Raw genomic sequence first — 57671 nt, forward strand, 5'->3', positions numbered from 1 at the left:
CAAAGAAGTTACTGTTTAAAGTAACTTCTTTGTTTTTATTAATCGATAGTATTCACCTTACAATTTTTAAGCTTTCACATTAATATTGAATTTTTTAAACCAAACATGAATTTGATATAAATGAGCTAATAACTGAGGACCAGACATTAATTGTCCGTACCATGGAACTTGAAATGCCTTACCTTCACTTTCAACTAAACTATTTAATTGCTCTTTATCAAGAAACTCGTAAAGAGCTGAGCTTTTATCTTTTAAAGCTTCTTTTAATTTTTGAACAACTAATTTTGTATATACCGGGTTATGCGTCTTTGGATACGGGCTTTTTTTGCGGTATAAGATATCATCTGGTAATAGACCTTCAAGTGATTTTCTTAAGATACCTTTTTCGCGGTCTCCATACATTTTAAGCTCCCAAGGGATATTCCATACATATTCGACAAGTCGGTGATCAGCAAAAGGAACACGCACTTCAAGGCTCGCTCCCATACTCATCCGATCTTTTCGATCTAATAATTGCGACATAAACCATTGACGATTTAAATAAAACAATTGTCTTCTTTTAGCTTCTAATGGACTTTCACCTTCAAGGATTGGCGTTTCTTTAACAGTCTCGTTGTATCGATCTTGAACGTACTGAGCTAAATTCAGCTTCTTACTCCAATCGTCTTTTAAAAGCTTTTGACGAAGTTCTGTTGATCTCATCCAAGGAAATGCTGGTCTATTCAAGTCCTCTTCTCGGTGGAACCAAGGATATCCACCAAAAATTTCATCAGCACATTCTCCTGATAAACCTACTACAAAGTTCTGTTTAATTTTTTGACAAAACCATAATAATGAAGAATCGACATCCGCCATTCCTGGAAGATCACGACACTCTGTAGCCTCATCTAAATAGTGAACTAGTTCTTCGTTCGTAATGACACATTTTTGATGATTTGTGTTAAATGTTGAGGACATTAACTCAATCCAAGGTGCATCTGAATTTGGTTGGAATACACTTGATGTAAAATATTTATCATTTTCCTCATAATCAATTGAATAGGTGGTTAATTGTCCTTTTCCTTCTTTAGCGTAATGATTTGCAGCGATTGCAGTAATTGTACTAGAATCTACTCCACCTGATAAAAACGTACATAATGGCACATCGGAAACTAATTGTCTTACGATTGCATCTTCTACATAAAACCGTACTTTTTCAATCGTTTCATCAACTGAGTCTGTGTGTATATCGCTTTTTACATCCCAATATTTCCATATTTTAAGTCCATTTCTTGAGAATGTCATAGCATGACCACCACGGAGTTCTTTAATTCCATCAAAAACACCATTTCCAGGTGTACGAGATGGACCAAGTCCAAATACTTCTGAGAGGCCTTCTTCAGTTAATTCAGCCTTTACCCCAGGGTTTGCTAAAATTGCCTTTATTTCTGAAGCAAATAATAATCTTTTATAGTCCTCTTTATAAAATAGTGGTTTAACACCTAAACGGTCTCTTGCAATGAATAGACTTTCCTTTTCTTCATCCCAGATAGCAAAAGCAAAAATACCATTAAATTTGTCTACACATGCTTCCTTCCACTCAATATAGCTTGTAAGTAGAACTTCAGTATCTGAATGCCCTTGAAACGTGTAGCCTCTCTTTAAAAGTTCTTTTCTAATATCCTCTGTATTATACAACTCTCCATTGTAGCAAAGTGTATACGTGAAGTTCCCTTTCGATTTACGCATCGGTTGTTTTCCACCTACTGGATCAACTACAACTAATCTTTTGTGACCAAAGCTACAATGATTCGATGACCAAATATTCGTATCATCTGGACCTCGTTTAGATAATGTTTCAGCCATTTTTTTTGTCAATGAATTTACATTGGATAAATCCTTTTGAAAATCTGCCCACCCAGTTATACCGCACATGTTTTTTTCTCCTTTCTGGGCTATTTCCCTATAAAATTAAAGTTAATTCTATATCGTATTATTGTTTTTAAAAATAGGTGCGTTAATCCTCAAAAAAAGTTTGTAACGTATCATTATTTGTCCATACGTTTTTTTAATTTTTGCATAGTTATAAAATAGTTAAGTTATGTCAATAAATGAAAAAAGTAGCAGCTTAATCGAAATAAACGCAGCTATTATGATTTGTAAATACTAATACCGGTCGGAAAATAGAGTAAAGTTTTTAATCCATTTAAACAATATTCGAGAATCAAAAAAAGGTTCGAACGAAAAAAGATTCAATTAGATACTTAATTTTATGATTCAATAAAATGTCCGAATCACTACTTTTCACTTGAACCTATGTAATTAAACAATGAACAGCAGAACGCTTGTAACTGGAGGTTACTTAATGCAATTTAAGCACCGATCACAATTATTTCAAAAGCAACCTCGCGCTTTTACTATTGGAGCAATTGAAGAAATAAATGATGAATGGGTCTTTTTCGATGATGAAACTGATGAAGCATTTTTACTTGAGGATCTTATCGATGAAGATTTTGAAGTTTCTATAAACGAAGAGTGGGTTCCTGCTTCTTTAAAAAATGGTAATTTTCTTATACAATATTCCAAAAAGAAAAAATTACAAAATGGCGATATCCTTCGTATCCAAAGAAAGCTTTTATATAGCTTCGATTCACTATTGAAAAACTTGAGTGATGAATCATTTTATACTTTAGCTTACCTACTAAATACGCATAGTTTTTCCCTATACGATTGCTTGTACTGTCACAACTTCCTTTCATTTCAACCTGAAGGTTCACCTTCAGAAGGTGTAAATTTCATCGTATTTGATAATGGAGAACTTGTTTGTTCAGTATATCACCAATTTAGAATTACATCTGAAGAACAGAACCATCGATTTGAACTTACGAAAGCAACAGGTAACCGCTACCTATTAACTCAACTTTCATAAAATACAAAAAACTGTCACAGGAAATTTGTGACAGTTTTTTTATTAAGCAAAGAAGTGAAAACCTTGTGGTAATCTAAATCCTAAATATAATAAAGCTAAAATAAATACGGTAAAAATAGTTGCAGGAACAACCATTTTACGATGTTTCTTAGAAGAAACTGTGAAATATTCAAACACACCTAACATAAGAATACCAAGTGTCATTTTTATGTTATAAAGCATCATCATATTAGACGGCATATTTTCTTTATTTGAAATATGAATAAATAAATACAGTCCAGTTCCTAAAATAACGAAGTATAAAAGACGTAAAATCATATGAGCAACTTTTACATTCCAACCATTTTTGTATCCGTGCCCAACAATTAAAGCTAAAATTATAGCGATTACCCACGATGTAATATGTAAGTGAATCATTTCATTTCCTCCCAAATATATATTCTAAATAATCATAACATAAGTGCTTGAATAAGGAAAAATGTAGATGAAATGGAAATGGAAAAGATTTTAAAAAATTCACAAATTGGTCAAAATATAAGCTATGAATTTATACCTATTAACCGCCATAGAAAGCATGACATACTAATCATTTTTAAAATTCATAAATTATATTAATCTAGGATTGTAATCTACTGTCGAAAATAAATTCAATATCATCTATAGCTCCTTACAATTCGACACTCTGTATAGTTTATCCTACAAAAACCTTTCAATTTCCACTTCTACAAGATGGAATGCAGATGAATCTTGTAGTATTTTGTAAATTTTACACTTCTTTTAGCGAATGTCTTCTCATATGAAAATGATTTTGTATAATAGCATTACATACATCGTGAGACCTAGACATAATTCCCTATTCTTGAACAAAGTTGGTGACTAAATTGCTGCTTCATGTTATAGAGAAAAAACGGGCCCGAATGGTATATTATGCGGGACGATATGGCTTTACGAACAAGAAAACAGTTTTATGTAGCCAGGAATTGGACAGGCTAATGAATATGATCTCGACCTTTACCTCTTCTAAAAGGAGAGCCTAATAGCTAGCTTGCGATTAGTTTATTCTAATTGCAGCTAGTATTTTTTTTGCATTTCTAACGCCTATATAATAGGATATCTCCGCTTTCCCTTTTTCTTCCCTTCCAGGTATCCCAAATCTTAAAAGTAAAGATGTCATTAAATAGTTTGCAATCACGTTTTAGGTTAAATGGCCATATAATACATAATCATAAAAGAACAAAGGGTGTACAGTCATGCCTTCTTATGTTGGAGTAATTAATATTATCAGTATCGGTAGCAGCGCTGTAGTTAACGTGGGTGACGCATATAATATCACACCTAAAAGTAGTGCTCAAACGTATGCCGGCGCTGGCTCGTTTAATACAGGTGATCATGTAACTGTTTATAACAATAAAAGTATCTCGAACGTATATGATCAAGATCAAGTTGATCAACCAATGATTGGCAACATGTAAAGGAGGGTGTCGTTTGAATATATATATACATCAAACAATTATTATTAATCAACTAAAAACCGGCGGGATTGTAAACTCATCTGTTTTTCAAATTGGTACAACAGGTAATATAAATGCAAGAACGATAACAAATAATACTGGAGATTATTTAGAACCAGCACCACCAATTACTGAACCAGGTCAAATTGTTCAAACTTCGCAAGAGACATAAAAATTATTCCTGTAGCAAATTGAAAGCGAGGGAATTCTATGAATCAACTAGAATTAAGACAGACTCAAATTGAGCAAATACTATATGAACAATCCCAAATAATTGAACAATTAAAAGCTAAAGTAGTTCAGCTTGAGGCTACTGTTCTTGAACTTTCTCAAAGACCTGAGACAAAAATTGATAAAATTGAATATAAATTTGACCAATTAAAAGTTGAAAATTTAAATGGTACGTTAACAATTGGACTGAATCCTCTTCAAGCTCCAACTTTCGATGATTTAACAGTTGAAAATCAGCAAATTGATATTAAACCTGACAATAATTTGAAAGCCTTGAAAACATATATAGAAGATAGAATTCATTTCCATTTAAAAGAAGAGGCACTAGAAACAATCCTTCAATTAGAAGCAGAACTCAGGGTTTCAGTAGATGAGTATTATCGTCAAATGATGATCGATGATATTCGAAATCAAATGGATATTCGAATACCTTATTATATCGACCTATACAAAAATAAACCTGACTTTAATGAAAATCCGCTCCGTTATTCTGAAGAAGTTGTTTTACACATGTTAAATGATATTCGAACGGCGTATAGTGCGTTTTTACAAAACTTACCACATAATATCAGAAAGGAGAATAAGGGATGAATTTAAATGTAACAAACTGTAATTTACAAGTAGAAGAAATAAAATTTACTGCGATTTCTTCATCTTCATTATTTTTAATTGGAGACGCTCATAATATTTCACTATCATCTATATTTGACACGCCACCAGAATCGTTAATTATAGGACCATTTGTACCTTTATCCGTAAGTTAATGTTTAAAATTGATCCAAGATTTCGTTTAGCCGCAGTAGAATCTTATAATGTTAATACCGTATTATTTTCAAGCATCCTTCAATTCGGAGACGCATTTTCAATTAACGCAGAATCAAATGCTCTTGCTTTGCAAGAAGAGGGAAATATATTAGCAGATCCAAACAAAGATGTTTTTGAAATTTATCCTATCTACAAAGTAATTCCTAAGCATATTCCATATGTTCCTGCTGTGAATTTAAATCGGGTAAATCTTAATCCTACAATCCAAGTTGGTTTAATTAATTATATGGGTATCAGTTCAGCGAGTGCTTCTGTTATTGGGTCGGTTCATAGTGCTTCAATGTTGTCACGTGTTCATCAAATACGACATTTCACATCACCGGTTACTATACACTATCAAACCCCTGGTCACCATGAACAACCTACTTTTGCTCAGTTAATACAACCAACAACTACAACATCGACGCAACTATTTCCTGCACAACCTGTAATACCGATTCCTCCAGTTGTACCAGTACAACCAGCAATACCAACCGTTCCAGCACGAAAAACTGAACCAACAGAAAATCAATAATAAACCATTTAAGAAAGGAGAAATAAAAATGCCAACATTTCTAGGTGCAGTCGTTATCCAACTCAATCAAGGAAATCTAAATACAGGAGATCTTAATAATATCTCACCAAAAACTCAAACAAAAGCATATTATGGCTCAGGTTCAGGAAATACAGGATTTCTAACACCAACAGTAAATGGTGCTAGTGCCACTAATACACTTGATGCCGATTTAGCAGATCAAAACGAAGTCGCAACACTATGAATTGAAATTTCAAAAAGAAAAGCGATGCAAATGCATCGCTTTTTCCTATAACTCTACAATATGGCCACCATCGAAAAAGTAGAGATACTTAGCTTTAACCTGTTTATCCATACCCGCTTCAATTGCTTTTGAATAAAGATCGAGTTGAACACCATATCTTCTAATTGCTTCTTGTTTCAGAGCATCACTTGTTGCAAATGCACCAGTTCGATCGGTTTTATAATCAATTAATATAACCTCGTCTCCTTCAATTAAAAGTAAGTCAATGATCCCTTGGATTAATACAATTTCCTCTTCATCTTCCCAATCCTTATAAATTTCATTTGTTGAAACACCATAACTAAATGGTACTTCGCGCAGATTTTGATTGGAGTTTATCACTAATTGACCAAGCTGTGATTGACAGAATTCAAAAATCTCTAAGCTATTAACCGCTTCCCCTTGCTCTTTTGTAATTAATTCTTTTAAAACCATACTATTTATCTGATTTATGATGTCTTCATGAGATGAAACAAATTGATAATCCAAATTTTGCATAACAGCATGGGTAGCAGTACCTTTTTCAGCTGAGTTCATTTTTTGTTCTGACATAAATTTCGGTCTTTCTAGTGGAAAATCTTTTGTTTTAGTCGCTGTAAAACGTTGACGATATGGATCTTCCTCTTGCATTTTTCTTTTTAATTCTGTAACAGATTGTTTAGGTCGATATAGCGTTGATTGTCTATGATGGTATTGCCAGTTTAATTGATTCTCTAGTTTTTCGTGAAGCTCATCATTGTTAATTTGAATCGGTTCCTTTGCCGAGAAAGCTTGAAATACTTCGACTTTATTATTTTCTACTTCGTAAGCTTCCAATGATTGAATGGTAGAAGCATCTACAATTGAATAATTCCAGCGACATGGGTAAAACTGAATTTCATTATCTGTATGCCACAAATCATCTTCAAGTCTAATTGCATTACTAGAATCGTGACGAATGATTGAAGGACCAATCCAATCAAGATAACTTTTAGCACCACTAATAATGTTTAATGGTAGTAGCCACTCTTTATGGTTCTCAACTTCCTTCCAACTTTCAATCATTTTTTGTGCATCATTTACTTTACCTACTAAAATAAGCTTTTCTCTTGCACGAGTTAATGCAACATATAAAATTCGTAACTCCTCAGAAATTAACTCTTCTTGTTCCTTTCGTTTAATTGTTTCCTTCAAAAGAGTTGAATTAGTCGTACGATACGCAGGATGTACAAAATTCATACCTAGACCTAATTCCTTTTGTAAAATGAATTTAGCCCTTAAATCCTGCATATTAAATTGCTTAGATGTATTCACGACAAACACGACAGGAAACTCTAATCCTTTACTTTTATGGATTGTCATCATTTGAACAACATTTTCTTGATCACTTAAAATACGAACCTCATCTAGCTTTTCATCTCTTTCTTGCATACGATCTAAAAATCTTAAAAATTGAAATAGACTTCTATAATTTGATTCTTCTAATGCTTTAGCACGATCAAATATCGTAATTAAATTTGCTTGTCTTTGTTTACCACCTGGTAACCCTCCGACAAAGTCATAGTAAGTAGATTCCTTTAATACCTTCCAAATAAAGATTGAAAGTGTCTCCCTTTTAACGAGTCGTTTCCATTCTTTTATTTGTTTAAAGAAATTTACTAATTTAATTGAAAGCTCTTTATGTTGATTTTCATAATTATTTAGATAATCTTGACAGGCATCGTAAAAGGATCCATTTTTATGATTTAGTCTAATCATCGTTAATTCCGGTTCTGAAAGTCCAACAATTGGAGAACGTAGGACAGATGCAAGCGGAATATCTTGAATCGTATTATCAATTAGCTTTAATAAATTTAAAAAGACGGCCACTTCAATTGTTTGAAATAAGTCCTTTGATTTCTCAGCATAAAGCGGTATACCTAACGCTTTGCATTCTTCGATATACAAATCGGCGTTTGATAGTGAACGGCCTAAAATAGCTATATCATTATATTTTACTGGCCTCATTTCTCCAGTCTTTTCCGTTACTAAATATTCACTTTCAACTAAATCCTTTATTCTTCTTGCTACGTACCTTGCCTCAATTTGTTCAAGCTTTTCTTCAAAAAGATCATCATCTTCTTGTTCACTGTATTCAGGCTCATTATCTTCCTCATCCGAATTCGTTAATAAGATTAATTCAGCAGCGGAATCTGCGTATTCAGGATAGCTAGCACCTAGCTTTAGCATCGCATCTTCATCATACTCAATTCCACCAATTTCTCTTCCCATGATTTGTTGAAAAATAAAATTGGTTGCATCTAATACTTCCGCTCTACTTCTAAAGTTTTTAGATAGATCAATTCTTAAACCAGTTCTTTCATTTTTCTCTTTTTCATATAAATTGTATTTATTTATAAATAGCTGTGGTTCTGCTAATCGAAAACGATAGATAGATTGCTTAACATCTCCAACCATAAAAAGATTACCTGAAGCTCCGGTGCCCTTTGTGATTAATCTTAAAATCGATTCTTGTACATAGTTCGTATCTTGGTATTCATCAACTAACACTTCGTTAAATTTTTCTTGGTAAACTCTTGCAACCGAAGAAGGTATTAATTCTTTTTCGTCTTTTTCCTTTAAAATTTCAAGTGCATAGTGCTCTAAATCATTAAAATCTAAAATTCCATTTTCTAATTTTGCTTCTTTAAATAACACGATAAAACGATTAACAAGTTCAATTAACTTTTCAACTAGAGGCTTTAATTCACTTATTTGTCTTAATTGAATGTCAATACTTCGGCTAAAATACTTATCTCTTATATTATCAATCTTCTTTTTAACATCTTTTCGGAAATTCGCTACTAATTCCTTTTTCTGTTGATCTCCCTCTGTCTTTTTAATAGTGGGCAATCGATTAAATACTATTTTTTGAAGACCAACATTAATTTCTTCCCATGATTTTTCTGAAGCATGAAATAAACATTCTAAATTACCATACTCCTCTTTAAACACATCAGCATACTTAATTGGGCCATCAGGACTTTCTATTATGTCCAATGCTTGTTTATAAGTGTTTATACAAGCAATCAGATCATCTTGAATAAATTTCTTAAGTTCCTGAATAAAAGGGATCTCATCAACTGGTTTACCATCTACATTATATTGATGAATAAATGCATTTAAAAACTCACTTGGGTTTGGGTTAGAAATTGCATGTCGATATAGCTTTAATATTAATTTTGGTAAATCATTATCATCTCGATCACTAGTATATCGATCAACTAAATCAAAGAAGACTAAATTAGATTCATCACTGTATTCTGACTCCATCAACTCTTCTAACACTTCATCCATCAGTAATTGAATCTCAATTTCTTCAGCAGTACGGAAGTTTGGATCTAATTCTACCATATAGTAATTTGATCGAATGACTTCAGTACAAAAAGAGTGAATAGTTGAGATTGAAGCTTTATTTAACAAAGAAGCTTGTTTCCTTAAATGATCAGATTCAGGATGATTTACAAGTTGTTTCTCTAATGCAATCCCGATCCTTTCTTTCATTTCCTGGGCACTTGCTTTTGTAAAAGTAACAACAAGTAATTCATCAACATTTATTGGATTTTCATCACGAATGATTTTTTGAATAATCCGTTCAACAAGAACAGCCGTCTTTCCAGAACCAGCAGCAGCAGCTACAAGAATATCGGACCCTTCGAAATCAATCGCTTTTTGCTGATCAACTGTCCATGTTGTTTTACTTGCGTTATTTTCTTCTTTACTCATCTTTATTCACCACCTCGATCATTTTTTGTAATGCTTCATTATCTTCTAAAGGAGGTAGAACACGATATTCATTTCCTTTTACATTCGCATCAAATTGACATACTGATTGGTACGAGCAATATGTACATGGTATTTTATCCTTTTGCTGATATGGATTTGCTTCTACATAACCGCTGTATATTTGCTGACCAGCTTCAGTAAATTTTTGCTTTATAAAATTGGTCATCATTGGGTATTGTTCAGGTTTTACCGTTTTTGAATATTTTGCCATGTACTCTCCGGTTTTTTTAAGCCTAATTGGCACAATTTTTGAAGAGCTCCCGTCTTGAATTAATGCTTCATCCATTAACGAATTACTTTCACGATCTTCTAAAAGTAATCCATTCATTTTAAACTTTTTAAAGATTTCATCCTGAATTTCATCGAGTTCGATATTATTTTTAACTTTAACAATCGGATTTTGAACATGAAAATAAAGAATACCAGCCGGGTCCGCATGTTTACCAAGTAATGTTGTTGAATTCGCTACAGCTATATCTAAATATGTTAGTAACTGTAAAGCAAGCCCATAGTAAACATCTGATAATTTTAATTCCTTTTTCGTTGATTTATAATCCAAAATTCGTAAGTAATCGCCTTTTTCACTTGTTGCTTTATCAATTCTGTCAATTCGGCCATTTAATACCATTCTTCTCTTCCCATCAATCGGAAGTTCATAAGAATTTAACTTTTTACCCATACCAAATGGTACTTCTAAAGCAATTGGGACAAATTTTCCTGCATGCTCTTGTTGACTTAAAATTGAGGATACTTTTGCAATAACATCCTTCATTTTTTTCTTTAAAAACATATAACGATTCGTACTTAACAAAATCTCACGTTGAAACTTTGGAGAAATTTCATCTACTACTTTTGCTGCTAATTCATCACATTCTGAATTCGTTAAACTACTCCAGCTTTTTCCTGCTTGTAATAAATTTTCTCCAATAATTGTTAAAGCGCTATGGAATAACTGACCCATATCAAATGATTCAAACTTATAAACTTCACGTTCTTGAAGCTTAAGACCATAACGTGCAAAATGGGCATAAGCGCATTGATGGAAAAGCTCGATTCGAGATACTGATCCACTCAATTCTTCCCCATATAATTCTGTACTTAAATCTTCTCCAAGATCTTTCGCGACATTATTATACATTACACTACTTATTACTTTATACAGCTTATCTTTTGAATCAGAATTTTCTCGTAAGACATTATAAAGCGTCCACCATAATTCCATATTCGTTTTTGTCTCTCTAGTCGACCAAACTTGAAGCTGAGATACTAAATTCGTTAATGCTGTACCATAATTTGTAATAGATGTTAGCTGTTCTTCTATGGAACTAAATGATAAGTCTCCACTTTCAAATCGTTGATGTATATTTGGAAAAATCGATTTAATCCTTTGAATGAGACTTGATGGGGCAAGAGCTTTCCCATCATCACTTGCTAACGGATAACAAATAATTAACTCATGACTTGCTCGATTCATTCCAGTATAGATATTAAAATTTTCTACAAATAATTGATGCTTACTTGTTGGTGCTACTTCCACACCAAATGATTGTAAAAACTCTCGGGCCGTATCCCCTAATAGTCCGTCTTCATTAGCCTTCCTTGGAATAACCCCTTCATTTACACCAATGATATAAGCACACTTTACATTTTGTAATCTTGAATGATCAAAATCAGCTATGTTTACTTGATCTAACGACGCAGGAACATTCGCAAATTGAAGTGATTGAAAACCTGTTTGAAGAATTTCAAAAAATGTTTTACGTGACAGTTTTTCTTCTCCAATTAATTCAACGCATTCATCTAAAAGTTGAATAAACCCTTTCCAAACTTGCTCATGATCTTTACTTTCAATTAAGCTGGATCGATTTTCAGCATCATCCTTTAAACGTTGAAGCTTCCTTGATATATCTAGTGATTCAACATATTCATACAATGCTACACACATTTCTCTCGCATTTTTTGCTTGCTTTAGATTGCTTTGAAAGGTAAGAATTGGCTTTACTAATAAATCTCTTACTGAATTGATTAGTGCCTCGAATTCTAACTCTTCATTTGTTATTCCTATATCAATACCTTCAGTTGAGCGATACTTTCGATACTTCCATGGCTCTTCAATCGTCCACCTTTTTCCTTGCTTACCGTACGCGATGCAATAATTCTCAAATAACTCGAGCTGTTCACGATTCTTTTCATGATTACTTTCGAATGGATATACTAATTCTGTTTTATACGCATTGAAAACTGATTCATATCTCCAATTTTTTTGAATGATATCGAAAGTAGCTTGTAAAAACGTAAATAATGGATGCGTTAGCATTGAACGCTTTTCTTCTATGAAAATGGGTATTTGGTACGCATGAAAAATAGTGGAAATCAAATGTGAATATGAATCTCCATTTCTTAAGAAAATGGCTATATCACGATATCGGTATCCTTGATCACGTACCTTATTCATAATATCTTTCGCAATTCCATTTACTTCTGCTCGACGATTAGATGCCGACATAATCTTAATTCCATTTGATTCAAACGAAGGCTTAACTGGTCTGTTATCAAAATTCGTTTCGAAATACTTCAAATCATTGGATTGAGTTCTAACATTATGATGACAAATAACCGGTTGATTTATTGTTTGCTTTGTATTTAAAGCAATCTCTTTAATTTGTTGATATAGAAGCGCTGGTTTATAAAATAAATTTAATTCATGTGGTAAAAAATCATCATATTGCCTGTCGATTGTTAAAGAGAAATTTACCTCACTACAATATCTCATTAGCTCCTCAACTACGTTTCGCTCTTGAGGTGCCAAGTCATAATATCCATCAATATAAATAATACTGTCTTTTATATAATCACTTTTAGGTAATTCTTGAATCAACAAATTTAAATAGTCTTCTGAATCAAGATACTTATCTTTCATATATGTATTAAAAGCATCAAACACTATTTGAATATCATTTATCTTTTGTTGAATAAAGACATGATCCTTTGATGTATCTTGCTCCATTTGTAAAATAACGGAAGATAGGTCATCTGATGAAACTTGAAAACCTTTAAACTCAGCAATAAGACCCGTTAGTTCCTTATAAAATCCTTGTCGATCAGCAACGTGATGAAAAACTTTCAATTCTTCTTTCTTTTCCTCTATAATCTTTCGAAGAATCATAGAAATTCCAATTTCACCAATATGAATCCGACTGATTCCACCTGTTTCTTGTAAAACCTTCCAAGCTAATCGAGTAAAACTAAAAACTTGGGAATTAATAATTGCTTTTTTTTCCTGCCTTTTAACAAGTTCGTATTCCATCTGAAATGTCATTTGGTCAGGTACAATAAAGATGATATTTTTTGTTTCATTCTTTAATCGATTCGTAATTTCATTTAAAATATGATGCGTTTTTCCACTTCCTGCACGTCCTAATATAAATTGAAACGACAAAAAAATCCCTCCTTAATGTATTAGAATAATGGGTTTTTGGCTAAAAAATGTTCTGTTTTAGTTTCTTAGCATGGGCTCGTTTTATAATACTTTACTGTTTAATTAATAAGAAAAGCCCCCATAAGGAGCTTATTTGTTAAAATTCGTATTCAAACTTGATAGTGGCCAATAAAGTAGGTCGACCTTACCTACAATTTTATCAATTTTTACAAATCCAAACAAACGACTGTCATAGCTTTTTGGTCGATTGTCCCCTTCAACAAAAACATAGCCTGGTGGAACTTTCGTCTTACCTGTAACTTCGTTTAAATTAAAATCAGCGGTAAAAGGTGTTCCTTTTAAAGAACTCTTGTAATCATTTAAATATGGTTCATTCCATTTTTTATTGTTAATATAAAGCTGATCATCTTTATATTCAATTGAATCTCCAGGTAAACCAATAACACGTTTAACATAATCTTCTTTCTTATTTGCATGAAATACAATTACGTCAAATCTGTTAATATCACCAATTTCATATCCAAATTTATTTATAACTAGTAAGTTTCCATCCTTTAATGTTGGCATCATAGATTCTCCATCTACTACATATGTAGAAAATAAGAACGTTCTTACTATAAATGCAATTGCAATCCCAATAATGATCGCTTTTCCCCAGTCAAATACTTCTTTTCTTAGCATAAAGTCGCTTTCTCCTTCCCTGAGTCATAATGCTTTATTACTCATCAGATGATTGAGACGCACTCTTTTTCTCTGTTGTTTTTTCTTTGATGTCCATACGTTTCTCAATCACTTTTCCAACAATCCATAATACGAATATAAAAATTCCTATGTACAATGCTTTAATCGGTTTTTGGAACACTGAAGTTAAATCTTTCCCTAAATAACTAATCATCGCGATCATAGTAAACTTTCCAAGTACTAATGCGATTAGAAATTGCGATATTTTAATACGTGACAAACCAGCTACGATATTTATTAAAAAAGATGGTGAAAACGGAAATGCAAACATAATAAAAATTGGACCAAATCCCCTTTTTTCAATCCACCCTATTGATGATTCTACTTTCTTATGCTTACTAACAAATGAAAAAAATCGTTTCTGACCAAATTTTCTAACAACATAGAATAGTAAAATGGAACCTAAACAAGAACCAATCCATGAATATAAAAAACCTAATAAAGGACCAAATGCTGCTGCATTAGCAAATACAAAAATAACTAAAGGTAATACTGGACAAATTGCTTCAATAAAAGGGATTGATATTCCAACTAATGGACCATAATCTTTGTATTGTTGAATGAGATGTAAAAAATGTTCTTCTGTAAAAAAAGCCTTTAAGTCAAAAACGTTCATTTAAATATGAATCTCTCCTTAAGCCGTATTTCTAAATAGATATCCTTACTGTTAACATTATCACATATAACTATTTATTCAATAATAATAAATGATTCTAACTAGTATTTTTTGTAATAATTTGACTGATTATCTTTTAATTTTTTTTTACTAATTTATTCCTAATGATGCTTAATTTAATTCTAATAAACGATCTTTGTATAAATAAAAAAACTACTTCACAAAATGGAAAAGTAGTTTTTTCATGTATTTTAAATTGACTAAGTAACATCATATTGATTTCCACTACAGGATACTCGGTACGTCTGCTTGGGTCTCATAAAGTTATCACCTTTAAAGTTTAACAGAGCCTATATATTAAATTGAATTAATTGGAAGATTAAAAAATCAATTGTTTAGTAAAGGTCGCTCTTGCAAGTATAGAGCTAAATCTGGACAGTTCCCTTCAACAATTTCATTTGCAATAAGCTTTGACAGCAGCTGGCTGTAAACTGTCCCGTTATCACCAAAAGCAAATAGGAAATAACTATTTGGAAATGCTTCATATTTTCCGATTATCGGAATGCCATCGATTGTGCCTCCATAAAATGCAGCTAAATAATATTCTGGCTCTACTTGAATAGTTGGAAACATTTTATTAAACTCTTCAATTAGTTTCTTCTTTTTGTGAATCAGTTTACTATCACGATCTTCAGAGTACGAAGTATTATCATCAAGTCCACCTATGATGATCCGGTTATCTTTAGTAGTACGCATAAATAAATAGGGACGAGCGGTTTCCCAAATGAGTGTTTTATTATACCATTCGGATAGATCTTGGACTGGATGTGTAGTTACCGTATATGTACTTACAAAAGAAGCTTTTTTCTCCTTTTTAATCTCTATTCCTTCATAACCTGCTGCAAAAATAATGTATCTTGCTTTGATAGAATGACCATTCTTTGTAGAAACAACCATCTTACCTTGTTCTTTATCATAATGGCGACCGTTCATTTCCGTATGTTCAAATATACGGATTCCTTTGCTTTTTGCGTACTCTAAAAGAGCATGGGTGTATCTGAAAGGATTAATTTCTGCATCATTGTATGAATAAATAGCGGCATCCCTGCTAAAAGGATATTTTTCTTCAATATCTTCCTTTGTTAAAAAAGTAAGTTCACAGTTCTGCTGTTTTAGGAATTCATATTCCTTCTTAAGTCTTTCAACATCTTCTAAACAGCTTGCGGAATAGAGAGTATCTCTTCTGTTGAACTCACAATCAACGCGAACTTTCTTTGAAGCTACCTCAATATCATTTATAGCTTCTTTTAGTAGTTGTAAATGCCTTTGGATGTAACCCTCTCCAAAGGTGTTAATCAAATCTGTAAACATTTTTTCACCAGAATATTGAAGGAGTGCCGTATTCGTACTAGTACTCCCACTGCCTATGGTTGATTTTTCAATTACAGCCACATCTAAATTAGAATCTGAAAGATAATATGCACATTGTGCCCCTGAGCTTCCACCCCCAATGATTAATACATCACAAGATAGGTCTTCTTCCAATTTTGGATATGATGGAGCATCAGGAAAAGTAGTAGGCCAATAATAGGTTCCAGAGTGTAAATTCATCTATATCCTCCAGTTATTAAAAAGTATACTGTTACTATTTCCAACCTCATTTTGTGTATGCAAGAAATTCTACTCAGATAGAATGTGAAGAAATACATAACTTGAGTAAAATTCAAAATAGGAACGAAAAGAGCAGATCGCTTTACTAAAGTACAACAATAAAGTGCCACTTTTGTGACTCGTAAATTTCAACTATAGTTTGTCATAACTTTAACAGATCCTTCTTAGTAAGAATTAAAAGTCTAATTTCCGGAATTTCTCAATAATCTTTTATTCTTCACACTACTTCGAATAATACCCATAAAAAAACTACTTTACTAAATGTTAAGTAGTCAAAATTTTAACCTTTCTCTTTTATTTTTCGTGAATTGATATTCCTTTTATATAAGATGTAATTTCATTATCAGGGATTAATTTATAAGATTTCTGTTGTGTATTTTCAGGATTGAGGCGATCTTCATAAATTGCCCTTAAATGTGCAGTTCGGTATAATTGGTTTTCAAATGAACCACGAGATATTTCTAATGGTAGTTCAATACCATTGAAAAATTGAACAACTGATCGATTGTATTTACCGCCTCTGAAATTAGCAACATGGTTGTAGGAGATCCAAGAACATTCTACTTTTAAAGAAGATGAAGTGGGGAAAAAGAATATTTGATTCATTGAGCTGATCGCTATCGGTGGTTTATGGGTGATGGAAATCATTTGTTTCGTTCCTTCACGCCTACCTCGGTAACTACTGCCGAAATAAGCACAGCTTCTTTCAATAATTTCAATCGGTTTCATTAATACATAAAAATTATCATCTGTTTCGTATATCTTTGAAATCACAACTAAATCGACCGTAAATTCTGGAATGATTGCCATTGTTGACTTATTAATTTCGTACTCATTTAATACTTTGACTTGTCCTTTCACATGATTCATCTTTACAACTCCTTCTGTTATTAGTATTGAAATGTTAAAATTGTTAGCTTCAAGACATTCTCTTAACTAAATTGATGGCCAACAAATTAGTTTAACATTATCCGTTTAAAAATTTTCTAATATGAAGTTTAGTAGCAACATTGATGTTAGAGAAATAATATCACAAATTTTTATTGGTCAGATCATTTTTTAAATACTTTAACAAAAGTGTCATTGTTTACTAAATTTTAGGATAAAAGCTAATAGAAAAACCACCTTTCTCAATTGAAAAAAGTGGTTTTTTACTAATTAATTAGATGAAAATTGTTGTTCTTCGGTAGAGCCTTTAAGAGCTGTTGTTGAAGAAGTTCCACCAGTAATAATTTGAGCTACTTGATCAAAATATCCTGTTCCAACTTCGCGTTGGTGCCTTGTTGCAGTGTATCCATATTGTTCACTTGCAAATTCAGCTTGTTGCAGTTCTGAATAAGCTCCCATACCACGATCTTTGTAGTTTCTAGCTAATTCAAACATACCAAAGTTTAATGCGTGGAAACCAGCAAGGGTAACGAATTGGAATTTATAACCCATTGCTGCAATTTGTTGTTGGAATGTCTCGATTGTTTCGTCATCTAGTTTCTTCTTCCAGTTAAATGAAGGTGAGCAGTTATAAGCTAATAATTTTCCTGGGAATTTAGCATGAATAGCATCTGCAAAACGTTTTGCATCTTCTAGGTTTGGCTCTGACGTCTCACACCAAACTAAGTCTGCATACGGTGCATAAGCAAGACCACGAGCAATTGCTTGATCTAACCCTGCTTTCGTACGATAAAAACCTTCAGGTGTTCTTTCACCTGTAATAAATTGTTTGTCGACTGGATCAATATCACTTGTGATTAAATCTGCAGCATCTGCATCAGTTCTTGCAACAATTAGTGTAGAAACTCCCATTACATCGGCTGCTAAACGAGCAGAGATTAAATTGCGAACCGCCGTTTGTGTTGGTAATAATACTTTCCCACCTAAATGGCCACATTTTTTCTCCGAAGACAATTGATCTTCAAAATGCACACCTGCCGCTCCTGCTTCAATCATACTTTTCATAAGCTCAAATACATTTAATTGTCCACCGAAGCCAGCCTCTGCATCCGCCATAATCGGTGCGAAGTAGTCGATCTCTTCTCCACCTTCAACATATTGAATTTGATCTGCACGTTGGAAAGCCTGATTAATTCGTTTTACAACTGCTGGTACAGAATTTGCCGGATATAAGCTTTGATCTGGGTACATTTGACCTGAAAGATTCGCATCCGCAGCTACTTGCCAACCACTTAAATAAATAGCTTTCAAACCTGCTTTTACTTGTTGAATTGCTTGATTACCAGTTAATGCTCCTAATGCATTAACATAACTCTCTTCATTTAAAAGCTTCCATAATTTTTCCGCACCTTTTTTTGCCAGTGTATGTTCAATATCAATTGAACCTCTTAATTTAATGACATCTTCAGCAGTGTATGTTCTTGTAATGCCATTCCATCTAGAATCAAGCTCCCAGCTTTCTTGTAATTCAGCTATACGGTTTTCACGATTTTTCGTCATATTCATTTCCTCCTAATTTTATAAAAAGTTATATCCTTTTAAAGTCAGAAAGTCTGCAAATTCATCGTTGCTAATTAACTCATCAAATAATCCAATTGCTTCATTAAATCGTTTTGCTTCGAATTGGTCTTTCCCAATTTCTAGTTGAAGCTTCATCATTTCTTCATTTTTTAATGAATCCACCAATTGTAAAGTAATGTTTGTACCATCCTCTAAAACACCTTTTTCATGACGCACCCATTGCCAAATTTGCGCACGCGAAATTTCAGCAGTCGCTGCATCTTCCATTAAGTTGTATAGCGGCACTGCGCCACGGCCACTTATCCATGCTTCAATATATTGAATCGCAACTGTTATATTTGTTCTGAGACCTTGTTCAGTAATAACACCACTTGGAATTTCTAAAAGATCAGCCTCTGTTACATTAACATCTTCACGTTTTCTATGAATCTGGTTTGGTGTTGGCATATATCGATTAAACTGTTCAAGAGCTACAGCTACTAAACCAGGATGAGCTACCCAAGTTCCATCGTGACCATCCTTTGCTTCACGCTCTTTATCTTTTCTTACCTTTTCAAACGCAACTTCATTTCGCTCTTTATCATCTTTAATTGGAATTTGAGCTGCCATTCCTCCAATTGCTGGAGCATTTCTACGATGACAAGTTTGAATAACTTTTTGAGAATATGAGCGCATAAAAGGTACTTCCATCGTCACAATAGATCGATCAGGTAAAATAATTGATTTATCATATCGCATCATTTTTATAAAACTAAAAATATAATCCCATCTGCCGCAATTAAATCCTGCTGAATGATCTTTTAATTCATAAAGAATTTCATCCATTTCAAATGAAGCAGCAATTGTTTCGATTAACACAGTTGCTTTAATCGTTCCAACAGGTATATTCAATTCATTTTGAGCAAATAGAAATACATCATTCCATAATCTTGCTTCCAAATAACTTTCCATTTTTGGTAAATAAAAATAAGGTCCTGAGCCATTTTTTATTGCTTGTTTCGCATTATGAAAGAAATAAAGTCCAAAATCTACTAAGCTACCAGACATATTTTCACCATTTACAGTGATATGTTTTTCTTCTAAATGCCAGCCTCTTGGTCGTACAATTAGTACAGCTGGCTTGTCTTTTAACTTATATGTTTTTCCATTTGAATGTAATGAAATTGTTCGATTCACAGCATCTCTTAAATTGACCTGACCTGAAATTATATTTTCCCAAGTTGGAGAAGTAGCATCTTCAAAATCAGCCATGAAAACAAATGCATCTGAATTCAATGCATTAATAATCATTTTTCGATCAACTGGTCCTGTTATCTCTACTCTTCGATCTTGCAAATCTGCTGGAATAGGAGCAATTGTCCATTCACTTTCACGAATATGTTTTGTTTCCTGTAAAAATTGGAGCTTTCCCCCATTTTGTAAAAAACACATTCTTTCTTTTCTGTTTAATAACAGCTGTTGTCTACGTTGATCAAATTTCAGATGTAATTGCTCTAAAAAACTTAATGCTTCGGTCGTAAGTATGTCAGTTGAACCCTCTACATGATTGCCTATAACTTTGATTTTTGAAAGCTCAGTTGTCATATGATCCCTCCATTCAGTTATATAACAGATATTGTTTACTTATGTTATTATATAACAGTATGTTCAGATTTGATATTAAATTCTGAAAATATTTCCGAAAGAAATTTCGACAGCTTAACAAATAATAGAGAAGTTTATTTCAATAAAAAAACACCCTTTAAGGATGCTTTCTGACAATTGTCCTATCTTATGCAAATGGTGGGACAGTAATTGTACTTTTACTTCTGTCTATATTTTTTGGACAGTACTTGAATTTTCCATTGTTTTGATAAAAGTTTAGTAAACCATAATACAAAAAAGCTTGTAGATATTGGTACAACCAATCGTTCTACAAGCTAAACATTCAAGTGGATTTTACTCTATTTATTATTGTTACTTTTTTCAGCTGCCTCTAAATACTTCATTCTTTCCAACATGGTCGGATGATCATATCTAAACAATTTCACTAAAAATGGTGGATTTACTTGAGACAAACTGTTTTTAGAAAGTTTTTGAAACGCAATAATCCCTGCCTCCGGATCATGTGTTAACTTAACTGCGTATAAATCTGCTCTTTTCTCGGCACTTCTTGAAAATGCATTTGATATCGGATCAGAAATAAAGCTTACAATTCCACTAATGATTAAAAATAAGGTTAGGATGACCGCCATTTTTTCGGTTGAATGACTGTTCCTACTTTTTGATAATACATACTTCATTAATAAATGAATAATATATAGACCAACTAAACTACCAGCTAGCATACCAAACATTGATTTATAGATGTCTTTATGGACGTAATGTGACATTTCATGAGCCATGATGAACATAATTTCATCTTCAGTAAGCCCTTTAAGAGTTGTATCCCATAATACAATCCTAGCGTTTTTACCGATACCAGTAACATATGCATTATATGTAGTTGTCTTAGTGGACATATTTACTTCATATACCCGATGTGCAGGAATATTAGCTTCTTTAGCAAGGGTAATAATTTTCTTTTCTAAATTTTTATCTTTTAAAGGGTAAAAATCATTATATAGAGGATCAATTACTACAGGCTGAATAAATGTTAAGAAAATCGTAAAAGGAATACTTAATAGCCATGCAGTTAGCCACCATTTCTTTGGTTGTTTTTTGATTAATAAATATAAAACATACATTACAAAAAACATCGTAGCAAAATTTATCCAAAAACTAATCATTTCATCCTTCATCCACGCATTAAATGTTTGAACAGACAATCCGTATTTCGTCGATAATTTAAATCGATAAAAATCAATTGGAAATGTCACAATATATGTAACGACGGAGACAAAGAAGAAATATAAAAAGACTTGTATAAACTTAAATCTAGTCAACTTAGATAATGAGTCACCTAATCTTTCAATTAATCCACTTAATAATAAAAGTGATAATACAATCCAATCAATCGGCAAGGTAATAAAGTAAAGAACATTTTTTAAAGTACTATAACTAGAACTTAAATTTGCTTCTTTATGATTCATGAATGTATGTGGATCAACAAATGTTCCTTTATATTTCGAAGGTAGGTCAGAGGTCGTAAAAACATAAAAGTATAACAGGACTAAAATGATATAAACGAGATAGCCTAGACAGATGAATTTAGTTAATTTAGATTTAGTTGCTTTTTTCATAAAATCTCCCCCCATTCTATATTATCAACTTTGTCCAATTTTTTAGAACTTCAACCTATTATATTTTTTAAATACTTTTTCTCTAATGCTCTATTTAAATAAAGATGTGTCTTTTATCGGACGTACAAAGTGTTATATTCTTTTAGAATTAGGTTATAAATCGTCTTATATCAATTTCCCATTAATTTTGGCAGAATTAGCGCTTTTTTGCTAGTTTTCATTTGAAAGGATTACCTAATGTCCTATTTTTAGTATGTAATACCTTAACTGGTATGGGTAATTAATTATCTTAATTGCGATTATCTTGACTTTAATTGCTGTTTTGACAATTTTAATTGCAGATTCGATATTTTTATTTGCTGTTTTAATAATTTTATTTGCAGTTTCGATTATACGTACTATTTTCGGGATAAAAAAAGAGAGAGCATCGAAAAAGCTCTCTCCTCTATTACCACAATTTATTGAGTAACTGAATCTTTTAATGCTCTTCTAAGTATTTTTCCTGTTGCATTCTTTGGTAGCTCTGGAATGAACTCTATTGATCTTGGTACTTTATATTTGGCTAAGTGTGCCTTGCAATACTCTGTCAAAGTCTCCACACTTAATGAAGGATTTTTTGATACAACATAAGCTTTTACACTTTCTCCAAAATTTTCGTCTGGTAATCCAATCACTGCACATTCAACAACATCTGGATGATTATAAATTACTTCCTCAACTTCGCGAGGGTATACATTATAGCCGCCTACAAGAATCAATTCTTTTTTACGATCGACGATATAGAAATAACCATCTTCGTCTATTCTTGCTAGGTCACCAGTATATAGCCAGCCATCTCGAATCGTCATTGCCGTTTCTTCTGGCATATTATAATAGCCTTTCATAACATTTGGTCCGCGGACGATTAACTCTCCTACTTCACCAACTGAAACTTCTTCACCAAGAGCATTCACAACTTTATTTTCTACATTGCTAATATTTGTCCCAATTGATCCTGCTTTTCTCGGACGGTCTAATGGATTAAACGTTGTAACAGGTGACGCCTCTGACAACCCATAACCTTCTGATATAATAACTTTAAATTTTTTCTCAAAATTTTCTAAAAGTGCAACGGGCAATGAAGAACCACCCGAAATGCATAGTCGAATTGACTCAAAGTCTTCTGTTTTTCCTTCAGGGAATTGATATAAGAAATTATACATTGTTGGCACACCTGCAAATACAGTTGCTTTGTATGTACGAATAATATCAAATATTTCTTTTGGGCTAAATTTTGGCACTAAAATAACAGTAGCTCCATACATTAAAGGCGCGTTTAAAGCTACAGTTAAACAAAATACATGGAAAGCAGGTAAAGTTGCAATGACCTTTTCTGTATTTGAAAATCCTAGGAAGTGTCCAGCATCCATAGCATTCGAATAAAGGTTTTTATGCGTTAACATAGCTCCTTTTGGTTTTCCTGTTGTACCAGAAGTATATAAAATGACGGCTAAATCATCATCATGTAATTTAGGTCCTATAAAATCAATATCTCCAAATCCAACTACATTTGAAAACGATTTCAATTTATTGTTGTTAAATTCATAAGGATTTTCTTGTTTTGTTTCACAAATAATGAAGTGATCAATATTAGGGAGAATCGGTGAAGCTTTTTCTACTAGTGGAAGAAATAAGTCTAAGGTGATAACTGCTTTTGCGTCGCCGTTTGTTACTATGTATACTAATTCATCTGGTGCATATAGAGGATTAACCGGTATTACAGCCGCTCCAACCTTCAACGCACCATATAGTGCTATAATAAAATGAGGAGAATTACCAACAACTAGAGCTACTTTATCTCCCTTTTCTATCCCTAATTTTGAGAGGCCACTCGCAAATTTCGTAATATAATTCTCTAGAGTTGAGTATGAAAATGTCTGCCCTTCAAAGATAATAGCAGAATGTTCAGGATGCTTTAATGCTGATTGTGACAGTGTTTCAACTAAATTCAAGAAAAACTACCCCCTTTAAATATAAAAATTTAAAATATTCTAAATATATTATATTGCTAGAATACAATTCTGACAAGTGAGAAAACTAGCACTTTTTAGACTACTTTATTTTTTACAAACAAAAAAAGAGTAGTTCCCTACTCTTTTTTTAAAATAATAAACTCATAAATTCTTCTTTCGTTACATTACCAAAATAATGGGTAAAATTAACTTCATTTAATTTAGTTTCAATCTCTTGTTGATCTAATTTACTACCAATTAAAATCTGTTCTATATCAGATACATCCCCTACCCCAAAGAAATCACCAAAAATTTTAACATTCTCAATGATTCCTTTGGTTACATCTAGGCGAAGATCAATCGAACCAGCTGCAAATCTTTTACTTTGTTGAATATTGCATTTAGGAGATTTTCCAAAATTCCAATCCCAATTTCGGTATCTACTCTCAGCAAGTTCTTTAATATTTTTTATATCCTCATCTGTCCATTCGTATCGTTCTATTTTTCCATGTTCTTTAAAAATAGATTGTAAAATTAAATCTTTAAATTCTAAAATTGTTAAATCGTCTTTTAAAAATTCCTTAATATTGGCAACTCTACTTCGGACAGATTTAATTCCTTTCGATTGAATTTTTTCTAGCTTAACATTTAATGCATTTACAACTTCATCTATATCACTATTAAACAACAATGTACCGTGACTAAACATTCTACCTCTAGTAGAAAATTGCGCATTACCTGAGATTTTTCTACCTTCTGCTAATATATCATTTCTTCCACTAAGTTCAGCATTCACACCGAGTTCCTTTAATGCCTCGATCACTGGCTCAGTAAACTTTCTAAAATTATGAAAGCTGTCACCATCATCTTTTGTAATAAAACTAAAGTTAAGATTCCCTAAATCATGGTATACCGCACCACCACCAGATAATCTTCGAACTACATGAATATTATGATCATTTACATAGGAAGCATTAATCTCCTCGGCAGTATTTTGATTTTTACCAATAATGATTGAAGGTTCATTAATATAAAATAAAAAGTATGTATTTTCTGGATCTAGATTTTTTAGCGCATATTCTTCCATCGCTAAATTTAATGTTGGATCCGTTATTCCCCTATTATCTAAAAATAGCATGTGTATCCTCCTATTATTTTGATTTCCATTCAAAGCCTGTATAAGCTAAATGAACAAGTCCATTATAATACTTTTGGGCTTCACTTATTAAATCTTTTGTATTTCCGCTATGAGGAAGGTGTGATAATAATAATTCTTTTACATTCGCCTTAGATGCAATTGTTGCAGCATCTTTACTACTCATATGCCCTACTTTGGTTCCATCTTGATTTTCATACATATTACAATCACTTATAAGCAAATCCGCGTTAGAAGAAAACGGTATGAAGTCTTCTGTATAGCTTGAATCAGCTGTATAGACTACTGAGTGAGTTGCTGTTTCAATTCGCATGGCAAAACAATCTACCGGATGAACTGTCTTAAAAAATCGAATAGTAAATGGGCCTAGGTCGAGAGCTTCATTTGGATTATATTCATATCCTTTTGTTGCTTCTTTATATGTTAAAGAATTAAATTTTACATTATCAAAGTTATGTCCGTATACTGGTAAAGCAAACTTATCCTTTCCAGCGTTTACAAGTTTGAAGTATTGGAGTACTCCTATATCTGCAATATGATCATGGTGATAATGTGATAGGATTACAGCATTTAAGCTATTAGGATCTATGTAATTTTGTAAAGTAGCTAATGCACCTGAACCACAATCAACCAATAGATTAAAATTTTTAGATTTAAATAAATAACATGAAGTTGCTTCACCTTTACCTGGATAGCCGCCCCAATAACCAATAACGGTTACTTTCATAAAACAAACACACTCCTTTGTACTTATTATTTCTATGAAAATTTAAATTTATAAGCTTGTCCTCACAGTTTAAAAAAATAGGCGTTTAAATTATTTTTTAAAAATTGTACTAATACAGATTGACACAAAATAAGTTGTAGTAATACAATACTAATAAGTTAACTAAAGGAGAGGGTATCATGCTTGTGAAAATGTCCGAATTTTTAAAACTATTACCAAAGAAAATATGTAAACACTGTAATTCTACTATCGAAGAACAACATGATTGTTACAGTAACACTTGTTCAAATTGCTTAAAAGATAGTTTTTAAGTGAAGTCTTTTAGGAGCATCAATTTTCTTAATGAACTTATTAAACCTATTATTAGTACAGAGTCATAATAAAAAGAGCAACCAAAAAGTAATGATCTACTTTTTGGTTGCTCTATTCTTTACTAGATGTTTTAAAAGCCTTAATAATTTCGAACAGCTTGTTTTTCATGTGCGAATAAGTATTCAATCGTATCTGAAACTGCTTTTTCACCTTGATCTATACAGTCTGGTAAGCCGGACCCGTAAAATGAGCAACCGATTACCGATACACCTGGCATTTCTTTTTGTAAATATTGTTCCATATTTTTCGTACGCTCTTTATGATTAATCGTATATTGAGGCATAGCATCTTTCCATCTTGAAACAATATAAAACTCTGGTTTTTCAGTTATATCCATTGTTTTTCTTAAATCTTCTAAAACAATTTCAACAAGTTCTTCATCTGTTTTATCGACTATTTCTTTATTGTAAGGTCGTCCAACGTAACAACGTAATAGTACCTTACCTTTTGGACAAGCATGTGCCCATTTTTTATGAGTCCAAGTACACGCTGTTATATTATAGTCATTATTACGTGAAACAACGAAGCCTGTACCATTTATATCCTTCTTAATTGCATGCTCTGGAAATGCAAGTGCAACATTCGCAACTGATGTAGAAGGAACTTTTTTGAAAGGCTCAAATACAGGTTTATTGTTAAATAATTGTGGAATGAAACGATGAGGTACAGTAACGATAATTGAATCTGACTCTATCTTTTCATTATTGCTAAGTACTATCTCATATTTTTTTCCAATTTTATTTATATTAACTACTTGTACACCTTTTAAAACTTCCTCTTGATCTAACTCTTCTTCAATTCGTTCAACAATTGTTTGAAGACCTGTACTTACAGTCTGGAAAATTCCTTTTCTCGGACCTTTTGATTTCTTCACAGGCATCTCTTTTTTCATACCTAGAACAATACTTTGATGTTTTTGTTCAATTTGGAAGAATTGAGGGAACGTGGCCATTAAACTCATTTGGTCAATGTCGCCTGAATAAATACCTGATAAAAGGGGTTCAATTAAATTCTCAACTACTTCATTACCAAGTCTTCTTCTAAAAAATTTACCTAGTGACATATCCCCTTGGACATGTGTTTTTGGTAATACAAAATCTAAACCTGCACGGATTTTTCCTGCTGGTGAAAATAGACCTGAAAAAATAAAAGGCTTGATTTGAGTAGGAATTCCCATGTTTGAACCTTCTGGCATACCATGTAATTTATTATGGGCTAATACATAGGATTTTCCTGCAGAGTTAAAAACGATTTGATCTTGGATACCTAAGTTTTCAGCTAATCGATATGCACTCTTTTTCCTTGCCAAAAATGAGTCAGGGCCACGCTCAATAACAAATCCATCTTTTCTAATTGTTTGGATTTTTCCTCCAAGCCTTGATGAACCTTCAATTAATTGAATATCAATTGGAAGATTATTTTTTAATTTTTCTTGTTTTAAATAGTAGGCAGATGTCAATCCAGTAATACCGCCACCAATAATGACTACCTTCTTATTCACTTCTTTACCTCCTATTTCAAAACCATATTATTGTTCGTTTAATTTTCTTAGTACAACCGTACTAAGCCCACTAATAAATAATGGATCCGTATTAGGCATCGGTGGACGAACATATGCTTTTTGAATTTCATCCGTTACTTGTTTACATTCTATATCATTATCATATAGTACTTCTAAATGCTCACTTACAAATCCTAATGGTAAGTAGACGTAAGTTTCAAAATCATAATTTTCATCCAACTCACGTGTTAAATCTTGTACATCCGGTCCTAGCCATGGGTCTGGTGTATTACCAGCACTTTGCCATCCTAGAAAATAATGACGAATATCAGATTGCGAAACGACTAACTCGGCTGTTTCCTTAAGTTGCTCTGGGTATGGATCTCCAAAGTTAAGAATTTTTTCAGGTAAACTATGCGCTGAAAAAATAAATGCCGTTTTCACACGTTGCTCTTCATTCATTGGTGCAAGAATTGCTTCTACTTCACGAACCCAATATTGAATAAATCGTTCTTCTTTGTACCAATCATCTACATGGATAATTTTTGGTCCGTCAATTTTTTCTGAATGATTTGCAGCACGTTCGTTATATGACTTTACACTAAACGTAGAATAATGTGGTGCAAGTACGATACTAACTGCTTTTGTTATACCATCTTTTTTCATTTCATCAACTGCATCTTCAATGAATGGTTCAATATGCTTCAGTCCAATGTACATTTTGAATTCTACTTTATCTTGGATCTTATTTAAATCGTCTTCTAATGCTTTTGCTTGTTCAATTGTTATTTTTGCTAAAGGAGAGATTCCTCCAATTGCACGATATCGTTCTGTTAGTTCTTCTAGCGCCTCTTGTGATGGCTTTCTACCTCTACGAATATCTGTATAATAACGTTCAATATCTGATTCTTTATATGGCGTGCCGTAAGCCATAACTAATAAACCGATTTTTTCTTTCATGTCATCACCATAGTCCTTTTATATTAAGCTTTAACCCTTGATGAATACTCATGTACAAAACTTGTTAATCGTTTAAGAGTATCAGGATTTACTTCAGGGAATACCCCATGACCTAAGTTGAAAATATGACCTGGATTTGCCATACCCTCATCTAATATTTCCTTCGCACGTTTCTCAATAACTTCCCATGGTGCTAATAAAAATGCAGGATCTAAATTACCTTGAAGTGTTTTCGTAATCCCTAATGAGCGAGCTTCTGAAATAGAAGTTCTCCAATCTAGACCAATTACATCTACAGGTAGTTCATTCCATTCATGAATTAAATGGCTTGCTCCAATTCCGAACATAGTAGTTGGAATGTGTTCTGCTTTAAGTGCTGTAAAGATTTTTTCCATGCATGGTTTAATATAAATGCGATAATCATTTGCATTCAAAGCACCAACCCATGAATCAAATAATTGAATTGCACTTGCACCTGCTTTAACTTGAGCCTTTACGTATTTGATTGTCATGTCTGCTAAATGATCCATTAAAGCAAACCATGCTTCTGGCTCTGAGTACATAAATGATTTTGTTTTATTATAGTTTCTAGACGGTCTACCTTCGATCATATAACTAGCAACTGTAAAAGGTGCACCTGCAAATCCAATTAATGGAACAGAAAGAACCTCTGTTGTTAATAATTTAATCGTCTCATAAATATAAGGTAGTTGCTCTTCTGGATGAATATCAGTTAACTTTTTTACATCTGCTAAAGAACGAATAGGATTGCTTATTACCGGTCCTACTCCTGATTGAATTTCTACGTCTACTCCAATTGCAGGAAGTGGAGACATAATATCTTTATATAAAATAGCTGCATCAACATTATATTGGTCCACTGGAAGCGCTGTTACGTAAGCGCATAATTCAGGTTGATGAGTAATTTCAAATAAAGAATATTTTTCTTTTATTTTTCGGTATTCTGGCTGAGAACGCCCTGCTTGTCTCATATACCAAACTGGTGTATGCGTTACTTCTTCTCCTCTAATCGCTTTAAGAAATGTATCGTTAAAATCTTTTTTCATCCTTCAAAGTCTCCCTTTCGCTTTTCCAAACTCTACTATTAAATATACTGATTGAACCATTAATTGTATAGAAAACTCGAATTTTGACACATAATGTTCACTGATTTTACAATTTTTCTCAATTAATAGGCCTATTTTACTACCAGACTTTTCCCATTAAAAATTATATCAAAATATGTCTAAAATATCGAATTAATAATCTTTATTTATTAATACTTTTTATAGAATAAAGGGGTTTTATAATTCTTTTTTTAATGTTCGGTTAATCGTTATCTAATCGCTCAAACTTTATACTTAAGAAATAAATAAATTTTTTACGAACCTAGATTTAATAGGAAATAAAAAACTCCCCTTCAAATCATTTGATAAGAAGGAGAGCCTTAAAATGTCTATTCCTTATTTCTTATGTTGGGTTTGACAAGTTTAGACCGATCACCTTCTTCTTTTGTTTGAGGATTGTACGGTACTACATAATAAGAAGGAACATTAAATACATTTACGAAGGAATCTTTGTACTCATCTAAACCAGTAACAGTATCTACTAATTTTTCTTTGCCATTCTTCACTCGATAGATTCGATATTGCTGTCTGTGGTCAGTAGGTGCATTCCAATTAATAACGACAGTAAATAATCCAAATGGAGAGAATGATACTTTTGATTGAACATTAGAAATAGGCTCTAAATTTATCGGTGATTCTAAATCGTCAATATTTTTTGGCTTTTTAAATTTGGTAGATGGTTCTCTTCCTGCTTCACTTAAAATCTTTTTAAATAAAATGGTTGGATATGTACTACCATTTCTTAAAAAATGTTGTGAATCTGTTTTATCATAGCCCATCCAAATTGCGCCTACAACGTCTGGTGTATAGCCTACAAACCAAGCATCTTTGTTTCCATTTGTTTGGCCAGGTATATTTGTAGATCCGGTTTTACCAGCTAAATCTCCAGAAAAACTTCCTCTACTAGCTGTCCCTTCATTTACAACACCTTTAAGCATTTTTGTCATGTACCAAGAGGTTTGTGATGAAAACACTTTGTATTCCTTAATTTTCGCTTCGGCAACTAATTCATTGTTCCGATCATAAATTGCATTAATAACAAAGGGCTCTAATGCATCTCCATCATGATCAAAGGCACTATATGCTTTTACTAGCTCTAATGGTGTTAAACCAATCTTAAGTCCTCCAAGCGCCATGCTTAAACCTTTATCAGGAATATTCAAATCCATTTTTTCTAAATACTCTTTTGCATTATCAATTCCAATATCATTTAATAACCAAACAGCCGGCACATTTGCTGACTCTATTAATGCATTAAACATCGAAATCGTTTTCGTATAAACTCCATTATAATTCTTCGGTTTATAGTCTCCTAACGCACTCTGTTCATTTGGCAATAAAGAATACGGATTATAGTTTCCCGTTTCAAGCGCAGGCGAATAGACAAGTAAAGGCTTCATTGTTGAACCGGGCTGTCTTTTCACGTTAATACGATTTAATCCTTGAAAATAGTAATTTCTCCCCCCAATCGCTGCCTCTACTCCGCCTGTTTCAGAGTTAATTAATACGAAGGCTCCTTCAGCATTTTGATCAGTTCCCGGAAAATAGTTACCATTTTTAAAATATTTATAGGCGGTTAATTGTGTTTTTTTATGGATCGGAACGACAACTTTGTATCCACCATTTAAAAGTTGGTCATAAGAAATGCCATATTTCTCTTTTGCTTCTTTTATCACCATATCAATATATGTAGCATATCCATTTTCAAACTTTTGTTCCGTTATATGTAATACAGTTGGTTTGCTTTTAGCTTTCTGATACTCAGATTCAGTTATATAATGCGTATCTAGCATTTTATATAGAACAAGATTCCTACGTTCTAAAGATCGCTCTGGTTGTGTGACTGGATCATAATGTGATGGAGCTTTTAATAAAGCTGCTAACGAAGCACTTTCCTCAATCGTCAAATTTTTAACATCTTTTCCGAAATAATATTTTGCAGCTCCGCCTATGCCATACACCCCGTGACCGAAATAAACCTGATTTAAATACATTTCAAGTATTTGATCTTTTGTATACTTTCTTTCTAGATTAATTGCTATAATTACTTCCTTTGTTTTTCTCATAAATGTTTTGTCGTTCGTCAAAAAAACATTCTTTGCCAGTTGTTGAGTAAGTGTACTCGCTCCTTGTACTTTACTAAATGCTTTTATATCATTGACTATAGCCCGAAAGATTGATTGTGTATCAATTCCATGATGCTTATAGAAGCGTTCATCTTCAATTGAAATGACAGCTTGTTTAGTATAATCCGGTATATCACTACTTGAAATGATTTGATGATTTTCATTATAGAGCTTTGATACAAAATTCCCCTCTAAATCTACCATTTCCGATGATGAATGGACGACTAACTTATCTTCATCTATAACATAATTACCTAAGAAAACGATCAGTAAAAATCCAACAAAGCTAATTAACAGGACACTTAACAGTCCTATTGCTAAATATCCCCATTTTTTCAATTATTTCACCTTCATTTCTCTTACCATATAGCAATTAGTATATCCATTTATTCCCACGAATAAGTCATTATTTCCTTTTTTTCGATGGATATTTCCTTGGAAATACATTTTTCGCCATTTCTTAATTGAAGATATTTTGAAGGATATCAATTACATTTCTTGAATAGGTTATATAGATAGTAAGTAGGAGGGTGAAATAATGTCAGATTTATTTTCTTTATTAGATTCATATTATCCGGAAATGGTATCTACACGTAGATACCTACATGAAAATCCAGAGCTTTCATTTAAAGAATACGAGACAGCAAAATTCATTCAAAACTTTTATGAACAATTAAATATTCCATTCAAATCAAATGTCGGTGGAAATGGTGTTGTTGCTACAATTAAAGGTCGAAACCCTGGAAAAACAATCGCTTTACGAGCTGATTTTGACGCATTACCTATTCAAGATGAGAAAAATGTTCCTTATTCCTCAAAAGTACCTGGCGTAATGCATGCATGTGGTCATGATGGTCATACTGCCACGCTATTATATTTAGCAAAGGCACTTCAAGAGCAAAAAGATTCATGGGACGGTCAGGTTGTCTTACTACACCAACATGCAGAAGAATATGCACCAGGTGGAGCAATTTCTATGATTGCTGATGGTTGTTTAGACGGTGTAGATGAGGTTTACGGTACCCATTTATGGGCAATTGAAGAATTAGGAACAATTGGTTATCGAAAAGGACCAATTATGGCAGCAGCTGATCGTTTTACAATCACAATTCAAGGTCAGGGCGGTCATGGAGCAGAACCCCATCGAACAAAAGACAGTATTGTAATTGCTAGTCAACTTGTGATGGCACTTCAACAAGTTGTTAGTCGAGAAACAAATCCAATTGACACTGTAGTGTTATCGATTGGAAGTTTCGAAGCAAAAAATGCTTTTAATGTAATCGCCGATCGAGCAACTTTAATAGGAACGGTTCGTACGTTCAAAAAGGAAACTCAAGAAAAAGTAAAAAAACAAATAGCTAGAATTATTAAAGGGATTTGTCTAGCAAATGATGTTACATACGAATATAAGTACGATGATGGATATCCTCCGGTAGTAAATCATGAAAAGGAAACTGATTTATTAGTTAAAGTAGCCGAATCAATTGATGAAGTTAGTCAATTAAAAGAAATGGACCCTAAAATGGGCGGAGAAGATTTCGCATATTACTTACAGAAAGTACCTGGAACGTTCTTCTTCACAGGAGCTAAACCTCCTCACGTTACAGAAGCATACCCACATCACCATCCAAAATTTGATTTTGACGAAAAAGCAATGCTAATTGCAGCAAAAACATTAGGGTCCGTGACATTAGCTTCATTAAAACAATCACAAAAATTAGTTGAGCAAAAATAAGAAAAAGGAGAACTTTATAGTTCTCCTTTTCGTATGTAACTTCTTTAGAAGATATCTTCCTTTTTCTTCATATACCTCATTCGATAAGCATTTTTAGCCGTTTCCCCTAATTGTTCAAGAAGTTGATAATTTACATAAGCTCCAACAGGTGCTCCAATAATAGGGACTAATTGTAAAAGTTTTGCTAAGTCGATATGATCTCGATATTCTAGTTGTAATTGCTCCCAATTGACTTGGGGATTTTCATCTACTTTATCTTCCCACTTTTCAATAACTTGAAATACTTTTTTCCGATGGCTATCACTTGAAAAAGCAAGTTGAAAAATATACAGCATGAATTGTCGTTCATGCTCATCTTTAGGTGAGTAACCATATATTTTTGCTGCCTCAACTAAAAACCTAATTTTTATCCCAAGTAATAACGGAAAATCGGCAAGACCGAGTAATATTCCACCCGCTCCTGTACCAGCACCTTCTACAGCTGAAATCTTTTTGTACTCGTTTAGCTTTTTATCTAAGATTAAATCTCTTTCTCTAAGTGTTAAAGCTTCATACTCATCACCACTACCATTAAAAACAGTCGACCCTCCCATAAATAAAACCATCATATTTTTAACAGTTTTTGTTAGCAGATCTTGGATTTGTTCTGGTAATAATGATTGAAGCTTTAGCTGAACTTTTTTTGCAGAAGTTTGAAAAATATTCGAATCGGACATTACTTTTTGTTTCCATCTAGATAGTTCGTATTGAATACGAAGTTCATAAGAATCCATTTTGTCCACCCTTTACAATTTTTGTGGCTTACTTAACCTTTTATGCACATAAAATTTTATTAACCACATTGAAAATAAAGTATATACAACGATTGCAATAATAAAGTTTAAAATTGACAAGCCCTTTATTAAACCAATCATACTAAAAACTAGACTACATATTACCAGTAGTATATACAAAAGTGTCGAAATAGATTTTTTATTTTCTTCATTTGTATAAGGATAAATTTTCCATAACAAATGATAGTTATACTGTTTTAAAATTGTCATATTCTGTAGTGAAATTACGTAAAGAAATAAAATACCAATCAATATTTTTCCAATAATAGTTGGCACCAAGTAAACTACAAACCCACCTACGAAAAGTTGTCGTAAAAACATACTTAAATAGTTACCATTTCGGATAAATGTACGAACTAGTAAATAATTCGCAGCATTTCTCATTTTAATTTTATTAATGATTGGATCAGCCCATTTTCTTCGTTTTACTTGTTGTTGAATAGATGGCACATCAGTAAACATATTCGCAAATCGATAAAAAGTCGCTAATCTTGAAGTATCAAGCTTAACATTTCTTTCCCATTGTACTCTTTTATTTTTACTACCTATTTGAATAGATAATGCATAAACAGCTAAAATGACGATTATTATTACAAGAAAAAAACTGCTCCATTTACTTAATAAACCATAAATAAATAAGAAAGTACCTAGCAACCTTAAACAATAATCAAAAGCTCGGTTTAAAACACCATTATTTGTAAGATGTAAGAATGAAACAAATAAATTGTATCCTTTTAATAAGAAAATGATTACCATAAAGACGATAAAACTCGTTGTTTGTCCTAGTGAAAATTTCTTATAAATGGGATAAATCACACCTAACATCATTAACGTTAAATACAATTGAACGATGTACGTAATTAAAAAGGAGCGGACAAAATAACTTTTCATCTTTTTTTCTAAAGGTAATAAATATTGCAAATCAGGTCCTTTAAAGAAAGTAATTACTTGACCTGTTACAACAAGAAAACTAAAAAGAATAGCGATTAGTAAAATAGCCGGAAAGTCTGGAGAAATTGTTTTTAGCATTTGTTGATAATAATATGCTCCTCCTCCAAATCCAAAAACAATTACAAATTTTATATGATCATTAAAAATATAATGACCATATTTACTCATTTCTTTTATAAAGCTCCTATACCGTGCTAACCATAATCCTTTTATCGTACTCATATTTCTTTTTCCTTTGTTGCAAAAATATAAATTTCATCTAATGAAGCATTTGGCATATTATATTGAGTTTGTAATTCGTTTAAAGTACCCTTTGCTATAGTTACCCCTTCATGCAAAATAATAAATGAATCACAATAAATTTGAGCAGTCGATAAAATATGGGTAGACATTAAAATGCCTGCTCCTTTTTCTTTTTCTTTGTTCAAAATCTCAAGTAAATCATTTATTGCGATTGGATCTAGCCCTAAAAAAGGTTCATCTATTATGTATAACTGTGGTTGGACAATTAGGGCACAAATGATCATTACTTTTTGTTTCATCCCTTTAGAAAATGTCGAGGGAAAATATTTTCTTTTATCATGTAATCTAAATGTTTTTAATAGCTCTTCACTACGTTTTTTAAAATCATTTTCAGGAATATTATATGCCAATGCTGTAATTTCAAGATGTTCTTGTAAAGTTAATTCTTCATAAATCATCGGTGTTTCAGGAACATATGATATGCTAGCACGATATGTAGTGGGATCTTTATCAAACGATTCACCATTAATTAATATGTCACCTTTAGATGGTTTCAAAAGTCCTAATATATGTTTTATTGTCGTACTCTTACCGGCACCATTTAGACCGATTAACCCAACAAGCTCATTCCTATTTATCTTAAATGAGACATCTTTAATGACAGGCACTCTAGTGTATCCACCTGTGACATCTTTTACATGCAATAAAGTCATTCTTTACAAATCCTTTCAAAATGTACTTTTCCTATAAATTTATTGTATCAAATAATAATCTTAACTTCCTTATTATCATATTTATGGAATGCTAAAAAAAAATCCTTCTTTTTTTGCATACTATTTTAGGTTAAGGGTATTATAATTCTTGAAGGGAAAGCAACACACTTTCTAGTTCAAAATTTGAAATGAGGTGTGTGTTAAAGGAAATTTAATTTGCGTTCAAACCTGAGTCAGATAATTGTTTAAGTGAAATGAGGTATCTCCAAAGATTAACATCGTTGTCATATGCAGCAATGCAAAAATCTAAGGAGATGGTGCGCTTGAACATGATCTATAAAAACAAAGGTCATTAGTATACCAATTTGTAAATGAGGTGTCTCGAGCAGAACATATAATTTATTTATAGGTGTACCAATTTATTGAACATTTAAGCAAATGAGGTGTCTGTTAAAGACAATTTAACTTATTAACCTAAATCTTTTCTAACATCTTTCCCCTTCATCAAGGAGCAACTACTGGTTGCTCCTTGTTTTATGACGTTAAAAAATTTTTACTAAATTTTCCTAAAGTCTCTCCCATAGTTAATCTTTTTTAACTACTTCCTTCTATTATCTATACATTTTATAGTTCCTAATTTCCAATGGGATCTTTACCAAACTTCTACTTTTCCGTTTTAATTATGTCTCCTGTCTTCGCTACTTTATAAAATTTTTAATTTTTTTTGGATATTTTCTTGACCTCAGGGCATCATAATTCTTGAAGGGAAAGCAACACACTTTTTAATTCAAAAATTTGAAATGAGGTGTGTGTTAAAGGTAATTTAATTTGCGTTCAAACCTGTGCCAGATAACTGTTAAAGTGAAATGTCTCCCAAGATAAAGCATTGTTGCATAATGCAGCAGTGAAAATTCAAAGGAGATGGTTAGCTTGAACATTATCACTTAAAAACAAAGGTTTTAGTATACCAATTTGTAAATGAGGTGTCTCGAGCAGAGCATATAAATTTATTTTAAGGTGTACCAATTTATTGAACATTTAAGCAAATGAGGTGTCTGTTAAAGACAATTTATATTACTCCAATAATCTTTCCCCTTCATCAAGAAGCAACGTAGGTTGCTTCTTGTTTTATGCTGTTGAAAAGAAGTTTAAAAAAATATATCATGTCATGTTTGTAAATATCATTATTAAGCCTTTTTGTTTCCTATATTTCCTGATTTTTAATTTTCTTCCTACTTTCACTACTTTAATTAGTTTTTTTCTTTTGCATACTTACTTTCATACAGGGCATCATAATTCTTGAAGGGAAAGCAACACACTTTCCAGTTCAAAATTTGAAATGAGGTGTGTGTTAAAGGTAATTTAATTTGCGTTCAAACCTATTCAAGGGTAGTTGTTGAAGTGAAAATTCTCCATTGATAAAACATCGTTGTATAAAACAGCAGTGAAAACATCCAAGGAGATGGTTAGCTTGAACATTATCACTTATAAACAAAGGTTTTAGTATACCAATTTGTAAATGAGGTGTCTCGACCAGAGCATATAAATTTCTTATAAGGTGTACCAATTTATTGAACATTAAAGCAAATGAGGTGTCTATTAAAGACAATTTATAATTACTCTAATAGTCTTTCCCCTTCATCAAGAAGCAACTAAGGTTGCTTCTTCTTTTTTTTTCCTGGCCCTATTTCCCCTTTAACCTACGCCTATGTTAAAATAAGGAAAAAAGTGAAAGGAAGTATAAAAAATGGCACATGACGCTAATTGCATTTTCTGTAAAATTGTTGAAGGTAGCATTCCAGCTTCAAAAGTATACGAGGATGATGATATTTTAGCTTTTTTAGATCTAAGTCAAGTTACAAAAGGACACACTTTAGTCATTCCAAAGGATCATGTTGAAAACATATTCGAAATGAGTGAAGAGACGGCTGGTACATACTTCCGAAAAGTACCTCACATTGCTAATGCAATGAAAGAAACTTTCAATGTTCAAGGTGTAAATATTTTAAATAATAGTGGTGAAGTTTCTGGTCAAACTGTATTTCATTATCATATGCATATTTTACCAAGATACGGAAATAATGATGGCTTTGATGTCAAATGGCTATCAAACCAAAATAAATACACAAATGAAACGCTTCAAGAGATTGCGAAATCTATCGAAAATAACATTATTAAAAAATAATAAAAAGAACCCATTTAAAAACAAAAACAGGAGAATAAATTTCTCCTGTTTTTGTTTTTTTTATGTAATTCTAATCTAATTCTTACATTTTATACTATATTTTTATAGATTTATATTATATATTTACTATATTACCAATAATGTTTTATCGATAATCACTCTATAGCTTCGTTAAAATTATTATACAAGTATAGTTTTCACGAACCGTAATACTTAATTATAATATAAAAATGTAGAATTTTATCAACTACTTTGTGAAAATTTTTAAAAATTCTAACTAAAAGTTCTTTATTTCTTCACATATTATTGGCATAATAATAAATAGATAGTTAAATAGAAAAGAAGGTGAATTGATGAAAACTGAACAAAAATTATATACAATGAAAGAAGCTTTGATTTTTAGTCAAAGAATTGCCCAAATTTCTAAAGCATTATGGAAGTCAGTTGAAAAAGACTGGCAACAATGGATTAAGCCCTATGATTTAAATATCAATGAACATCATATTTTAATGATCGCCTTCCACTTAAAGGGTGCGTCTATTTCTGAAATTGCTAAATTTGGTGTAATGCACGTATCGACTGCTTTCAATTTCTCTAAAAAGCTAGAAGAACGTGGTTTATTAGTGTTTTCTAAAAAAGTAGAAGATAAACGTAATACGTATATTGAATTAACAGAAAAAGGAAAAGATATGCTATTAGAGATTCTAGGTGAATTTGATCCAGAGACAAATTCAGTTTTTCAAGGTACTTTACCTTTAAAAGAGTTTTATGGAAAATTTCCTGAAAATATGGAAATTATGGCTATTTTACGTAATATTTATGGAAAAGATTTTATGGATATATTTGAAACAACATTAGGTAACATAGATAAAGAATTCATTGAAGAAGATAATCGTTTAATTAAGAAACCTTAATATCTTCTTTAAAGTTACAATTTCAGTTTATATGTAGTTGAAATGTACAAATAAATAGAAGCGGGGCAAGATTAATTAAATCCTTCCGCTTTTTATTTCGGCCACTTTTGTTCAAAATTTCACATAAATACCTCTTTAAAACCCTCACGTTCATTTCCTTTTTTATTTCTAAATTTCAACCAACAAAGAATATGTACATCATTAACCTATTCCTTTTTGAAAAAACTCAACCGGAGGTACGATACCTCCGGTCGAATATTTGTCTTATTTACAAATTAGATGCAAGCTGCTCCTACGATAATTAATAAGATGAACAATACAACGATTAACGCAAATCCTCCACCATGGAATCCTACGCCCATCATTCACACCTCCTTTTGCTACATATCTTATCTTATGCGTGTAGTAAAAAATGGTCTGGGCAAATGTATAAATAACCTTCATTTTTGAAGATTCATACTACTTATAAAAATGAACACCCAATAATGATTAACAAAATAAACAGGATCACGATTAATACAAATTCATTCGTTGCTTTCCCCTCCATTTTTCCACCCTCCTAACAGTAATCCATAATAATATATAGACGAATGCCTTAAATGATTGGGCGAATGTCACGATTGACAAGTTTTTAATTTACAGGATAAGCTTGATTTATATTCATTTAATCTCCAACTCTCATCGTGCCTATATTCCATTTAAAACTAGTTCAAGTTTCCTTAAAATAAAATAATTTTTAATTAAAAAGCATACCAAATTATTCTTTTTTTGGATAAACTTTGTCATATTGAAGAAAAATATGTTATATTAAGTGAAGTAATTTCCAGTAAAAGGTATGTCTAAATACAGGAAAAATTAAGATTTAAGCTCCATACTTTAATAAGTAAAATTTTTCTTTAGAAGAAATTATTTTAAATTTTTATTAGGAGATGTTTAAATGAAAAAGTTAATCGTATCTGCAGTTTTAGCTACCTCAGTATTCGGACTAGCAGCATGTGGATCTGCTGGTATTAGTAACGATGTTGTTGCTACATCTAATGCGGGAGATATCACATCTAAAGATTTATATAACAAGATGAAGGATACAGCAGGATTAGCAATGCTAAAGCAAATGGCTATTGAAGATTATTTAAAGAAAAACTACAAAGTTAGTGATAAAGATGTTGACGCTAAGTTCAATGAGTATAAAGCACAAAATGGTGACCAATTTAAAGCTTTCTTAGCACAGTACGGATTTAAAGATGAAGCAGCATTTAAAGATCGTGTTAAAATCGATTTATTAACTGAAAAAGCTGCTGAAGCTTCAGTAACAAAAGCTGATCTTGCAAAATATAAACCTGAAATTAGAGCTAGTCATATCCTAGTAAAAGATGAAGCTACAGCTAAAAAAGTTGAAGAAGAATTAGCTAAAGGTGCAGATTTTGCAGCAGAAGCAAAAAAATATTCTACTGACACTGGTTCAAAAGATAAAGGTGGAGATTTAGGCTATTTTGGAGAAGGTGCTATGGTACCTGAATTCGAAGCAGCTGCTTATAAATTAAAAGTTGGTGAAATTAGTCAACCAGTTAAATCACAATTTGGTTACCATGTTATTAAATTAACTGGTAAAAAGACTACTAACGAAAAAGATGCTCGCAAAAAAATTGCTGAGTCTAAGTTAAGTCAAGAAAACTTCCAAGCATTCTCTGATGAACTTCTTAAAAAAGCTAAATTTAAAGTAAAAGATAAAGACTTAGAAAGCCAAGAGAAAAAATCATAAAAAAAAACCTGCCTATAGGCAGGTTTTTTAATTGGATGAAATCTCAGAGTTAATAAGTAATTGCTCTCTTCGTTCTCTTTCTTCTTTTATTCTTTGTAAGTAAATTTCTCCCTCTTTTTCAATGAATGCTTCATCTGCATCTCTTTCTTGTTTCGAGGTGTAAAGCACCATAAATCCACTTACAAAAATTCCTAAAATCACGATATACATCCAAAATGGTAAAATTGGCATTGATTTTCCTCCTTAGTAGACAAGCATTTGCTTCATTATATGGCTAATAAAGAGGAAGTATGATTAATTTAGAATTTTGGTTTGTAAAAACTACGATTTTCTAATGGGAAAATGCGCTCTGTATATTCTCCCGGTTCAACTCTTTCAAGTGCACGGTCTAACATATTCATTTTTGCATCAATATTATCAATATAATGTAAAATTTCCGCTTCTTTAATTAGAGGTAGTTTTGGACTACCGTATTCGTACTTGCCATGATGACTCAAAATAAGATGTTGTAGAACAGTAACTTCTTCTCCCTCGATACCTAGTTCGATTGAGGCATTTCCAATTTCAATTGCCATAAGTGAGATATGGCCTAATAAATTACCTTCAACAGTATACTTTGTTGAAACTGGTCCAGATAATTCTCTTACTTTTCCTAAATCATGTAGTATGATTCCAGCATATAGTAAATCTTTATTGATCGAAGGATATAAATTCGCAATTGACTCACCTAATTTCAACATACAAAAAACATGGTATGCTAAACCAGAAACAAATTCATGGTGATTTTTAGTTGCAGCTGGAAAATCTAGAAAATCCTCTTGATTTTTTAATACTAAATACTCAGTAAGTTTTTTTAGTTTTTCATTGGTCATATTATTAATATATGAAGTAATTTTCTCATATAATTCTTCTTTAGAAACTGGTGCTCTTGCAAAAAAATCTTCCGGATTAACTTCGTCTGTATCTTTAGTTGGACGAATTTGACGTAATTTAAGTTGAAGTTTTCCTCTATAATCGTGTAGCTCCCCTTCAACTTTTACAACGGTTCCTTCTACATACGCTTCTTCTTGCTCTGAAGAAATATCCCAAAGCTTTGCCTCAATATCTCCACTTTGATCTTGTAGAGTTAAAGATAAGAATGTTTTTTGATTACTTGCTACACCTTTAGTAACAGCTTTGACAAATAAAAATGTTACAAAACGTTCGCCAACTTCATGATCATATACTTTTTTATCCATAAGTACCTCCATTTTGTATATGCTTCCTTAAGCCCTACTTAAAAAAATAGCTTAAAATATTTTGGAAAATCAATTTCACAAAATAAAAAAAGGAAATTCAATTTATGTATTAGTCGTTTTACTTATCCTATTATACGTTAAAATAGATACTTAACCCAACAATGTTCATACAAAAAATTAAGACATAATCTAACAATTCTTATATTCTATTAAATCATCTAAATGTCAAAATTTTAAAACCGCACAGAATTTTTTTATAATTCAAATTATTACTTTACATAGCTTTTCAACCTATGCCAAAATAGTAATATCGCAACTACTTTAGGGAGGGCTAGGACATGGCAACATATCGAATTACTGCTTTTGAAAAAAGTGGCGAATCAATTGTCGATGAACAATTTGAAGCTAATTCAGACTTAGAAGCAAAAAATATTGGTAAGGAAAAACTTACTGCACTCGGTGCACTTGATAAAACCCACCGTTGCATTAGTCAAACTGGTAAGCTTCTTTTATTTCATCCATAATAAAAAAGCTGCGAAAATTTATCGCAGCTTTTTTATTTTTTATCATTAGTGTTTAACATACCAATAAAAGTTTCAATACTTTCCAACTTCTACTTGGCGTAAACGATCCGTTTAATGAAGTGGCTGTCAAGTATTTCTCGACAGCCTTAGGATTTCCTTCATGTGTATCCTATTTACATTTTATGAAGCAGGTTCTACTTTTGTAGCTTTATAGCCAGAGCCATCCCAAATGAGATATACTTTATATTTTTGGGAGCCTTTTGTCTTTGCTGATACAGTCCCGACTGAGCCACCTGGGTTGCTTTTATCACTTCCTAAAAACCATACAGTCATATTGCTTGAATCTATTCCAGCAGCAGAAGAGATTGTCTGTAACATTGCCTGCCAGTCTTGAGAATTTCGATCATAGCTTGTAACATGCTTCTTACCAGTCTGTGCACCCGTTTGTTCTGGTGTTTCCGGTGCGGTGCCGTCTGTATCGTCATCATCAATTGTTTGAACCGTCGTTGATGTCTCTTTTACACCATTATCATCTTTCTTTTCGCTGTTTTTGGCTGATGCATAGTCACTTTTTTTAGATCCTGCCTTATCATCATTCGGCGAAAAAATGGAATACGAAACAAATGCTATTAGTATTAGTACGATTCCAATTGATCCAAATAAAATGAGTTTTGTTTTTTTCCTTTTCGCTCTTGACGTTGTACGTGAATTGCTTTGAATCTTTTTCAATCTAACCACTCTCCCAAAACTGAGAATGTCAACATTCTACCATGAGTGGAGAAAAACTTATAGTCTTGTATTTTAAAATTAAACATTTCGTAAAACAACTGTTAAGTTTTTTTCATTGTCAGACACAATTTAACTAACAATGACTAATGCATAATAGAATATAGACAATCTACTTTTTAATGACTTATTCTTTTTTATATTAAAAACATAGGATTATAGACAGAAAATAGTAGTGTGATCGTAGATAGTCAATAAAAAATTATCTCTACTATTTCAGGTTATTTAATTTTACTTTTGTTACTTTTATTTGTACATCTTTTCTTTTTTCTATCAAAAAAATCGACCGAATCCAGTCGATTTCACAATTCTTATTTACCAGTAAAAACCGGCAGTCTCTTTTGTAAAAAGGCCTGTACACCTTCCTGATGATCTGCTGTTCTTCTCATTGCACCTTGTCCTTCTTTTTCATATAAAAGTACATTTTTTAAGGATTCTAGGTTACTGTTACAGTATATTTGTTTTGTTTGGATCATCGCACTTACGGGTTTTTGAAGAATAGCCTTCACGCGATCATTAATTTTCTGTTCAAAGTCCCCACTGATTACTTCATCAATTAAACCGATTTCTACCGCTTGTAGTGCATTTAGTTTTTTACCTTCCCAGATCAGTTGTTTAGCTTTTGTTTCACCTAACCGTTTTTCTAAGAAGTAATGTGCACCACCATCAGGAATTAAGCCAATTCCGATAAAGTTCATTGCCAATACACCTGATTCATGAGCAAGAACAAAGTCACTAGCAAGAGCAAAACTTAGTCCTATTCCGGCAGCTGGCCCATGGATTGCACTAATAACGATTTTAGGTAAAGTATATAATTTAACTACTACATCTGAAATTAAATCCATTACTGGACCAAAGGCAGACTCATCTGTATTACTTAGCATTGATTTTAGATCTCCACCTGAAGAGAAACCTTTGCCATTTCCACATAGAACGACTACATCAACGTCTGAGCTAGAGATTTCATCCAGTACATCTCGAAATTGTCTGAATGTATCTTCATTCATTGCATTTAATACTTCAGGTCGATTAAATACAACGGTTGCAACTCGTCCCTCTTTTCTTAATAAAACATGTTCTGCCGTGTTCGAAATAGACATAAAAAAATCCCCCTTGTTTTCATGGTTAATTTAAACATTAAACATCGCAAGGGGATTTTCCTTTATTTTTTATTAATTTGATTGATTACTTTTAGAAAATAACTCATCTAAAATCTTAATTTTTGCATTTGTATAATGCTCATAACCTTCATTATATGATTTAGGATCTTTCGCGTTAGCAAAACGAGTTATTTGACGAGTTTCTGGATTTACAAACTTACTAGATGCACCACAACCCAATCCAATAATTGTTTGTTCTTCTTCCATAATTAATATATTATACAAGCTTTCTTGACCATCTACAGAGTAACCAATGTTCTCAAGATTACCTAATATATTTTTTTGGCGATATAAATAATATGGATGATAGTTATGATTTTTTGTCCATACCGTTGCTTCATTCATCATTTGCTGCACTTCATCTCGATTGGCAACTTTATATTTTTGTTTGTTTTGCGTCATTTCTGAAGCTCTTTTAAATGAAAGTGTATGAACAGTCAATGATTCAGGCATTAACTTTTCAGTTTCATCTAAAGTATATTGAAATTCTTTTAAACCTTCTCCAGGTAAACCAATAATCAAATCCATGTTTATATTATTCATTCCCATTTCACGGGCTAAATGGTACTTTGTTATTGTTTCATCTACAGTGTGATGTCTTCCAATCGCTTTTAAAGTTTCTTGAATATAGGACTGTGGATTAATACTAATTCGATCAATATTCCATTTATTTAAAACATCTAATTTTTCTGGTGTAATTGTATCAGGTCTACCAGCTTCTACCGTAATTTCACGAACCTGCTTCATATTTGGAAATGATTCGTGCATCTTAGCATACAGTAAATCCATTTCTTCTGCTGTTATGCTAGTAGGTGTCCCTCCACCATAATAAATCGTAGTAATGTTAATTCCACGTTCCTTTAGAAATTCACCGATTTTTTCCATTTCATAATGTAATCCATATAAGAATGAATCGACTGCACCTTGTTTCCCTTGAATCGCATAAGCTGGAAATGTACAATAAGCACACTTAGTAGGGCAATAAGGAATACCAATGTAAAGACTAACTTCATTTTGCAAGTTATATAAATCTGGTATTACCTTTAATTGACGATCAACGATTGATTGCATTAATTCAATTTTTTCGTCATGGATTAAATAGTCATTTCGTAGCTCTTCATGCGCCATTTCCTTTGACATACCAGATTTAAGTTTTGAATGAAGGAGCTTCGTTGGTCGTATACCAGTTAAAATTCCCCACTTTTGCTGAATTCCAGTATGCTCTTGTAGTAATGATAAAAAGACAAAGTTAACAGCTTTCTTTTTAAATTTAAATGACTCTCGATCATCTTTACCATCTACATAGCTTGTATTTGCTTCGAAATTCGTACCTAACTTACCTAATACTTGTTTATTAACTTCATCTAGCACGAAACTTACTTCTATATCTGCATCTATTTTTTCTAACGATACATCACAGTCTTCAAAAAATAATTGAGCTAATAGCTCTAGCGGTCTTTGAAATCGAATATCCTCTAAGCCTTTAATATATATTTTCATTTTATTATCACCTTTTTAAGTTATCACTTAAGTATAAAATTAAAGAGTAACGAGGTCAATTATTTAAAATTCACTAAAAATAGCCTGGTTTTCAAAGAGATTTCTCTTGAAAGCCAGGCTTTTTCTTTATTTTTCAATTTTTAAATGTGTTTTTAAGAACGGCAGTGGGAATTGTTTCCTGAAATGCTCCTTGATCATATATGGAACACCATTTTGATCATTGGATCTCGTAATCCAATCTGCAACTTTTTTAATCTCTACAGGAGCATTTGACATAGCTACTCCTAAACCTGCATGCTCGATTAATGGTAAATCACTATAATTATCTCCGATTACAACCATTTCGTGATAAGAAATTCCTAAATGTTCACCTAATCGTTTTAATCCTGAATATTTTGAAATTCCTTTTCGGACGATTTCAATTTTACGATCTTCATCACATAAGCAATCAAGATGCGGATACTTTGTATTCAATTCTTTTTTCACTTTATTTTTCTCTACTTCATCAGAGAAATAACATTCAATTTTTAGCGGTGATATTGAATTTTCCAGGATACTATCAGAAAGTGATTCAACAAATTGGATTGGATAAAAGACAGGATCAGCATTTGATAAAACTGCTTTTGCCACTAAATTAGATTGTAATTTTTTTCGATTTCCAATTGAAAAATGTTCATGTGACAATCGAATATTACAATCATACTTTTCTAGTTTTTTAACGATGTCATAAGCTTCTTCCTCTTCAATTCTCTTTTCAAATAATGGTTCATCAAGTTTTGAAGAGATAAAGGCACCTGAGTGAGAGACCAAAAGGTTATTAACTTTAAGAGCTTTTGCGATTTTTTTTGTAGCTTGGAAATTTCTACTTGTATATAAGGTTACATAAATCCCTTTATCTTGAACGTATTCAACAGCTTCTTTCGATTCTTTTGAGAGTTTTCCATTGGATTGCAATAAAGTACCATCTATATTAATTGCAAGTAACTTATAAATCACTTAATCTCCCCCATTTCGCGAAGAAATACCTTACTTGAATATATGACATGCTTCATTTAATTAGAACAATGTTGGTTTTATTATATCCTTTCTTATACTAAAAAAGACTCCATTTCAATGAAGTCTAAAGACTGCCGCCAACCGCTCGCAATCAGTCTTATAATCACTTTTTTATCCTCTATTTCATTGAAGTCTCTCTTAAGATTAAGAAGTGATTTTTAAAAAAGCAGGATAAAGTAAAAGAATGAAATGATTCTCTTCTTATCCTGCCTTTTAAATATTAAAGTTCAAGTAAAGATTTATAAAATTCTTCTAATGGACTCATGACAATTTTATTTACATCCTGGATGACTAAATTTAATCTTTGTTCCACTTGCATTAAGTTTGCGATTAAAGGATTTTGAGACACTCTTGCAACAATTTCTTGTCCTTTAGCATTTTCTTCAGGTGTAACTGCTTCACCTTGGTACATTTTTTGTTGCATCGCCTTTTGGAAATTTTGAAACTCCATAAATAATGGTTTTGCATTTGGATCAGCTAATACTTGTGAGTACAGTGATTGTAAGTTTTTAAATTCTGGTTGCTCCTTAAAAGCGTTTTGTAGTGAGTATGCAATATCATAAATATTTACAGACATGTTACTACCTCCTATAAACTTTTGTATCTCCACTATAGCAAACATTCTATTATATGTCAGTCTTTCTAAAACAAATCAAACTTTCTTCCCTAAAAATTTCCTAAAGTCATTCACCAACTAGGCGAATATCACATAGTATACAACGACAATTATTTTGGAAAGGAGGAGAATCATTGCAATCTTTTCCTAAAAATCAAGAACCCCAATCTTTTGTTGTAGTAACTGATTCGATCAATGAAGAGTCAATAAATCCGCTCGGTTCTATAGCGACACTTTGCGAAGAACTATCAGAGTTATGCAAAGACTCTGATATTGATTTCTATGTAACTACATTTAAAAAGCTACTAACGAATGAATTAAAAGGATATAAGCGATCAGAAAATGGTTGGACTTTAATGAATGTACCTGCCCCTTCAATCATTCATAACCGAATTCATTCAAGAAGACTTGAACGAACAAAAGAGTTTAAATTACTTAATTCTTCGCTAACAAGTCAACAAATACCTTTTTTTAATGCTCGCTTCTTAAATAAGCTTGAAGTTTTTAAAGCTTTAATTGATTCAGCCTATATAAAGCCATATGTTCCATACACTGAGGAATGCTGCTCAGTCGAACAATTAGAGAATTTTATCCAAAAATATGAAACGGTTTTTATTAAACCAATTCACGGTAGTCAAGGGAGAAACATTTTTAAGGTTACAAAAGATAAAGAGTTATATCGTTTAAAAAATAGTCAAAACTCTGAAGTAGAAGTTGAATATAAATCAATTTCTCAACTATTTCATCCAATTAAACAGCAATTAAGTAAACGTACTTTTATCATTCAAGAAGGCTTACCTTTAATCAGTAAAGATGACCGACTTGTTGATTTTAGATTTTTATGTCATAAAAATAAATTTAATAAATGGGAAGTAACCTCAACTGTAGCAAGAATAGGTCACCCTACCCAGTTTGTAAGCAATTTGGCTCGCGGAGGAGACCTTCAAAAAATTGATGAATTTTTAGGTCAGTATTTACCAAAAAAAGAACGAATTCACTTTAAAAAGTTATTGGTTGAGTTAGCCATCGAATGCTGTATATGTATAGACTCCTCCTTTGATGGATTATTCGCTGAGTTTGGAGTGGATCTCGCTATAGACAATCAATTTAACCCTTGGGTTATCGAAATAAATTCAAAGCCATCTAAGGACTTACAAGTTTCAGACCCAAATCAAAAAATTAGACCTTCAACAAAAGCTATTTTTTCTCTTGTTCAATCATATTTATAAGTACAAGGAGTGAAAAGAATGAGAATAGGTTATTTATCTCTTAAAGAAAGACAAGAAGGTGAATACGTTCAGCATATGGCGAAAGAAGCAAGTAAACTTGGTTACGAATTCGTTCAATTTACCCCTTTTAATATTCAACCAGCTACTGAAGAAATTATGGGCTGGAAGTATATAGCAGAAACAGAGCAATGGGAGAAAACAACATTTGAAATACCGAATTATATTTATGATCGTTGCTTTTACTCACCAAGCATTAAAAGTAAGCAGGCAAAGCCTATCGTTGACTGGCTAAAAAAACGTAAAGATATCACTTTTTTAGGATATGGACTGCCTGGAAAATGGGAAACTTATCAAGCTCTAGCAACTGATGAAAGTTTAAATCCATATATCCCTAAAACAAAGAAACTATTACACTTAGCTGTATTTTTTGAAGAACTTAGAAAAACGCGCAAACTCGTTATTAAACCGATCCATGGTTCAAGAGGGATCAATATTTATTTTATTACGTTAAGTGCATATTCAATTAGTGTTTCAACACAAAAACAAAAGGAAGTTATTGAAACTGTATATGATACACGGGATGAGTTTTTTGAGTGGCTACAACCGATTGTTGAATCAAAAGGATATGTTTATCAAAATTATCTAGACCTCCAAACAAAATCACGTCAAGCATTTGATTTAAGAATCCTGCTACAAAAAAATGAACAAGGTGAGTGGCAAGCAGTTGGTAAAGGTGTTCGCATCGGTCAGCCTAATTCAATTGTTGCAAATTTAAGTGCAGGAAGTAATGCAGTTCCATTTGAAGAATGGATTACGCAATTTAATCAAAGAACTGCTTTAATATTACAACAAGATATTGAGACAATTTGTAAACAATTACCAGTCACCCTTGAAAAGAATTTTCTTCCTTTATTTGAAATTGGTTTAGATTTAGGCATCGATTCAAATCAAGCCATCTGGATTTTAGATGTTAATTCAAAGCCAGGTAGAAAAGTTCTACTTCAAACCGACCCTTCTATCCAGCAAAAGCTTTATTCAGCACCAATTCAATATTGTTTACATTTACAATCGAAATCTAAAAGTGAAAGAAGTGAAATTAAATAATGAATGAAGTTTATAAAATCGTTACTCATCGACAGAGTAAGAATCTAGTATGTATCCCTGAAGAGCTTACTACTTCTAGAGATATTGAATATATTGCTTTTGGTCAAAAAAAATACCCTTGTCAACTAGTTACGATGAATACACTTCACAATATTATTTCGATATCAGAGCATTTAGTCGAAATGCTCTGTATACCTTTTGAAGGTTCTATTGAGCCCATTATTATCGGAAATACTTTACAGCTTGGGCCACTAGTTGGAATTTTCACCGCAGGCTTTACTGAGTCTCTACTCCGCCCAATCGGTGATCGTAGCTTTATGTTTGCAAACTTAATTGCAGAAAATAATCACAAAAATAGCTTTATATTTGTATTTGGTACTCACGGTATCGATTGGGATTCTGAAACCATTCAAGGTTATTTCTTTACGAATAAAAGATGGACTAAAGAAGTGGTTCCTTTTCCAACGGTTATTTATAATAGGTTACCTAATCGAAAAGTTGAGGTTCATAAATCAATTAAACGCGTACGTCAAAAACTAGAAAAAGAATACAAAATTCCATGGTTTAACCCTGGGTTCTTCAATAAGTGGGACTTATATTTAAAGTTGAAAAATGAAGAATCAGTCGAACATTATCTCCCGAAAACAGCAAAGTTCCATAATTTTGACACAATTGAGGATTTATTATCGCAATATCAATTTGTATATGTTAAACCTGAAAACGGTAGCCTCGGTTCAAAAGTCATTTTAATTCGTTACCACCGAGAAGAAGGAATTTATTATTGCAGATATCGCGATTTTGAAACAAATAAGCTTCAAAAATTCTCATCACTCCAATCTTTAATTAATCATGTTTTTCGTAATACGAAGTTACACGACTTTATTGTACAACAAGGTATTTCACTAATTCGTTACGAGCATCAGCCTGTCGATTTTCGCGTTCATACAAACAAGGATGCTTTAGGAAAGTGGCATGTTACGGTTATTGCTGCAAAAGTAGCAGGAAAAGGCAGCACAACTACTCACATCAATAACGGTGGTCGAGTGAAAACTCTTGAAGAATTATTTGACAAAGAAAAAGCAAAAAGAATACATGATAAATTATCTACAGCAGCATTAAAAATTAGTGAATCTTTAGATCGTCAAGTAGATGGTCATATCGGAGAAATTGGATTTGATATAGGTGTTGATAAGGATGAAAAAATTTGGCTCTTCGAAGCGAATTCAAAACCTGGAAGATCCATCTTTTCAAATCCAAGTTTCCAAGAAAATGACAAACAAATCAAAAAACTATTTTTGGAATATGCAACCCATCTTTCCAAAAAGGGTAATGAACTCGAGGTTTCAATGAAATGATTTCTGTTTTTTATCACCTTGATAAAAACACTTGGTCGCATGAGCATAGAGAATCAAGATATTCCATAGGCCATAATCGGCTTCCTATATTACCTTTCCAAGACGATCGTTCAAATTCCATACAATTTCAAGTAAAAAAAACTGGTACACATTTAGGCCCAATTATCGGTATTTTAACAAACGAAGATCGGCTACCTTTTAGCGGAAATATTAAGACCTTTAAAAGAATTTGTAAGAAGGTATTATCTGATGGCGGTATACCTATCATATTAACCCCTACCGCCCTCTCTGGTAATTCGGTTAAGTGTTTTACGTTTTGTTTTAAAACAAAAAAATGGCTTAAGCTATTTTCTCCTTTACCAGACGTAATTTACAATCGCATCCCTTCTGTACAGTACGAATCAAACGATGATTATAAACATTTCCGAGAAAAAATCTCAGAACTAAACATTCCTTTTTTTAACGAATCATATCTCTCAAAAATACAAACTACATCTATATTATCTTCAAACGATTTTTTAAAAAGTTATATACCAAAAACAATTAAATTAACTAGCGAAAAAGATTTATATACCTATTTAAAAAAATGGAAATTTCTATATATAAAGAAACATAATTCTTCAAGAGGATTTGGCGTGTTTAAGCTCTCCTTGAACAGTGACAAAGAAGTCATAATCCGTAATGCATTTCATGTAGAATTGGTGAAATCAATTAGTGATTGTTGGAAATTTCTTAGTTCATTAAGCGAGGATTTTATTTGTCAACAAGGTATTGTTAGCGAATTACCAGATGGAAGAAAGTTTGATCTACGAATTCTTGCACATAAACATGAAGATCATTATATTCTTTCCGGTATTGGTGTAAGAGTAGGAACATTTAATGCTATTACAACTCATGTACCTAGAGGTGGTAGCATTATTACCATGGATGAACTGCCAATTGAATTAAATTTTTCATTATTACAAGAAATAGTCACACAAACAGGCATTGCATTAAATATGGACGATGCACATTTTTATGAATTCTCAATGGATATCGGAATTCAGAACAATCATTACTATATTTTTGAAATTAACTCTAAACCGATGGTCTTTGACGAGATTGCGATAAAAGAACAAGGACTTGAAAACTTAATTCGACTATTTTATGAACTTTCGAATTTTAGACAGTAGTTATACAACTACTGTTCTTTTTTATTTTTAATAACAATGATAAACTAAAATGAAATAAAGCTTCGGAAGGTAATGAAAATGATTGATAAAATTAAAACATTATTTGGGATTGAGTCTGTTTCAGTCACGCCTGATGAAAGTACATATATGGATTATTCTTGGTTTTATACTGAGAATCAAGAAATTTTCGGGATTAAAAAAAAATCAATATCAGAGGAACAAAAAAAACTACTGGAATGTCTTTTTTCAACGTTAGAATCAGATGAAATTTTGAAGCCATCTGCACAAAGCGAATGGTTTCAATATTTATATGTCAGTAAAGGACATAATCCTTTCTCTTTCGAAACCGATGTTTCTCTCCCTACTTCAATTCGTTTTATTCATTTTTATAGCAATCAGTTATTCTCTAGTAAAACGGAATTTGAAGAAGCAATCAATGCATTCTTTCATAAAGAAGTAATAGTGATTTGGAATTCTGCTAAGGAAGGCGTCATTATTGAAAAAATAATCGACCAACCATTTAAAAAAGAATTTTTAGAACATATGCAAGAAATCATTGCAGCTGACTTGTACCATGATGTTACCTTTTTTGTAGGAAAACGTTATTCACCATTAGCGAATTTAAGCCTATATTTTGATATTGAACATCAATGTTTTAAAAAAGCTTTATCCGTAAAAAAACAAAATAATATACTTTGGTTTTCAAAAGAAATGCTTTATTACATCCTTTCCTTTTTACCAGATGATTTACAAAAGGTATTACCTAATTTATTTTTGAATGATATGAAAATTGATGATCCAATACTTTCAACGGTAAAAATCTTTCTTCAACAAAATTTAAATGTTACGGCTACTTCAAAAAAAGCTTTTTTACATCGAAATACTGTTCAATATCGTCTTGATAAGTTTTCGGAGCAAACTGGTATCGATTTAAAACATTTTGAGGATGGATTAGTTCTATTTTTAGCCATTCATCTACTTGAGATCGTAAATGAAAATTAATTAATGCCTATTTTGTGCACCTTGTACAAAGTAGGCTATTTTTTTTGTGAACCTTTGCCATTGTTTAAAAACCTTTAAATGTTTACAATTTAATCAATGAAACCGATTACAAATAGTTGGAGGTAATACTAATGGCAGAATTAAAATTAGATCACATTTATAAAATTTATGATAATAACGTAACAGCTGTAAAAGATTTTAATCTTCACATTGAAGACAAAGAATTTATCGTATTCGTTGGTCCTTCTGGATGCGGTAAATCAACAACACTTCGTATGATCGCAGGTTTAGAAGATATCTCAAAAGGTGACTTCTTTATTGACGGCAAGCGTGTAAATGATGTTCAACCAAAAGATCGCGACATCGCAATGGTATTCCAAAACTACGCACTATACCCGCATATGACAGTATATGATAACATGGCTTTCGGATTAAAATTACGTAAGTTTGACAAAGCAGAAATTGATCGTCGAGTAAAAGATGCTGCACGTATTTTAGGTCTTGAGGAATATTTAAATCGTAAACCAAAAGCTTTATCTGGTGGACAACGTCAACGTGTAGCTCTTGGTCGTGCAATTGTACGTGATGCAAAAGTATTCTTAATGGATGAGCCATTATCAAACTTAGATGCGAAATTACGTGTTGCAATGCGTTCTGAGATTTCAAAATTACATCAACGTCTACAAACGACAACTATCTATGTAACACACGATCAAACAGAAGCAATGACAATGGCTACCCGTTTAGTCGTAATGAAAGATGGTATTATTCAACAAGTAGGTACACCAAAGGAAGTTTATGATCGCCCTGAAAACGTATTCGTTGGTGGATTTATTGGGTCACCTGCAATGAACTTTGTTTCTGGTAAAGTTGAAGATGGTCACTTTAACTTAGGCAGCAAAAAAGTTGCTATACCTGAAGGGAAAATGAAAACATTACGCGAAAATGGATATGTTGGAAAAGAAGTTATTTTAGGTGTACGTCCTGAAGATTTACATGACGAACCAGTATTTATCGAAGCATCTCAAGGTACTATTCTTGATTTAAAAATTGAAGTAGCTGAGCTTTTAGGAGCAGAATCAATGCTTTATACTAACTTTGAAGGAAATACATTGGTAGCAAGATTAGATGCACGTTCAACATTTACACATGGTCAAGTAATTAAATTAGCAGTAGACATGAACAAAGTTCATTTCTTTGATAAAGATACTGAATCCCGTATTCGATAAATAACAATAATGATTTAAACATAAGATAACGCAGTACCATTTTAATTGGTACTGCGTTATTTTATTTTCTCAATTATTTTAAGAAAACCCTCGTTACAGTCTGGACAATTAAACATATGGGTACAATATTGATTTGAATTATGCTCCGTTAAACCATCAGCTTTTGCAGAAATGTCATAATCTAAATATGGACTATATTTATCTTCGTAATCAACAGCTCTGCCTTTATCTTCACAATGATTTTCACAAATAGGACATTTTAGTTTATACTGTTCAATTCCATTGCATAGTGGACAAATACCATCCATAAAAAGCTCACTCCAATTTCATTTACTTCATTAAGAAAGGATGGAGATTAATCTCCATCCCTTATTAGCCATAGATATTATTTTGAATAACCACCTAAGCTTTGTTCAGCCATTTGAACTAAACGTTTAGTGATTTCACCACCTACAGAACCGTTAGCACGAGCTGTAGTATCAGGACCTAAGTTTACTCCAAACTCAGAAGCGATTTCATACTTCATTGCATCTAATGCTGATTGAGCACCAGGTACTACTAAGTTGTTGCTGTTTCCGTTGTTGTTTGCCATGTGTTTTCACCTCCTTAAGTAGTGTAATGATAGTATGACTCTAATCGATTAACATATGTATGTTTAGCTAATGTAAATTTTGGAAAAACAATTTAATTTGTTTTCTACTCTTTTTTCATAAAAAAAAGCACTAGATCAACATCTAGTACTAGTTTTCTTCACTATTTTGTAAACTATTTCATCTTAAATATTACTGTATTAATTGTAAAAATTGTTTTGTTCTTGCATGTTTAGGATGCTCTAAAACATCTCTAGGATGACCTTGTTCGATAATATAACCACCATCCATAAAAATGACTTCATCTGCTACATCTCGAGCAAATTTCATTTCATGAGTAACAACAATCATTGTCATTCCCTCTTCAGCTAACTCTTTCATAACCTTTAGAACTTCTTGTACAAGCTCTGGGTCTAACGCTGAAGTAGGTTCATCAAATAAAATGACTGTAGGTTCTAATGCCAACGCTCTGGCAATCCCCACACGCTGTTGCTGACCACCTGAAAGTTGATGTGGTAATAAATTTATTTTTTCTTCTAATCCTACTTTTGTAAGTAAGTCAACTGCTTTCTTTTTTGCAACATCTTTTTTTATTTTTTGTACAGTTACTAAACCTTCCATTACATTCTCTAACGCTGTTAAGTGAGGAAACAAATGATGTTGTTGAAACACCATACCGGTTTTGCTTCTTAGAGAAATAATTTCTTTTTTCGTAACTTTATTAGAAAAGTCTATTGTCTGTTCATCAATTGTTATCTTTCCATCTGTCGGATGCTCTAAAACATTTATACATCTTAAAAATGTAGTTTTCCCAGAACCAGAAGGGCCGATAATAGCAGTAACAGTACCTTTTTCGACATTTAAGCTAACATCTTTTAATACTTCTAATTCACCAAAACTTTTTTTAATATTTTCTAGTTTTATCATATGTTCTTCCTCCATTACTTAGCAACATAGCGTTCAACTCGAGCTTCTAATCGACCTTGAATGACTGAAAGGAAGAAGCAAATTATCCAATAGATGAAGGCAGCTTCTATATAAACAACTAAAAATTTATAGTTTGTTGCAGCTATTTCCTGAGCTGTTCTAAACATTTCAGTTACTAAAATTAGAGAAGCCAAAGAAGTGTCTTTTACTAAACTAATAAAAGTATTTGATAACGGCGGTAATGAAACTCTAGCCGCTTGAGGAATAATAATTCGTTTTAATGTTTGATTATATGTCATGCCAATTGAATAAGCAGCTTCCCATTGCCCCTTATCAATCGATTGAATTGATCCTCTAATAATTTCAGATGCGTATGCACCAACACTTAATGAAAAACCAATAATTGCAGAAATATAAGGTGATATTGTTACATTTATTGAAGGTAAACCATAGAAAATAATAAATAATTGTACTAAAAGAGGTGTCCCTCTAATGATTGAAACATAAAATTTAGCTACTCCATTTAAGAATTTATTACCGGACAGACGGAAAAGTGCAGTAATAAATGCTAATACAATACCTACTACAAAAGTAATAATTGTTAATGGAATAGTACCTATTAAAGCAGTTTTAACCATTGGAAGGAAAGAATCCTTC

Annotated in this window: 54 protein-coding genes (1 of these 54 running past the window's edge); 20 read left to right on the top strand and 34 right to left on the bottom strand. The window is 32.2% G+C overall.

All coding sequences use genetic code 11. The features are described 5' to 3' along the window. Positions 1-66: 66 nt before the first annotated feature. Entirely contained in the window at positions 67-1914 is a 1848-nt protein-coding gene (asnB, locus tag RAH41_RS04870; RefSeq protein ID WP_331221052.1) for an asparagine synthase (glutamine-hydrolyzing), read from the bottom strand. 430 nt (positions 1915-2344) lie between these two features. On the opposite strand from asnB, the gene RAH41_RS04875 reads away from it, so the two are divergent. Next, positions 2345-2908: a DUF2777 family protein gene (locus RAH41_RS04875; protein WP_331221053.1), complete on the top strand. Its 564-nt coding sequence runs from the start codon at positions 2345-2347 to the stop codon at positions 2906-2908. A gap of 42 nt (positions 2909-2950) precedes the next feature. Here the strand turns inward: RAH41_RS04875 and RAH41_RS04880 are convergent, their stop codons facing one another. Beyond that, entirely contained in the window at positions 2951-3325 is a 375-nt protein-coding gene (locus RAH41_RS04880; protein ID WP_331221054.1) for a DUF1516 family protein, read from the bottom strand. Between the two features lie 464 nt (positions 3326-3789). Between RAH41_RS04880 and RAH41_RS04885 the strand changes: the two genes are divergently transcribed. The 7 genes from RAH41_RS04885 to RAH41_RS04915 all read left to right on the top strand — a co-directional run bounded on the left by RAH41_RS04885 (position 3790) and on the right by RAH41_RS04915 (position 6233). Further along, complete coding sequence (locus RAH41_RS04885) at positions 3790-3945, top strand: aspartyl-phosphate phosphatase Spo0E family protein (RefSeq protein ID WP_088012099.1); 156 nt, start codon at positions 3790-3792, stop codon at positions 3943-3945. A gap of 213 nt (positions 3946-4158) precedes the next feature. Then, complete coding sequence (locus RAH41_RS04890) at positions 4159-4380, top strand: spore germination protein (protein ID WP_331221055.1); 222 nt, start codon at positions 4159-4161, stop codon at positions 4378-4380. Positions 4381-4393: 13 nt separating this feature from the next. Next, positions 4394-4591, top strand: coding sequence for a spore germination protein GerPB (locus tag RAH41_RS04895; protein ID WP_331221056.1), 198 nt, complete (start codon positions 4394-4396; stop codon positions 4589-4591). Between the two features lie 38 nt (positions 4592-4629). Next, the gene (gene gerPC / locus RAH41_RS04900) at positions 4630-5241 is read left to right on the top strand and encodes a spore germination protein GerPC (protein ID WP_331221057.1); all 612 of its coding nucleotides are present in this window, start codon (positions 4630-4632) and stop codon (positions 5239-5241) included. Next, positions 5238-5414, top strand: a complete 177-nt coding sequence (locus RAH41_RS04905; RefSeq protein ID WP_331221058.1) for a spore gernimation protein GerPD — start codon at positions 5238-5240, stop codon at positions 5412-5414. Before gerPC ends, RAH41_RS04905 begins: the two co-directional genes overlap by 4 nt. After that, positions 5414-5989, top strand: coding sequence for a spore germination protein GerPE (locus RAH41_RS04910; RefSeq protein ID WP_331221059.1), 576 nt, complete (start codon positions 5414-5416; stop codon positions 5987-5989). The genes RAH41_RS04905 and RAH41_RS04910 overlap by 1 nt, the downstream gene beginning before the upstream one ends. 28 nt (positions 5990-6017) lie before the next feature. Then, positions 6018-6233 carry a spore germination protein gene (locus RAH41_RS04915; RefSeq protein ID WP_331221060.1) on the top strand — a complete coding sequence of 72 codons (216 nt, stop codon included), beginning with the start codon at positions 6018-6020 and terminating at the stop codon, positions 6231-6233. A 45-nt stretch (positions 6234-6278) separates the two neighbouring features. Here RAH41_RS04915 and addA read toward each other — a convergent pair whose 3' ends face one another. The 12 genes from addA to RAH41_RS04975 form a co-directional block, all read right to left on the bottom strand. Next, entirely contained in the window at positions 6279-10016 is a 3738-nt protein-coding gene (addA, locus tag RAH41_RS04920; protein ID WP_331221061.1) for a helicase-exonuclease AddAB subunit AddA, read from the bottom strand. Beyond that, positions 10009-13515 (bottom strand): helicase-exonuclease AddAB subunit AddB, encoded by a 3507-nt coding sequence (gene addB, locus RAH41_RS04925; protein ID WP_331221062.1) that lies wholly within the window; start codon positions 13513-13515, stop codon positions 10009-10011. Before addB ends, addA begins: the two co-directional genes overlap by 8 nt. A 129-nt stretch (positions 13516-13644) precedes the next feature. Further along, positions 13645-14196: a signal peptidase I gene (lepB, locus tag RAH41_RS04930; protein WP_331221063.1), complete on the bottom strand. Its 552-nt coding sequence runs from the start codon at positions 14194-14196 to the stop codon at positions 13645-13647. Positions 14197-14233: 37 nt separating this feature from the next. Next, complete coding sequence (locus tag RAH41_RS04935; RefSeq protein WP_331221064.1) at positions 14234-14872, bottom strand: TVP38/TMEM64 family protein; 639 nt, start codon at positions 14870-14872, stop codon at positions 14234-14236. Positions 14873-15259: 387 nt separating this feature from the next. Next, a complete protein-coding gene (locus RAH41_RS04940; protein ID WP_331221065.1) occupies positions 15260-16483 on the bottom strand; it encodes an FAD-dependent oxidoreductase in 1224 nt (407 codons plus the stop codon). Positions 16484-16837: 354 nt separating this feature from the next. Beyond that, positions 16838-17413: a competence protein ComK gene (locus tag RAH41_RS04945; RefSeq protein WP_331221066.1), complete on the bottom strand. Its 576-nt coding sequence runs from the start codon at positions 17411-17413 to the stop codon at positions 16838-16840. Positions 17414-17701: 288 nt separating this feature from the next. Beyond that, positions 17702-18991, bottom strand: a complete 1290-nt coding sequence (gene aceA / locus RAH41_RS04950) for an isocitrate lyase (protein WP_331221067.1) — start codon at positions 18989-18991, stop codon at positions 17702-17704. A gap of 18 nt (positions 18992-19009) precedes the next feature. After that, positions 19010-20596: a malate synthase A gene (gene aceB / locus RAH41_RS04955; RefSeq protein WP_331221068.1), complete on the bottom strand. Its 1587-nt coding sequence runs from the start codon at positions 20594-20596 to the stop codon at positions 19010-19012. A 359-nt stretch (positions 20597-20955) separates the two neighbouring features. Beyond that, a complete protein-coding gene (locus RAH41_RS04960; RefSeq protein WP_331221069.1) occupies positions 20956-22233 on the bottom strand; it encodes a M48 family metallopeptidase in 1278 nt (425 codons plus the stop codon). Between the two features lie 458 nt (positions 22234-22691). After that, positions 22692-24224 carry a fatty acid--CoA ligase family protein gene (locus RAH41_RS04965; protein ID WP_331221070.1) on the bottom strand — a complete coding sequence of 511 codons (1533 nt, stop codon included), beginning with the start codon at positions 24222-24224 and terminating at the stop codon, positions 22692-22694. Between the two features lie 148 nt (positions 24225-24372). Further along, positions 24373-25362 (bottom strand): lipoate--protein ligase, encoded by a 990-nt coding sequence (locus RAH41_RS04970; RefSeq protein ID WP_331221071.1) that lies wholly within the window; start codon positions 25360-25362, stop codon positions 24373-24375. A gap of 13 nt (positions 25363-25375) precedes the next feature. Then, on the bottom strand, positions 25376-26107 hold the full coding sequence (locus RAH41_RS04975; protein WP_331221072.1) for an MBL fold metallo-hydrolase: 732 nt from the start codon (positions 26105-26107) through the stop codon (positions 25376-25378). Between the two features lie 191 nt (positions 26108-26298). On the opposite strand from RAH41_RS04975, the gene yhfH reads away from it, so the two are divergent. Beyond that, complete coding sequence (gene yhfH, locus RAH41_RS04980; protein ID WP_419471568.1) at positions 26299-26418, top strand: protein YhfH; 120 nt, start codon at positions 26299-26301, stop codon at positions 26416-26418. A gap of 140 nt (positions 26419-26558) precedes the next feature. On the opposite strand, the gene hemY is transcribed toward yhfH, so the two are convergent. From hemY to RAH41_RS05000, 4 genes are all read right to left on the bottom strand, one after another. Next, positions 26559-27980, bottom strand: a complete 1422-nt coding sequence (hemY, locus tag RAH41_RS04985; RefSeq protein WP_331221073.1) for a protoporphyrinogen oxidase — start codon at positions 27978-27980, stop codon at positions 26559-26561. 27 nt (positions 27981-28007) lie between these two features. Beyond that, positions 28008-28940 carry a ferrochelatase gene (gene hemH / locus RAH41_RS04990; protein ID WP_331221074.1) on the bottom strand — a complete coding sequence of 311 codons (933 nt, stop codon included), beginning with the start codon at positions 28938-28940 and terminating at the stop codon, positions 28008-28010. Between the two features lie 23 nt (positions 28941-28963). Then, positions 28964-30007, bottom strand: coding sequence for a uroporphyrinogen decarboxylase (hemE, locus tag RAH41_RS04995; RefSeq protein ID WP_331221075.1), 1044 nt, complete (start codon positions 30005-30007; stop codon positions 28964-28966). A 389-nt stretch (positions 30008-30396) separates the two neighbouring features. Continuing rightward, complete coding sequence (locus RAH41_RS05000) at positions 30397-32532, bottom strand: PBP1A family penicillin-binding protein (RefSeq protein WP_331221076.1); 2136 nt, start codon at positions 32530-32532, stop codon at positions 30397-30399. Between the two features lie 196 nt (positions 32533-32728). Between RAH41_RS05000 and RAH41_RS05005 the strand changes: the two genes are divergently transcribed. Continuing rightward, complete coding sequence (locus RAH41_RS05005) at positions 32729-33928, top strand: M20 family metallopeptidase (protein WP_419471569.1); 1200 nt, start codon at positions 32729-32731, stop codon at positions 33926-33928. A 44-nt stretch (positions 33929-33972) separates the two neighbouring features. Here RAH41_RS05005 and RAH41_RS05010 read toward each other — a convergent pair whose 3' ends face one another. From RAH41_RS05010 to RAH41_RS05020, 3 genes are read right to left on the bottom strand one after another with little or no spacing between them, the layout of a single operon-like run. Continuing rightward, positions 33973-34701: an EcsC family protein gene (locus RAH41_RS05010; protein WP_331221078.1), complete on the bottom strand. Its 729-nt coding sequence runs from the start codon at positions 34699-34701 to the stop codon at positions 33973-33975. Positions 34702-34713: 12 nt separating this feature from the next. Further along, entirely contained in the window at positions 34714-35934 is a 1221-nt protein-coding gene (locus RAH41_RS05015; RefSeq protein ID WP_331221079.1) for an ABC transporter permease, read from the bottom strand. After that, on the bottom strand, positions 35931-36668 hold the full coding sequence (locus RAH41_RS05020; protein ID WP_331221080.1) for an ABC transporter ATP-binding protein: 738 nt from the start codon (positions 36666-36668) through the stop codon (positions 35931-35933). The genes RAH41_RS05015 and RAH41_RS05020 overlap by 4 nt, the downstream gene beginning before the upstream one ends. A 1747-nt stretch (positions 36669-38415) precedes the next feature. Between RAH41_RS05020 and RAH41_RS05025 the strand changes: the two genes are divergently transcribed. Both RAH41_RS05025 and RAH41_RS05030 read left to right on the top strand, forming a co-directional pair. Further along, the gene (locus tag RAH41_RS05025; protein WP_331221081.1) at positions 38416-38853 is read left to right on the top strand and encodes an HIT family protein; all 438 of its coding nucleotides are present in this window, start codon (positions 38416-38418) and stop codon (positions 38851-38853) included. A gap of 353 nt (positions 38854-39206) precedes the next feature. Then, positions 39207-39767: an HTH-type transcriptional regulator Hpr gene (locus tag RAH41_RS05030; protein ID WP_097973757.1), complete on the top strand. Its 561-nt coding sequence runs from the start codon at positions 39207-39209 to the stop codon at positions 39765-39767. A 275-nt stretch (positions 39768-40042) separates the two neighbouring features. Here RAH41_RS05030 and RAH41_RS05035 read toward each other — a convergent pair whose 3' ends face one another. Together RAH41_RS05035 and RAH41_RS05040 are read right to left on the bottom strand one after the other, a co-directional pair. Beyond that, positions 40043-40132, bottom strand: a complete 90-nt coding sequence (locus RAH41_RS05035) for a YjcZ family sporulation protein (RefSeq protein ID WP_097973758.1) — start codon at positions 40130-40132, stop codon at positions 40043-40045. A gap of 98 nt (positions 40133-40230) precedes the next feature. After that, entirely contained in the window at positions 40231-40314 is an 84-nt protein-coding gene (locus RAH41_RS05040; RefSeq protein WP_419471570.1) for a YjcZ family sporulation protein, read from the bottom strand. A gap of 390 nt (positions 40315-40704) precedes the next feature. On the opposite strand from RAH41_RS05040, the gene RAH41_RS05045 reads away from it, so the two are divergent. After that, positions 40705-41526 carry a peptidylprolyl isomerase gene (locus RAH41_RS05045; protein WP_331221082.1) on the top strand — a complete coding sequence of 274 codons (822 nt, stop codon included), beginning with the start codon at positions 40705-40707 and terminating at the stop codon, positions 41524-41526. A gap of 27 nt (positions 41527-41553) precedes the next feature. Here the strand turns inward: RAH41_RS05045 and RAH41_RS05050 are convergent, their stop codons facing one another. Together RAH41_RS05050 and yhaM are read right to left on the bottom strand one after the other, a co-directional pair. Next, entirely contained in the window at positions 41554-41757 is a 204-nt protein-coding gene (locus RAH41_RS05050; protein WP_056472082.1) for a sporulation YhaL family protein, read from the bottom strand. A 68-nt stretch (positions 41758-41825) separates the two neighbouring features. Further along, on the bottom strand, positions 41826-42764 hold the full coding sequence (yhaM, locus tag RAH41_RS05055; protein ID WP_056472078.1) for a 3'-5' exoribonuclease YhaM: 939 nt from the start codon (positions 42762-42764) through the stop codon (positions 41826-41828). A gap of 338 nt (positions 42765-43102) precedes the next feature. Between yhaM and RAH41_RS05060 the strand changes: the two genes are divergently transcribed. Then, entirely contained in the window at positions 43103-43288 is a 186-nt protein-coding gene (locus tag RAH41_RS05060; protein ID WP_331221083.1) for a YhzD family protein, read from the top strand. A 180-nt stretch (positions 43289-43468) separates the two neighbouring features. Here RAH41_RS05060 and RAH41_RS05065 read toward each other — a convergent pair whose 3' ends face one another. The 5 genes from RAH41_RS05065 to RAH41_RS05085 all read right to left on the bottom strand — a co-directional run bounded on the left by RAH41_RS05065 (position 43469) and on the right by RAH41_RS05085 (position 48367). Beyond that, on the bottom strand, positions 43469-44017 hold the full coding sequence (locus tag RAH41_RS05065) for a YrrS family protein (RefSeq protein WP_331221084.1): 549 nt from the start codon (positions 44015-44017) through the stop codon (positions 43469-43471). 368 nt (positions 44018-44385) lie between these two features. After that, positions 44386-45174: an enoyl-CoA hydratase gene (locus RAH41_RS05070; RefSeq protein WP_331221085.1), complete on the bottom strand. Its 789-nt coding sequence runs from the start codon at positions 45172-45174 to the stop codon at positions 44386-44388. A 72-nt stretch (positions 45175-45246) separates the two neighbouring features. After that, complete coding sequence (locus RAH41_RS05075) at positions 45247-46734, bottom strand: coproporphyrinogen III oxidase (RefSeq protein WP_331221086.1); 1488 nt, start codon at positions 46732-46734, stop codon at positions 45247-45249. Between the two features lie 126 nt (positions 46735-46860). Then, positions 46861-47730, bottom strand: a complete 870-nt coding sequence (locus RAH41_RS05080) for a Cof-type HAD-IIB family hydrolase (RefSeq protein WP_331221087.1) — start codon at positions 47728-47730, stop codon at positions 46861-46863. Positions 47731-48010: 280 nt separating this feature from the next. Then, positions 48011-48367 carry a YlbF family regulator gene (locus tag RAH41_RS05085; RefSeq protein ID WP_056472063.1) on the bottom strand — a complete coding sequence of 119 codons (357 nt, stop codon included), beginning with the start codon at positions 48365-48367 and terminating at the stop codon, positions 48011-48013. Positions 48368-48540: 173 nt separating this feature from the next. On the opposite strand from RAH41_RS05085, the gene RAH41_RS05090 reads away from it, so the two are divergent. From RAH41_RS05090 to RAH41_RS05115, 6 genes are all read left to right on the top strand, one after another. Continuing rightward, positions 48541-49635 carry a YheC/YheD family protein gene (locus RAH41_RS05090; protein WP_331221088.1) on the top strand — a complete coding sequence of 365 codons (1095 nt, stop codon included), beginning with the start codon at positions 48541-48543 and terminating at the stop codon, positions 49633-49635. Positions 49636-49653: 18 nt separating this feature from the next. Continuing rightward, complete coding sequence (locus tag RAH41_RS05095) at positions 49654-50739, top strand: YheC/YheD family protein (RefSeq protein WP_331221089.1); 1086 nt, start codon at positions 49654-49656, stop codon at positions 50737-50739. Further along, entirely contained in the window at positions 50739-52094 is a 1356-nt protein-coding gene (locus RAH41_RS05100; protein WP_331221090.1) for a YheC/YheD family protein, read from the top strand. Before RAH41_RS05095 ends, RAH41_RS05100 begins: the two co-directional genes overlap by 1 nt. Beyond that, positions 52091-53266: a YheC/YheD family protein gene (locus RAH41_RS05105; protein WP_331221091.1), complete on the top strand. Its 1176-nt coding sequence runs from the start codon at positions 52091-52093 to the stop codon at positions 53264-53266. Before RAH41_RS05100 ends, RAH41_RS05105 begins: the two co-directional genes overlap by 4 nt. A gap of 78 nt (positions 53267-53344) precedes the next feature. Next, a complete protein-coding gene (locus RAH41_RS05110) occupies positions 53345-54268 on the top strand; it encodes a helix-turn-helix domain-containing protein (protein WP_331221092.1) in 924 nt (307 codons plus the stop codon). Between the two features lie 131 nt (positions 54269-54399). Beyond that, entirely contained in the window at positions 54400-55497 is a 1098-nt protein-coding gene (locus tag RAH41_RS05115; protein WP_331221093.1) for a sn-glycerol-3-phosphate ABC transporter ATP-binding protein UgpC, read from the top strand. 56 nt (positions 55498-55553) lie between these two features. Here RAH41_RS05115 and RAH41_RS05120 read toward each other — a convergent pair whose 3' ends face one another. The 4 genes from RAH41_RS05120 to RAH41_RS05135 all read right to left on the bottom strand — a co-directional run. Next, positions 55554-55805, bottom strand: coding sequence for a hypothetical protein (locus RAH41_RS05120; RefSeq protein ID WP_331221094.1), 252 nt, complete (start codon positions 55803-55805; stop codon positions 55554-55556). Positions 55806-55882: 77 nt separating this feature from the next. Next, positions 55883-56089: an alpha/beta-type small acid-soluble spore protein gene (locus tag RAH41_RS05125; protein WP_331221095.1), complete on the bottom strand. Its 207-nt coding sequence runs from the start codon at positions 56087-56089 to the stop codon at positions 55883-55885. Positions 56090-56279: 190 nt separating this feature from the next. After that, on the bottom strand, positions 56280-57014 hold the full coding sequence (locus tag RAH41_RS05130; protein WP_331221096.1) for an amino acid ABC transporter ATP-binding protein: 735 nt from the start codon (positions 57012-57014) through the stop codon (positions 56280-56282). 14 nt (positions 57015-57028) lie between these two features. Then, positions 57029-57671, bottom strand: the 3' portion of a protein-coding gene (locus RAH41_RS05135; protein WP_331221097.1) for an amino acid ABC transporter permease. The gene runs 53 nt beyond the window's last position; 643 of the gene's 696 nt are visible here — the last part of the coding sequence; its start codon lies off the right edge, out of view; its stop codon occupies positions 57029-57031.

The sequence above is a fragment of the Gottfriedia acidiceleris genome (assembly GCF_036421055.1).
GTDB classification, from domain to species: Bacteria; Bacillota; Bacilli; order Bacillales; family Bacillaceae_G; genus Gottfriedia; species Gottfriedia acidiceleris_C.

Coding starts and splice junctions, on each gene's coding strand:
- asnB (WP_331221052.1), bottom strand. CDS start 1,914: ATGTGCGGTATAACTGGGTGGGCAGATTTTCAAAAGGATTTATCCAAT.
- RAH41_RS04875 (WP_331221053.1), top strand. CDS start 2,345: ATGCAATTTAAGCACCGATCACAATTATTTCAAAAGCAACCTCGCGCT.
- RAH41_RS04880 (WP_331221054.1), bottom strand. CDS start 3,325: ATGATTCACTTACATATTACATCGTGGGTAATCGCTATAATTTTAGCT.
- RAH41_RS04890 (WP_331221055.1), top strand. CDS start 4,159: ATGCCTTCTTATGTTGGAGTAATTAATATTATCAGTATCGGTAGCAGC.
- gerPC (WP_331221057.1), top strand. CDS start 4,630: ATGAATCAACTAGAATTAAGACAGACTCAAATTGAGCAAATACTATAT.
- RAH41_RS04905 (WP_331221058.1), top strand. CDS start 5,238: ATGAATTTAAATGTAACAAACTGTAATTTACAAGTAGAAGAAATAAAA.
- RAH41_RS04910 (WP_331221059.1), top strand. CDS start 5,414: ATGTTTAAAATTGATCCAAGATTTCGTTTAGCCGCAGTAGAATCTTAT.
- RAH41_RS04915 (WP_331221060.1), top strand. CDS start 6,018: ATGCCAACATTTCTAGGTGCAGTCGTTATCCAACTCAATCAAGGAAAT.
- addA (WP_331221061.1), bottom strand. CDS start 10,016: ATGAGTAAAGAAGAAAATAACGCAAGTAAAACAACATGGACAGTTGAT.
- lepB (WP_331221063.1), bottom strand. CDS start 14,196: ATGCTAAGAAAAGAAGTATTTGACTGGGGAAAAGCGATCATTATTGGG.
- RAH41_RS04935 (WP_331221064.1), bottom strand. CDS start 14,872: ATGAACGTTTTTGACTTAAAGGCTTTTTTTACAGAAGAACATTTTTTA.
- RAH41_RS04940 (WP_331221065.1), bottom strand. CDS start 16,483: ATGAATTTACACTCTGGAACCTATTATTGGCCTACTACTTTTCCTGAT.
- RAH41_RS04945 (WP_331221066.1), bottom strand. CDS start 17,413: ATGAATCATGTGAAAGGACAAGTCAAAGTATTAAATGAGTACGAAATT.
- aceA (WP_331221067.1), bottom strand. CDS start 18,991: ATGACGAAAAATCGTGAAAACCGTATAGCTGAATTACAAGAAAGCTGG.
- aceB (WP_331221068.1), bottom strand. CDS start 20,596: ATGACAACTGAGCTTTCAAAAATCAAAGTTATAGGCAATCATGTAGAG.
- RAH41_RS04960 (WP_331221069.1), bottom strand. CDS start 22,233: ATGAAAAAAGCAACTAAATCTAAATTAACTAAATTCATCTGTCTAGGC.
- RAH41_RS04970 (WP_331221071.1), bottom strand. CDS start 25,362: ATGCTATTTTTAGATAATAGGGGAATAACGGATCCAACATTAAATTTA.
- RAH41_RS04975 (WP_331221072.1), bottom strand. CDS start 26,107: ATGAAAGTAACCGTTATTGGTTATTGGGGCGGCTATCCAGGTAAAGGT.
- yhfH (WP_419471568.1), top strand. CDS start 26,299: ATGTCCGAATTTTTAAAACTATTACCAAAGAAAATATGTAAACACTGT.
- hemH (WP_331221074.1), bottom strand. CDS start 28,940: ATGAAAGAAAAAATCGGTTTATTAGTTATGGCTTACGGCACGCCATAT.
- hemE (WP_331221075.1), bottom strand. CDS start 30,007: ATGAAAAAAGATTTTAACGATACATTTCTTAAAGCGATTAGAGGAGAA.
- RAH41_RS05010 (WP_331221078.1), bottom strand. CDS start 34,701: ATGGATTCTTATGAACTTCGTATTCAATACGAACTATCTAGATGGAAA.
- RAH41_RS05015 (WP_331221079.1), bottom strand. CDS start 35,934: ATGAGTACGATAAAAGGATTATGGTTAGCACGGTATAGGAGCTTTATA.
- RAH41_RS05020 (WP_331221080.1), bottom strand. CDS start 36,668: ATGACTTTATTGCATGTAAAAGATGTCACAGGTGGATACACTAGAGTG.
- RAH41_RS05025 (WP_331221081.1), top strand. CDS start 38,416: ATGGCACATGACGCTAATTGCATTTTCTGTAAAATTGTTGAAGGTAGC.
- RAH41_RS05030 (WP_097973757.1), top strand. CDS start 39,207: ATGAAAACTGAACAAAAATTATATACAATGAAAGAAGCTTTGATTTTT.
- RAH41_RS05035 (WP_097973758.1), bottom strand. CDS start 40,132: ATGATGGGCGTAGGATTCCATGGTGGAGGATTTGCGTTAATCGTTGTA.
- RAH41_RS05040 (WP_419471570.1), bottom strand. CDS start 40,314: ATGGAGGGGAAAGCAACGAATGAATTTGTATTAATCGTGATCCTGTTT.
- RAH41_RS05045 (WP_331221082.1), top strand. CDS start 40,705: ATGAAAAAGTTAATCGTATCTGCAGTTTTAGCTACCTCAGTATTCGGA.
- RAH41_RS05050 (WP_056472082.1), bottom strand. CDS start 41,757: ATGCCAATTTTACCATTTTGGATGTATATCGTGATTTTAGGAATTTTT.
- yhaM (WP_056472078.1), bottom strand. CDS start 42,764: ATGGATAAAAAAGTATATGATCATGAAGTTGGCGAACGTTTTGTAACA.
- RAH41_RS05060 (WP_331221083.1), top strand. CDS start 43,103: ATGGCAACATATCGAATTACTGCTTTTGAAAAAAGTGGCGAATCAATT.
- RAH41_RS05070 (WP_331221085.1), bottom strand. CDS start 45,174: ATGTCTATTTCGAACACGGCAGAACATGTTTTATTAAGAAAAGAGGGA.
- RAH41_RS05075 (WP_331221086.1), bottom strand. CDS start 46,734: ATGAAAATATATATTAAAGGCTTAGAGGATATTCGATTTCAAAGACCG.
- RAH41_RS05085 (WP_056472063.1), bottom strand. CDS start 48,367: ATGTCTGTAAATATTTATGATATTGCATACTCACTACAAAACGCTTTT.
- RAH41_RS05095 (WP_331221089.1), top strand. CDS start 49,654: ATGAGAATAGGTTATTTATCTCTTAAAGAAAGACAAGAAGGTGAATAC.
- RAH41_RS05100 (WP_331221090.1), top strand. CDS start 50,739: ATGAATGAAGTTTATAAAATCGTTACTCATCGACAGAGTAAGAATCTA.
- RAH41_RS05105 (WP_331221091.1), top strand. CDS start 52,091: ATGATTTCTGTTTTTTATCACCTTGATAAAAACACTTGGTCGCATGAG.
- RAH41_RS05110 (WP_331221092.1), top strand. CDS start 53,345: ATGATTGATAAAATTAAAACATTATTTGGGATTGAGTCTGTTTCAGTC.
- RAH41_RS05115 (WP_331221093.1), top strand. CDS start 54,400: ATGGCAGAATTAAAATTAGATCACATTTATAAAATTTATGATAATAAC.
- RAH41_RS05120 (WP_331221094.1), bottom strand. CDS start 55,805: ATGGATGGTATTTGTCCACTATGCAATGGAATTGAACAGTATAAACTA.
- RAH41_RS05125 (WP_331221095.1), bottom strand. CDS start 56,089: ATGGCAAACAACAACGGAAACAGCAACAACTTAGTAGTACCTGGTGCT.
- RAH41_RS05130 (WP_331221096.1), bottom strand. CDS start 57,014: ATGATAAAACTAGAAAATATTAAAAAAAGTTTTGGTGAATTAGAAGTA.